Origin of the sequence: Neoroseomonas alkaliterrae, assembly GCF_014199195.1 — a bacterium.
Classification (GTDB): domain Bacteria; phylum Pseudomonadota; class Alphaproteobacteria; order Acetobacterales; family Acetobacteraceae; genus Neoroseomonas; species Neoroseomonas alkaliterrae.
In genome coordinates this window covers 55,869-111,539 of record NZ_JACIJE010000005.1, presented here as the reverse complement: position 1 = coordinate 111,539, position 55,671 = coordinate 55,869, and the positions used below count along the sequence as shown (strand labels likewise).

Genomic DNA, 55,671 nt, shown 5'->3' with positions numbered 1-55,671 from the left:
CGAGGCCCTGCCGCCCATGCCCGCCGAGCCGGACGGGGTGGCGCCCGGCGCCGCCGCCGAGGCCGATGGCGGCGGCGAGGCGCCGGGCGCTGGCGACGGCGGCGCTGCCGGGGAGGGGGCCGGCGACGCCGCCGCGACCGGGGAGGCCCCGGCCGATCCGGCGCTGCTGGCCGAGGCGGTGCGGCTCGCGGAAGCCCTGGTCTTCGCCTCGGACCGCCCGGTCTCGCCGGCCATGCTCGCCGCCGTTCTGCCCGGCGGGCTGTCGCCTGCCGCCGTGATGGCCGCACTGGCCGAGGCCTGCGAGGGGCGCGGCGTGGTGCTGGCCGAGGTCGCGGGCGGCTGGGCCTTCCGCACCGCGCCCGACCTCGCGCCACGGCTGACCAAGGTGGTGCAGGCACCGCGCCGGCTGCCCCGCGCGGCGATGGAGGCGCTGTCCATCGTCGCCTACCACCAGCCCTGCACCCGCGGCGAGATCGAGGAGATCCGCGGCGCGGCGCTCGCGCAGACGACGCTCGAGGCGCTGCTGGAACTCGGCCTGATCGCCCCGCGCGGGCGGCGCGAGGTGCCGGGCCGGCCCACGCTGTGGGGGACGACGCCCAAATTCCTCGAGCAGTTTGCGCTGAAATCCCTGGGCGACCTGCCGCGCAAGGAGGAGTTGGTGACCGCCGAGACCGGCCCCGCCCTGCCCGGCCTCGCCCCCGGGGCGCCGTCCGGCGCGGAGGACGGCGATGCGCCCGCGCCCGGCGGGAGGGCAGGGGAGGCATGAGGCTTTCGCGGCCCGCGCGCCAGGGGCGGCCATGACGCTGGTCTTTCGCGGCGTGCGCCATGCCTATGGCGCGAACCAGGTGCTCAAGGGCGTGGACCTGACGGTCGCGCCGGGGGAGATCGTCTGCCTGCTCGGCGCCTCGGGCTGCGGCAAGACGACGCTGCTGCGCCTTGCCGCCGGGCTCGAGCCCCTGCAGGAGGGGCGGATCGAACTGGGCGGGCAGGTCATCGCGGAGCCGGGGCGGGAGGTGCCGCCCGAGCGCCGCGGCGTGGGCTTCGTGTTCCAGGACTACGCGCTGTTTCCCCACCTCACGGTGGCGGAGAACGTCGCCTTCGGGCTGCGCTTCGCGGCCCGCGGCGAAAGGGCGGCGCGGGTCGCCGATGCGCTGGAGCGCGTCGGGCTGACCTCGCACCGGGATGCCTTCCCGCACATGCTCTCGGGCGGGCAGCAGCAGCGGGTGGCGCTGGCGCGCGCGCTCGCGCCGCTGCCCTCGGTGCTGTTGCTCGATGAGGCCTTCGCGAGCCTGGACACGCGGCTGCGCGAGCAGGTGCGCGACGACACGCTGCACGTGCTCCAGACTGCCGGGATCGCCACCCTGCTCGTCACCCACGATTCGGAGGAGGCGATGTTCATGGCCGACCGCATCGCGCTGATGCGGGAGGGGCGGATCCTGCAGCTCGGCACGCCCGAGGCGCTCTATTTCTCCCCGGCCGACCGCTATGTCGCGACCTTCCTCGGCGAGGTGAACCGCCTGCCCGCCCGGGTGCGCGAGGGCCGGGCGGAGACCGCCCTGGGCAGCCTGCCGGCGAAGGGCCTGGCCGAGGCCACCGCCGCCGAGGTCCTGGTCCGGCCCGAGGGGCTCTGCCTCGGCAGCCTCGAAGGGGAGGTCGCGGAGGTCGAGGCCTGCCGCCTGCTCGGGGCGAGCACCATGGTCCACCTGGCGCTGCCGGACGGGCAGGGCGGCGTGCTGCACCTGCATGCCCGGCTGCAGGCGGGCCGGCGCCTCGCCCGGGGCGATCGCGTAACGGTCGGCCTGGACCCCGAGCGGGCCTTCGTCTTTCCCCTCGAGGCTTCCTAGATAAAGTGCGCCGCATTGGCGGCGTGCCGGCTTCCTGCTAACGGGGCTGCCCCGCCGGCAGTCGCGCCGGGGGATGAAGGGACCCATGCTGGACCTCGCCTGGTCGGAGATCGCCTTGATTGCCGTGGTGGCGCTCGTCGTCATCGGCCCCAAGGACCTGCCCGACGCCATCAAGGGCGTCGCGAAGGGCATCCAGTCGCTGCGCCGCAAGGTGGCGGAGTTCCAGCAGCAGGCCGACGAGCTGGTGCGCGAGGCGAAGCTCGAGGATGTGCGCAACCAGATCGCGGACGTGCGCAACACGATCAGCGACATCCGCAACTTCGACCTCAAGGGCGAGATCGAGAAGGCGGTGGACGCCGACGGCACGGTGCGCAAGGCCTTCGAGGACCCGATGGCCGGCAGCAGCTACACGCCGCCGAGCTATGAGCCCCCGCCGGTGCCGGAGAACGCGCCGGCCTTCGTGCCGCCCGAGGTGGCGCGCTGGGCGCCGCCGCCCCCGCCGCCGCCCGCGCCCGTGGCCGAGGCGCCGCCCGCACCCGCCTTCGTCCCGCCAGCCCAGAGCGCCGCCGCGAAGCCCGCCGGCACCACCCCGAGCGTTTGAGGGGAACCGGGTCCTTGCCCCGCGACACCGACACCGACGACGATCCCATCAACGACAAGCCCATGCCGTTGATGGACCACCTGAAGGAGCTGCGGCAGCGGCTCCTGTGGTCGATCGGCGCCTTCATCCTGTGCTTCGCGGTCTGCTACTACTTCGCGCAGCAGATCTACGGCTTCCTGGCCCGCCCGCTGGCCGACATCCTGGCCGCGCAGCCCGGCGGCGGAGAGCGGCGGATGATCTACACCGCGCTCTACGAGGCCTTCTTCACCTACCTGAAGGTCGCCTTCTTCGGGGCGGTGTTCTTCTCCTTCCCGATGTGGGCGACGCAGCTCTGGCTGTTCGTCGCACCCGGCCTCTACCGCAGCGAGAAGCGGGCGATCCTGCCCTTCCTGATCGCCTCGCCATTCCTCTTCGTGCTGGGCGCGGCGATGGTCTACTACTTCATCTTCCCGCTGGCCTGGAGCTTCTTCATCTCCTTCGAGACGCCGCCGGGCTCGGGCGGCATCCCGGTGCAGCTCGAGGCGAAGGTGGGCGAGTATCTCTCGCTGGTGATGCACCTGATCCTCGCCTTCGGCATCGCCTTCCAACTTCCGGTGCTGCTGACGCTGCTCTGCCGCGTGGGCATCCTGAACGTGGACAGCCTGCGCAAGGGCCGGCGCTATGCGATCGTGGGCATGTTCGTGGTGGCCGCCGTGATCACGCCGCCGGACATCATCAGCCAGATCGGCCTCGCGCTGCCGCTGATCCTGCTCTACGAGATCTCGATCCTCGCGGCGCGCTGGATGACGCCCAAGACCGAGCAGAACTGAGGGCTTCGGCCATGCATGACATCAGGGCGGTGCGGGCGGATCCCGCGGCCTTCGACGCGGCTCTGGCGCGCCGGGGGCTGGCGCCGGCGGCGGCCGCTGTCCTGCGCCATGACGAGGCGCGGCGGGCCGCGCAGACCGCGCTGCAGGAGAAGCAGGCGCGGCGCAACGCCATCGCGAAGGAGATCGGCATCGCCAAGCGGCAGGGCGCCGACACCGCGGCGCTGGAAGCCGAGGCGGTGACGCTGCGCGAGGAGATGGCCGCGCTCGACGCCGCCGCCGCTGCGGCCGAGCGGGAGCAAGCGGCGCTGCTCGAAGTGCTGCCCAACATCCTCGACCCCGAGGTGCCCGAGGGCAGCGACGAGACGGCCAATGTCGTGCTGCACCAGAGCGGCGAGCCGCTGGTCTTTCCCTTCACGCCGAAGCAGCATTTCGAGATCGGCGAGGCGCTCGGGCTGATGGATTTCGGCACCGCCGCGAAGCTCGCCGGCGCGCGCTTCACCGTGCTGAAGGGGGCGCTGGCGCGGCTCGAGCGCGCGCTCGGGCAGTGGATGCTCGCGCTGCACACCGAGGCGCATGGCTACACCGAGGCCTCGGTCCCGCTGCTGGTCAACGATGCGACCATCCACGGCACCGGCCAGTTGCCGAAATTCGCGGAGGATCTGTTCCGCACCACCGACGGGCGCTGGCTGATCCCGACAGCCGAGGTGCCGCTGACCAACTTCGCCGCGGGCGAGATCCTGCCGGAGTCGGCGCTGCCGATCCGCCTGACGGCGCTCACGCCCTGCTTCCGCTCCGAGGCCGGCAGCGCCGGGCGCGACACCCGCGGCATGCTGCGCCAGCACCAGTTCGCGAAGGTCGAGCTGGTCTCCATCACCGCGCCCGAGCATTCGGCGGAGGAGCACGAGCGCATGACGCGCTGCGCCGAGCGCGTGCTGACCGATCTCGGGCTGACCTGGCGACGGGTGTTCCTCTGCGCCGGCGACACCGGCTTCAGCGCCGCGCGGACCTACGACCTCGAGGTCTGGCTGCCGGGGCAGGGGGCGTGGCGGGAGATCTCCTCCTGCTCCAACTGCCGGGACTTCCAGGCGCGGCGGATGAACGCGCGCATGAAGCCCAAGGACGGCAAGGGCAATGTCTTCCTGCACACGCTGAACGGCTCGGGCGTGGCGGTGGGGCGCGCGCTGATCGCGGTGCTGGAAACCTACCAGCAGGCGGATGGCAGCGTGCGCGTGCCGGACGTGCTGCTGCCGTTCATGGGCGGCGTCAGCCGGATCGGGTGACGCCGCGCCGCGGTGCGGCGGGCGTCAGGCCTCGATCCGCACCCCGAGCCGCCCGGCGAGATCCAGGATGAACTGCCAGGCGACGCGGCCCGAGCGCCCGCCGCGCGTCACCGACCATTCCACCGCCTGGGCGCGCAGCTCCTCCTGCGGCACCGGTAGGCCGAAATGGGCCGCGTAGCCCTCGACCATGGCGAAGAAGGTGTCCTGGTCGGCGTTGTGAAAGCCGATCCAGAGGCCGAAGCGGTCCGAGAGCGAGACTTTCTCCTCGATCGCCTCGCTGCCGTGGATGGCGGTGCTGCGCTCGTTCTCGATCATGTCGCGCGACATCAGGTGCCGGCGGTTCGAGGTGGCGTAGAAGAGCACATTCGGCGGGCGGCCCTCGATGCCGCCGTCGAGCACCGATTTCAGCGCCTTGTAGTCGGAATCCTCGCGCTCGAAGGAGAGGTCGTCGCAGAAGACAAGGCAGCGGCGGGGCTGGGCGCGGAGCTGGCCGAGCAGGTCGGGCAGGGTGCGGATGTCCTCGCGATGGATCTCGATCAGCGCGAGCGCGCCCGGGATCTCGGCATTGGCGGCGGCGTGCGCGGCCTTGACCAGGGAGGATTTCCCGGTGCCGCGCGCCCCCCACAGCATCGCGTTGTTGGCGGTGAAGCCGCGCGCGAAGCGCAGCGTGTTCTCGAGCAGCAGGTCCTTCTGCCGGTCCACCCCGCGCAGCAGGCCGATCGGCACCGCCGCGACCCGCGGCACCGGGGCCAGCAGGGGCCGCGGCGCGGGGTGCCAGACGAAGGCATCGGCGGCGGTGAGGTCGAGGGCGCCGGCAGGCGGCGGGGCGAGGCGTTCGAGCGCCTCGGCGATGCGGGTCAGGGCGGGGAGCAGGTCGGCGTCGTGCATGGCGGGCGGAATAGGCCGGGATGCTATTGACGGGAAGGGGCGGGCGGCTAGGTTGCCGCGCCTTCACGCCGGATGACGGAACAAAGCCCCATGTGGACCCCCTTCGGGATCTCTCCCGCCTATGCCCAGGACGCCGCCGGAGGCGCCGGGATCGTGATGCAGCTCCTGCCTTTGGTGCTGATCTTCGTCGTCTTCTACTTCCTGCTGATCCGCCCGCAGCAGAAGAAGATGAAGGAGCATCGGGAGATGCTCGGCCAGCTCAAGCGCAACGACCGCATCGTGACCGCGGGCGGGATCGTCGCCACCATCACCAAGGTGAAGGAGGGCTCGGACGAGATCGAGGCGGAGATCGCGCCGAATGTGCGCGTGACGGTGGTTCGCGGGACGATCACCAGCGTGATCAAGCCGCAGGCAGCGAACGACGAGAAATCCTCCTGAACCAGGCGGGTTTCGCCCCATGAGAAAGGGCGCCGGGATCATTCCCGGCGCCCTTCGCGCATTCGCGGTGAGGGCGGATCAGGCCGACTGGCCGGCGGTGAAGCCGCCCTTGGCCAGGAGGTCGGCCACGACCTCCCAGTTCACCAGCCTGTCCAGGAAGTTCGCGAGGTAGTTCGGCCGCACGTTGCGGAAATCGAGGTAGTAGGCGTGCTCCCACACGTCGCAGCCGAGGATCGGCTGGCCCTCGCCGGTCGAGAGCGGGTTCGCGCCGTTCGGCGTCTTGGTGACCTTGAGCTTGCCGTCGGTGCCGATCACGAGCCAGGCCCAGCCCGAGCCGAACTGCGTGGCGCCCGCGGTCTTGAAGGCCTCCTTGAAGGCGGCGAGGCCGCCGAGGTCGCTGTCGATCTTCGCGGCCAGCGCGGCCGGGACGCTCTCGCCATGGCTGCCGCCGGGCGTCATGACCTGCCAGAACAGGCAGTGGTTCCAGTGCTGGCCGGCCTGGTTCAGCACGGGCAGGCCGTCGGCGCCCTGCCTGCCGGCCTCGGCGCAGATGGCCTCGAGCGACTTGCCGGCGAGGCCCTTGCTCTCGATCAGGCCGTTCAGCGCGGTGACATAGGCGTTGTGGTGCTTGCCGTGATGGAGTTCGAGCGTCTCCTGGCACATGCCGTTGGCAGCAAGCGCGCCGGTGGAATAGGGCAGCGGGGGCAGGCTGAAGGCCATGGGTGTCTCTCCCGATCGTCGGACGAAGCGCGGGCCGCGCCACCCGGCCGAGGTAGGCGGGGCGATGAGGGCCGTCAACCGGAGGCGGGCTTTCGCGCGGCGGTGCGCGGGCGCATATCGGCGCGGTGAGCCTCTCCGCCATCGGCGCCTTCGCGCGCCGCCACGACCTGGACCGCTTCCTCTGCGCGCTCTTCGCCCCGGCGGAGCGGCGCGAGGCGGTCTTCGCCCTGATCGCCTTCAACCACGAACTCGCCCGCGCGCGGGAGGCGGCCTCGAACCCCATGGCGGCGCTGATCCGCCTGCAATGGTGGCGCGAGGTGGTGGAGGGCGCGCGCGGCGGCGCCGCGGCGCGGCGGCACGAGGTGGCGGGCCCGCTGCACGAGGCCGTCGCGGCCGGCGCGCTCGATGCCGATGCGCTGCTGGCCATGGTGGATGCGCGCGAGATCGAGGCGGAGGAGGACGGCATCGCCGGCGAGGAGGAGTTCGTCGCCTGGCTGCGCGGCACCGCCGGGGGGTGGTGCGCGGCGGCGGGCCGGGCGCTCGGCGCGGATCCCGCTGCGGCCGAGGTGCTGCGCGGGCTGGGTGCGGCCTATGGCCTCGCGGGCGTGCTGCGCAGCCTGGGCGCGCAGGCCGCGCGCGGGCGCTGCCTGCTGCCGCGGGACCGGCTGGCGCGCGCCGGATTGGACGCGGAGGCGGTTATCCGCGGGGCGGGAGGCGCCGCGCTGGCCGGGCTGCTGCGCGAGATTGCGGCGGAGGGGCTGGAGGCGCTGCGCGCGGCGCGGCGCGACGTGCCGCGTGCCGCGATCGCCGCCGCCTTGCCGGCGGTGCTGGCGCGCCGCGATCTCGCGAGGCTTGCGGCGGGGCGCGATGCCGGCGCAAGGGGCCTCGGCGACCGGCTGGCGGTGACGCTCGCGGGGCTTCGCGGCGGGGTGTGACGGATGCTGCGCCGGTCGTGGCGATGGCGTTGACGCGTGCGCGCCTGTCCTGTCAGGCCCGTCTGCGCTTGCGCGCCGGGGTCTCGGCACGTTCGAGCAGCGGGGCGAGGAAACGGCCGGTGTGGCTTTCGGCCACCGCGGCGATGTCCTCGGGCGTGCCTTCCGCCACCAGGCGGCCGCCGCCTTCGCCGCCCTCGGGGCCGAGGTCGAGCACCCAGTCGGCGGTCTTGATGACTTCGAGGTTGTGCTCGATCACCACCACGGTGTTGCCCTGGTCCACCAGCGCGTGCAGCACCTCGAGCAGCTTGCGTACGTCCTCGAAATGCAGCCCCGTGGTGGGTTCGTCGAGGATGTAGAGGGTGCGCCCGGTGGCGCGGCGGCTGAGTTCCTTCGACAGCTTGATGCGCTGCGCCTCGCCGCCGCTCAGCGTCGTGGCCTGCTGGCCGAGATGGATGTAGCCGAGGCCGACGTCGCGCAGCACGGTCAGCTTGTCGCGGATGGAGGGCACGGCGGAGAAGAACTCCACGCCCTCGTCCACTGTCATGTCGAGCACGTCGGCGATGGACTTGCCGCGGAACTTCACCTCCAGCGTCTCGCGATTGTAGCGCTTGCCCTTGCAGGTGTCGCAGGTGACGTAGACGTCGGGCAGGAAATGCATCTCGATCTTGATGAGGCCGTCGCCCTGGCAGGCCTCGCAACGCCCGCCCTTCACATTGAAGGAGAAGCGGCCGGGCTTGTAGCCGCGCGCGCGGGATTCCGGCATTTCCGCGAACCAGTCGCGGATCGGGGCAAACAGGCCGGTGTAGGTGGCGGGGTTGGAGCGCGGCGTGCGGCCGATCGGCGACTGGTCGATGTCGATGATTTTGTCGAGATGCTCCAGCCCCTCGATGCGCTCATGCGGGGCCGGGACCTCGGCCGCGCCCATCAGGCGGCGCGCGGCGGCCTTGTAGAGTGTCTCGACCACCAGCGTGGACTTGCCGCCACCCGAGACCCCGGTGATGCAGGTGAAGGTGCCGAGCGGGATCGCGGCCGTGAGGTTCTTGAGGTTGTTGCCGGTCGCGCCCACCACGCGGAGCTGCTTCCTGCGGTCCGGCTTGCGGCGGCTGGCCGGCACCTCGATGCGGCGCGCGCCCGAGAGGTACTGGCCGGTGAGGCTCGCGGGGTTCGCGGCGACTTCCGCAGGCGTGCCCTGCGCCACGACGCGGCCGCCGCCCTTGCCGGCGGCGGGGCCGATATCGATCAGGTGGTCGGCGCTGCGGATCGCATCCTCGTCATGCTCGACCACGAGCACCGTGTTGCCGAGGTCGCGCAGCCGCCGCAGCGTGGCGAGCAGGCGTTCGTTGTCCCGCTGGTGCAGGCCGATGGAGGGTTCGTCCAGCACGTAGAGCACGCCGGTCAGTCCGCTGCCGATCTGCGAGGCGAGCCGGATGCGCTGCGATTCGCCGCCCGAGAGCGTGGCGGAGGAGCGGCCGAGGGAGAGGTAGTCGAGGCCGACATCCACGAGGAACTGCAGCCTTTCCTCGATTTCGCGCAGGATGCGGCGGGCGATCTCGGCGCGCTGGGGCGTGAGCGTCTGCATCACCGTCGCGAACCATTCGCGCGCGCGGCGGATGGAGAGCTCGCTGACCTCGCCGATGTGCCGGCCCGCCACCTTCACGGACAGCGCCTGCGGCTTGAGGCGGTGCCCGCCGCAGGCGGCGCAGGGTTTCTCCGCCTGGTAGCGGGCCAGGTCCTCCCGCACCCATGGATTGTCGGTTTCCTTGAAGCGGCGCTCGAGGTTCGGGATCACGCCCTCGAAGGGCTTCTTCACCTCATAGGCGCGCAGCCCGTCCTTGTAGCGGAGCGTGACGACGTCATCGCCGGTCCCGAACAGGATCTGCCGGCGCACCTCGGCCGGGATGTCCTGCCAGGGCGTCGTCATCGCGAACTTGAAGTGCTTCGCCAGGCTTTCGAGCGTCTGCGTGTAGTAGGGCGACTGAGCGCCGGTCCAGGGCAGGATCGCGCCGTCCTTGAGCGAGACGTCGTCCTGCGGCACGACCAGTTGCGGGTCGAAGAAGGATTCCGTGCCGAGGCCGTCGCAGGCGGGGCAGGCGCCATGCGGCGAGTTGAAGGAGAAGAGGCGCGGCTCGATCTCCTCGATGGTGAAGCCGCTGACGGGGCAGGCGAATTTCGCGCTGAAGACGGTGCGTTCGCCGCTGTCGGCATTCTCGGCATAGGCGATGCCGTCGGCGAGGGCGAGCGCCGTCTCGAAGGAATCCGCGAGGCGCTGCGCCACGCCCTCGCGCACGACGATTCGGTCCACCACGATCTCGATGTCGTGCTTGAGCTTCTTGTCGAGCTTCGGGGCCTCGCTGATCTGGTGCAGGGTGCCGTTGATCTTCACCCGCTCGAATCCGCGCCGCTGCCATTCGGCGAGTTCCTTGCGGTACTCGCCCTTCTTGCCGCGCACCACGGGGGCAAGCAGCAGCAGGCGCGTGCCCTCTGGCATGGCCATCACGCGGTCCACCATCTGGGAGACGGTCTGCGCCTCGATCGGCAGGCCGGTGGCGGGCGAATAGGGCACGCCGACGCGCGCCCAGAGCAGGCGCATGTAGTCGTGGATCTCCGTGACCGTGCCGACGGTGGAGCGCGGGTTGTGGGACGTGGTCTTCTGCTCGATCGAGATGGCGGGCGAGAGGCCCTCGATGCTGTCCACATCCGGCTTCTGCATCAGTTGCAGGAACTGCCGCGCATAGGCCGAGAGCGATTCGACGTAGCGCCGCTGGCCCTCGGCGTAGATCGTGTCGAAGGCGAGGGAGGACTTCCCGGAGCCCGACAGGCCCGTCACGACCGTCAGCGTGTCGCGCGGGATGTCGAGATCCACGTCCTTCAGGTTGTGCTGGCGCGCGCCGCGGATGCGGATATGGCCGGTCATGCTGGGGCTCCGCGCGGCACGGCTGGGCCGGCCGGGTATGTTCCGGTGATGTTCTCTTTCTATATGCCCGCGCCCTGGCCGCTTGGGAAGGGGGCCGGGATGCCGGAATCGGCGTCGGGGATGGCCGCGAGGCGCCGGAAAGGCTAGAACTTCGCACCGGAAAACCTGGGACGGACGACGCATGGCTGGCGTGAACAAGGCGATCATTCTCGGGCGGCTCGGTCGCGATCCGGAGGTCCGCAACTTCCAGAACGGCGGCAAGGTGGTGAACCTGCGGATTGCAACCAGCGAGCGATACAAGGACCGCGACGGCAATCAGCAAGAGAGGACGGAGTGGCACTCCGTCGCCATCTTCAACGAGCGCCTGGGCGAGGTGGCCGAGAAGTACCTGCGCAAGGGCAGCGAGGTGTACATCGAGGGCCAGATCGAGACCCGGAAATGGCAGGGCCAGGACGGGCAGGACCGCTACACCACCGAGATCGTGCTGCGGCAGTATCGCGGCGAGCTGCAACTTGTCGGCGGGCGCGGCGGCGCGGCCGGCGCCGATGAGGGCGGCTATGCCGAACGCCCGTCCGGCGGGCCTTCGCGCGGCGGCTACGAGGGCGGCGGCGGGCAGCGTCCCGGCGGTGGCGGCCGTGGCGGTGGCTGGGATTCGAAGAAGTCCGACCTCGACGACGAGATCCCGTTCTGATCCATGACCGCGCGGCGGTTGACGCAGGCCGCCGCGCGGTGCCTATGACGCCGCATTCCCGCAGGCGTGTGCGCCGCACCGCAATCCCGACCGAATCGAGCCCGACCGCGTGAGCGATCCGACCACCCCTGGCGATACCCCCTCGGACACGACGCCCGTCGCGCTCGAGGAGGAGATGCGCCGCTCCTACCTCGACTATGCGATGAGCGTGATCGTTGCGCGCGCCCTGCCGGATGCGCGCGACGGCCTGAAGCCGGTGCATCGCCGCATCCTGTTCTCGATGTTCGAGAGCGGGTTCACGCCCGACAAGCCCTACCGCAAGTCGGCGCGCGTGACCGGCGACGTGATGGGCAAGTACCATCCGCACGGCGACGCGGCGATCTACGACGCCATGGTGCGCATGGCGCAGCCCTTCTCGATGCGCGTGCCGCTGATCGACGGGCAGGGCAATTTCGGCTCGGTGGACGGCGATCCGCCGGCGGCGATGCGCTACACCGAGGCGCGTCTCGCCCCCTCGGCCATGGCGCTGCTGGAAGGGATCGACGAGGACACGGTCGATTTCCAGCCGAACTACGACGAGAGCGCGGAGGAGCCTCGCGTCCTGCCCGCGGCCTTCCCGAACCTGCTCGTCAACGGCGCGGGCGGCATCGCGGTCGGCATGGCGACCAACATCCCGACGCACAACCCGGGCGAGGTGATCGACGCGACGCTGAAGCTGATCGAGGCGCCGGACACGTCGCTCGAGGAGTTGATGCGCATCATCCCCGGGCCGGATTTCCCGACCGGGGGGCTGATCCTCGGGCGCTCGGGGATCCGCGCGGCCTTCGAGACGGGCCGCGGCTCCATCCCGCTGCGCGCGCGCGCCGAGATCGAGGAGATGCGCGGCGGCCGCCAGGCGATCGCGATCACCGAGATCCCCTACCAGGTGAACAAGGCGAGCCTGCTCGAGAAGATCGCGGAGCTGGTGCGCGCCAAGGCGGTCGAGGGCATCTCCGACCTTCGCGACGAATCCGACCGCTCGGGCATGCGCATCGTCATCGAGCTGAAGCGCGACGCGACGGCGGAGGTGGTGCTGAACCAGCTCTACCGCATGACGCAGCTGCAGACCTCCTTCGCGGTGAACTTCCTGGCGCTGCACCAGGGCAGGCCGCAGCAGATGGGTCTGCGCGACGCGCTGATGGCCTTCATTGCCTTCCGCGAGGAGGTGATCCTGCGGCGGTCGCGCCATCGCCTCGCGAAGGCGCGCGAACGCGGGCATCTGCTGATCGGCCTCGCCATCGCGGTGGCGAACATCGACGAGGTGATCCGCGCGATCCGCGCCAGCGCCGACGGCGCGGCGGCGCGCGCGGCGCTGATGGAGCGCGACTGGCCGGCCGGCGATGTCGGTGCGCTGCTCGCGCTGGTGGACGACTACCGCAACGTCATCACCCCCGAAGGCACGGTGCGGCTGACCGAGGAGCAGGCGCGCGGCATCCTGGACCTGCGCCTGCAGCGGCTGACGGGGCTCGAGCGCGAGAAGATCACGGCGGAGCTCGGCGAGGTCGGGGAGCGTATCCGCGACCTGCTCGACATCCTCGGCTCGCGGATCCGCCGCCTCGAAGTGATGGCCGAGGAGCTGCGAGCGGTGCGCGAGAAGATCGCCTCGCCGCGCCTGACGCAGATCGTGGACGGCCTCGCGGATGTGGACGACGAGAGCCTGATCGAGCCGGGGATGATGGTGGTGACCATCACCCGCGACGGCTACGTCAAGCGCACGCCGCTCGACACCTTCCGCGCGCAGAACCGCGGCGGGCGCGGGCGCACCGGAGCCGCGACGCGGGAGGATGACGTGGTCATCCGCTCCTTCGTCGCGCACACGCACCAGCACGTGCTGTTCTTCACCAGCCGCGGCATGGCCTTCCGCGAGAAGGTCTGGCAGCTCCCCGAAGGCGGCGCGACCGGGCGCGGGCGCTCGCTGCGCCAAGTGCTGGCGCTGCAGGAAAGCGAGAGCGTGACCGCCGTCCTGGCGCTGCCGCTGGATGAGGGGCTGTGGGAGGGGCTGCACCTCGTCTTCGCCACGGCGCAGGGCAATGTCCGGCGCAACCGGCTCTCGGACTTCCGCAACATGCGCTCGACGGGCCTCATCGCCATGAAGCTCGACGAGGGCGACACGCTCGTGGGTGTGGCCACCTGCCGGGAGGGGGACGACGTGCTGCTCGCCACCCGTGCGGGCAAGGCGATCCGCTTCCAGGCGGAGCCCGAGACGCTGCGGCTCTTCGCGGGGCGCGACTCCTCCGGCGTGCGCGGCATCCGCCTGCAGGAGGGCGACAGCGTGATCGCGCTCTCTGTCCTTCGCCATGTCGAGGCGACAGCCGAGGAGCGTGCCGCCTACCTCAAGGCCGCCGCGGCGCGCCGCCGCGCGGCCGGCGAGGAGCCTGAGGCCGCGCCTGCCCAGCCGGAGGAGGGCGAGGAGGCGGTCTCGGAGATCGCGCTGAGCCCCGAGCGCTTCGACGCGCTCGCCGAGGCGGAGGAGATGATCCTCGCGGTGACCGATGCCGGGTTCGGCAAGCGCACATCCGCCTACGAGTATCGCGTGACGGGCCGTGGCGGGCAGGGGATCAACGGCATCACCCTCTCGAAGCGCACCGGCGGGGCGGTCGTCGCGACCTTCCCGGTGCGCGCGGGCGACCACCTGATGCTGGTCACCGATGGCGGGCAGCTCATCCGCATCGAGGCGGACGACGTGCGCATCACCGGCCGCCAGGGCATGGGCGTCACACTGATGCGCCTGTCGGACGGGGAGCGGGTCATCTCCTGTTTCCCGGTTTCCGACGATGGCGAGGACGAGGAAGCGACCGAGAACAATGGCTGAACGCATCGCCCTGTATCCGGGCACCTTCGACCCGGTGACGAACGGGCATCTCGACATCATCGGCCGCGCCGCGCGCCTGGCGGACAGGCTCGTGGTCGGCGTGGCGATCAACATCGGCAAGGGGCCGCTCTTCGACCTCGAGGAGCGGGTCGCGCTGGTCGAGGCCGAGGTCGCGCCGCTCGCCGCGCGCAACGGCACCGTGATCGAGGTGAGGCCCTTCGAGGGGCTGCTCGTGCAGTATGCGCGGCAGATCGGCGCCCGCATAATCATCCGCGGCCTGCGCGCCGTGGCCGATTTCGACTACGAGTTCCAGATGGTCGGCATGAACCGCCGCCTGGACCAGGAGATCGAGACCGTCTTCCTGATGGCCTCGGAGACCAACCAGTTCATCGCCTCCCGCCTCGTCAAGGAGATCGCGCGGCTGGGCGGGGACATCTCGGGCTTCGTCCCCAAGGCGACGCTCGATGCCACCATGGCGAAGATCCGCGCCACACAGGGCTGAAGGAGCCACACGCATGCTTCGAAGGACCATCCTCGGCATGGGCGCCGCCATCGCGGCCGCCCCGGCCTTCGCCCAGCAGCCGGCGCTCGACCCCGAGAACACGCTGATCCTGGAACTTCCGGCCGGGCGGGTGACGATCCAGCTGCTTCCGGACCTTGCGCCCCGCCATGTGGAGCGCGTGAAGACGCTGGCGCGCCAGGGCTTCTACGACAACACGCCGTTCCACCGCGTCATCGACGGCTTCATGGCCCAGGGCGGCGACCCCACCGGCACGGGCACGGGCGGCTCCCGCCTGCCCGACCTGCCGGCCGAGTTCAGCCCGCCCTCCCGCGCGCGCTTCGTGCGCGGCACGGTGGGCGCCGCGCGCACGCAGAATCCGAACAGTGCGAACAGCCAGTTCTTCATCATGTTCGCCCCCGCGCCGAGCCTCGATGGCCAGTACACGATCTGGGGCCGCGTGGTCGGGGGCATGGAGGCGGTGGACCGCATCAAGCGTGGCGATCCGGCGCGCAACGGGGTCGTGACCAACCCCGACCGCATCCGCTCCGCCCGCATCGCCGCCGACATCCGCTGAAGGAGCGACACCATGTCCGACACACCGGCCGCCGATCCCGAGAACACCCTGATCCTCGAGATCGAGCACGGCACCGTCACCATCGCGCTCCGCCCCGACCTTGCGCCGAAGCATGTTGAGCAGATCAAGACGCTCGCGCGCCGCGGCTTCTACGATGGCGTGCCCTTCCACCGCGTGATCGAGGGCTTCATGGCCCAGGGCGGCGACCCGACGGGCACCGGCCGCGGCGGGTCCGACCTGCCCGACATCGAGGCGGAGTTCAGCCAGCCCTCCGTCGCGCGCTTCCAGCGCGGCACCTGCGGCATGGCGCGCACCCAGGATCCCAACAGCGCGAACAGCCAGTTCTTCATCATGTTCGCCCCGGCGCCGAGCCTCGATGGCCAGTACACGATCTGGGGTCAGGTCACCTCGGGCATGGAGGCGGTGGACCGGATCAAGCGCGGCGCCGGCATGTCCGGCATGGTGCAGGAGCCGGACCGGATCCGCAGCATGAGGGTGGCGGCGGACGCGGCCTGAGGCTATGACCCCGGCGCCATCAGGACCCGGCGCCGGGTCCGGCGTGCCCGTAGCTCAGCCGGTAGAGCACGTGACTTTTAATCATGGGGTCCGGGGTTCGAGTCCCCGCGGGCACACCAACGCCGCCCAAGCGCCGGCGGGCCGGGCATGAGCGAGGCCGCGGCGCAGGCGCGGCAGCGGCTCCTGCTCGGCATCTTCTTCATGTGTGCGGCGACCACGCTGTTCCCGATCATGAACGGGATCGTGCAGGTGCTCTCGCGCAGCTATCCGTCCGAGCAGATCATCTGGGCCCGGACTGCGGGCCATCTCGCGATCGTGCTGGCGCTGGTGGTGCCGCGCTACGGCTTCGGCGTGCTCGCGACGAAGCGGCCGGGGGCGCAGATCGCGCGCTCGCTGCTGCTGCTCGCCTCCACGACGCTGTTCTTCTTCGCGGTCAAGGATGTGCCGCTGGCCAAGGCCGCGTCCATCTCCTTCATGGCGCCGTTCTTCGTCACGCTCCTTGCCCTGCCGATGCTCGGGGAGCGGATCGATCCGAAGCGCCTTGCCGCCGTGATCGTCGGCTTCCTCGGCGTGCTCGTGGTGATCCGTCCGGGCAGCGAGGTATTCCAGCCCGCGTCGTTGCTGATCGTCGGCTCGGCCTTCTGCTACGCGGTCTATCAGATCCTGACGCGCAGGGTGGCGGGGCTCGACCGGCCCGAGACCTCGGTGATGTACTCCGCACTGATCGGCACGCTGCTGATGAGCTGCGTGGTGCCCTTCGTCTGGACCGCGCCGGACAACCTGCACGACATCCTGCTGCATCTGGCGCTCGGTTGCCTCGGCGCGGGCGGGCATTGGTGCGTGGCGAAGGCCATGACCTACGGGCAGGCGTCGGTCATCTCCCCCTTCCAGTACTGGCAGATGATCGGCTCCGTCGCTGTGGGCTACGTCATCACGGGGCTGTTCCCGGATGCCTTCACCTGGCTCGGTGCGAGCATCATCATCGCTGCCGGCATCACCATCGCGGTGGCGGAAAGCCGCCGCCGCTGATCCCTTTACAGCCCGCGCGCCCCGCCGGACGATGTGCGGACGGGAAGGGAGGGGCGCATGGCGCGACGCAGCAAGATCGTGGCCGATTTCGACGCTGCCGTGCAGGGCATCGAGGACGGCTCCACCATCGCTTTCGGCGGCTTCGCGCTGCCCGGTTCGCCCTTCAACCTGATCGCCGCGCTGCTGCGCCAGGGCGCGAAGCGGCTGGTCTGCGTCGGCAACACCACCGGCGGGCCGCGCAAGCCGCGCAATCCGGACATCGGCATGCTGGTGGAGAACGGCCAGGTGGCGAAGGTCATCTGCTCCTTCACCGCGGGTTCGCGCGCCTCGGACGTGCTGCCCTTCACGCCATACTACGAACGGGGCGAGGTGGATGCCGAGACGGTGCCGCAGGGCACGCTCGCCGAACGCCTGCGCGCGGCCGGTGCGGGAATCCCGGCCTTCTACACACCGGCCGGCGTGGGCACCGAGATCGCCGAAGGGCGCGAGACGCGGGTGATCAACGGGCGCGAATACCTGCTGGAGTACGCGCTGCCGTGCGATGTCGCGCTGCTGCGCGCCTACCAGGCCGACGAGGCGGGCAACCTGCGCTTCCGCCGCGCGCAGCGGAACTTCGGCCCGATCATGGCCATGGCCGCGAAGCTCGTCATCGTCGAGGTCGAGGAACCGATCCTGCCTGTCGGCGCCATCGATCCCGATGATGTGCATACGCCGGGGATCCTGGTGCACCGCCTGGTGCACATCCCACCCGCGCCCGCGGCCATCTGGCCGACGCTGAAGGAGACCCGCTGATGCCCTGGTCCCGCCCCGAGATGGCCGAGCGGCTGGCACGCGAGTTCCAGGACGGATGGATCGTCAATCTCGGCGTCGGGATGCCGACGCTGATCGCGGATGTGGATCTGGGCGGGAAGGAGATTGTCTTCCATGCCGAGAACGGCGTGATCGGCTTCGGGCCGGTGGCGCCGGAGGGGCAGGAGGACATCCACCTCGTCGATGCGAGCCGCCGCTACATCACGCTGCCGCCGGGCGGGGCGATCGTGCATCACGCCGACAGTTTCGCGCTGATCCGCAGCGGCCGCATCGACGTGACGGTGCTCGGCAGCTACGAGGCGGCCGCGAACCGCGACTTTGCCAACTGGAAGGTGAAGGGTGCCAAGGGTGGCGTGATCGGCGGTGCGATGGACCTCGCCGCCTGCGCGAAGAACGTGTTCCTGATGATGGAGCATCGCACACGGGACGGGGCGCCGCGCCTGCTCGCGCAGTGTGCCCTGCCCGTCACGGCGCGCGGCGTGGTGAAGCTGGTGATCACCGAACTCGGCCTGTTCGAGCCGACCGGGACTGCCTTCAGGGTGCGCGATCTCGCCCCCGGCGTCACGATGGATGAACTGCGTGCGGCGACCGCCGCGCCGGTGACGGAGTGAAGGCCATGCACATCGACTACTATGCCTCGCTCAACTCGCCCTGGACGCATCTCGGCGCGGCGCGAATCGAGGCGCTGGCCGCCCAGCATGGCGCGAGCCTGCGCATCCATCCGGTGGATTTCGGCACGATCTTCGCCGCCTCGGGCGGGCTGCCGCTGCCGAAGCGCTCGCCGCAGCGCCAGGCCTACCGGCTGCAGGAACTGGCGCGCTGGCGCGAGGCGCTCGGCATTCCCATCACCATCCAGCCGAGGCATTTCCCGCACGATGAGTTGCCAGCCGCCGCCTGCGTGATCGCGGTGCGGGAGACGATGGGCGATGCGCCGGCCATCCGGCTCGCGCATCGCGTGCTGAAGGCGCTGTGGGAGGAGGAGAAGAACCCTGCCGAGCCTTCGACGCTTGCCGCGCTGATCACCGAGGCGGGGCTCGATGCGGGACAGGTGATGGCGCTCGGCGCCGATCCGCGCTGGCTCGAACGGCGCGCGGCCGATACCAGGGCGGCTCTCGAGCGTGGCGTGTTCGGCGCCCCGTCCTATGTCATCGGCGAGGACATCTTCTGGGGGCAGGACCGGCTCGACTTCGTGGCGCGGCGTCTGGCGCGGGGGTAGAGGGCATCGCATCATGACGGTGTTCGTGACCCGGGAGACGCGAATGACGGAACTGCCCGCGCTGCGCCGAAGGGCGCTCGTCCGGAATGCCGGGAAAAGGGCGAGGATGCCGGCCTTCGGCGAGGGGCTCCGTTGCCCTGCCGCGCCGCCACGGCGCGTGGGGGAACTCCCGTGACCTACACCGGCCGATCCATCCGCCGCTTCGAGGATGCGCGACTGCTGACCGGGCGCGGGCGTTTCGTCGCGGATCTCGACATCCCCGGCGCGCTGCACGCCGTGACGCTGCGCTCGCCCCATGCCCATGCGGAGATCCGCTCGATCGACACCGCGGCGGCCCGTGCGGCGCCGGGCGTGGCGCTCGTTCTGACCGCGGCGGATCTCGCGGCGGAGGGCATAGGCCCGCTTCCCTGCACGAGCGTCGTCGCCTCGGTCACGCCGATGGTGGTGCCGCGCCGTCCCGTGCTGGCGGAAGCGCGCGTGCGTCATGTCGGCCAGCCCGTCGCCTTCGTCGTCGCCGAGACGGAGGCGGCGGCGCGGGATGCGGCGGAGCTCATCGCCGTGGAATACGCGCCGTTGCCGGCGGTGGTGGACGCGGCCGAGGCGCTGGCCCCGGATGCCCCGCAGATATGGCCGGAGGCGCCGGGCAATCTGGTGTTCCGGTTCGAGAAGGGCGACCGCGCCGCGACCGACGCGGCCTTCGCGCGCGCGGCGCATGTGGTTTCACTCGACCTCTACAACAACCGCGTCCACGCCCTGCCCATCGAGCCGCGTGCCTGCGTCGCCCGCTTCGCCGATGGCCGCTTCGACCTCGTCTTCACCGGCATGGGCGTGCATGGCGTGCGGCGGCAACTCGCCACCGTTTTCGGCCTGCCGGAGTCCGCCTTCCACCTGAGCTGCCCCGATGTCGGCGGAGGCTTCGGACTGAAGAATCTGCTGTTCCCCGACTATGTGTGCGCGCTGGTCGCGGCACGGCGCAGCGGCCGCCCGGTGCGATGGGTGGCGGAGGCGAGCGAGGAGTTCGCGGCCGCCGTGCATGGGCGCGACCTTCGCGGGCATGCGCGCCTTGCCCTCGACGCGGAGGGGCGTTTCCTTGGCCTTGATGTCGAGACGGTGGCCGACATGGGCGCCTATCTCTCGGCGGTCGGGCCGCATTGCCCGACCAACGCCTTCTCCACGGCGATGGGCGGCGTCTATGCCATTCCCGCGATGCACCTGACGGTGCGCGGCGCCTTCACCAATTCCGTGCCGATCGATGCCTATCGCGGCGCGGGCAAGCCGGAGGCGAACTACCTGATCGAGCGCCTCGTTGACGCGGCGGCACGTGCCGCGGGCCGCGATCCCGTCGCGCTTCGCGAGGTGAACATGCTGCCCAATGCGCCGCATGTCACGGCGATGGGCATGAAGGTGGATGGTGGGCGTTTCGCGGAGAATCTCGCAGTGCTCGCGCGGGCATCGGATGCCGCGGGCTTCGCACGCCGGCGGGCGGAGGCGGCGGCACGCGGCGCGCTGCTTGGCCGCGGCGTCGCCTGCTTTCTCGAGACCGCCCGCGGCGCCCCGGGCGAATGGGCGAGCGCGCGGCTGGACGCCGATGGCACCGCGACCATCGCCGTCGGCACCCATTCCAACGGGCAGGGGCACGAGACCGCTTTCCCGCAGGTTGCCGCCGACCGGCTCGGCATTCCGGCCGAGCGGATCGTCTTCCGGCAAGCCGATACCGGGTTGCTCTCGAACGGGCATGGGCATGGCGGCGCGCGATCGCTGCATATGGGCGGGCATGCGTTGGTGCTTGCCGTGGATGCGCTTCTCGCGAAGGCACGGCGCATTGCGGCGCATCTGCTGCAGGCCAGTGAGGATTCGCTCGACTTCGCCGACGGAAGATTCGCGGTGCGCGGAACCGACCGCTTCGTGGATCTGGCCGCCATCGCGCGCGCAGCCGCCGATCCCGCCAGCCTGCCGGAGGGCATGGAGCCTGGCCTTAGTGTCGAGGCGCACAATGCCGGCGACCTCGTGACCTTCCCCAATGGCTGCCATGCTGCGGAAGTCGAGATCGACCGGGAGACGGGCGTCGCGACGCTGCGGCGCTATGTCGCGGTGGATGACTACGGGCGCCTGGTGAACCCGATGCTCACCGCAGGTCAGGTTCAGGGCGGACTGGCGCAGGGGATCGGCCAGGCGCTGCTGGAGGAGATCGTGCATGACCCGGAGTCCGGGCAGTTGCTCACCGGTTCGCTGATGGACTACGCGGTGCCGCGCGCGGACGACCTGCCCGATCTCGAGGTGCTTCTGGAAGGCACGCCGACCGCGGCGAATCCGCTCGGCGTGAAGGGCGTCGGCCAGGCCGGGGCGATCGCCGCGCCGCAGGTGGTGATGAACGCCGTGGCCGATGCGCTGTCGCAGATCGGCGCCACCGCGCCCGACATGCCGGCTACGCCCGAGAAGCTGTGGCGCGCGATCAGCGCGGCGCGCTGAGCGCCCAGGCCGCCGCCGCTTGACCAGCGGCGCGGCCCGTCGCGAAGCAGGCCTGCAGGAGATAGCCGCCGGTCGGAGCCTCCCAGTCCAGCATTTCGCCGCAGGCGAAGACGCCGGGGAGGCGGCGGATCATCAGGTCGGGCTCGACTTCCTGCCACGCAAGGCCGCCGGCGGAGGAGATGGCGCGATCGAGGCCGAAAGGCGCAAAGAGGCGCAGCGGCAGGGCCTTGATCAGCGCGGCGATGTCCTCGGCTGGGGCGCCGCCGCGGATGGCCTCCTGCACCAGCGCGATGGCGGGCGGGGAAAGCCCCGCTGCGCGGCGCAGGTGGTTCGAGAGCGTGGTGGCCGGCGCCCGGCGGGCGATGCGCCGCGCAAGATCCTCGGCTGAGATGTCGGGCCGCAGGTCGAGCAGCGCGGTCGCCTCGCCCGTGGCCGCGATGGCCTCGCGCAGCGGGGCCGAGAGCGCGTAGATCACTCCACCCTCGATCCCCCGCTGCGTGATCACCGCTTCGCCCCGTGCGGCGTGTTCGCCGAAGCTGAGGGCGATCCGCTTCAGCGGCGCGCCGGCGAAGCGGTTGCGGAGATGCTCGGACCACGCGACCGCGAAGCCCATGTTCGATGGGCGGAGCGGGGCGATCGCGCAGCCGGGCAGCAGCGCGGTCCAGGCGCCATCCGCGCCGAGCCCCGGCCAGGATGCGCCACCCAGCGCCAGCACGGTCGCACCCGGCGCCAGCCGCGTCTCTCCCTGTGGCGTCGCCACCCGCAGCAGCCCGTCTTCCGTGAAGCCGAGCCAGCGATGCCTCGTGCGCAGACCGACGCCATGTTCGGCGAGACGCGCAAGCCAGGCGCGCAACAGGGGAGAGGCCTTCATCGCCTTCGGAAAGACGCGGCCGGAGGAGCCGATGAAGGTCTCCTGCCCGAGCGCCTCGCACCAGGCGATCAGCGCCGATGGCGGGAAGGCGCGGATATGCGGTTCGAGCCGCTCGCGCGCCGCGCCGTAGCGGCCGAGGAAGCGGTCGAGCGCTTCGGAATGCGTCAGGTTCAGCCCGCCGCGTCCGGCGATGAGCAGCTTGCGCGCGGGCGAAGGCATGTGGTCGAGGATGGTGACCGGCGCACCAGTCCCGGCCGCTGCCTCCGCCGCCATCAGCCCCGCGGGACCGGCGCCGATGACGATGACGCATCGCGCTCCGGTCTGGCGCTGCGGCGCGTTCAGGTGGCGCTCCGTTCGAGGAGTTCGATCGAGACGTTCTCCGGCGCGCGCAGGAAGGCGATGCGCACGCCGGGACGGATGGTGGTGGGCTCCATGGTGAAGGTGACGCCCTTCGCCTTGAGCGACGCGACCACCGCATCGATCCCGGTGACGGCAAGGCCGATATGCTCGAGGCCTTGGTAGGGCGCGGTGGGGGCCTCGCCGGTTGCGGCCTCGTTGACCGGCGAGATGAACACGGTCTGGCCGCCGAGCACGAAGTCGATGCGCTGCGGGCTGCGGCGCAGCGTGACGCCGAAGGCGCGTTCGTAGAAGGCCGCGGTCGCCTCGGGGTCGGGGCTGCGGAGATGGATGTGGTCGAAGGTGAAGGTCGTCATCGGCGGGTTTCCATCGGGTTCAGGCTGCGGTTTCGATGAGCACGCCGTCCGCGACGAGCGCGGCGATCTCCGCCTCGGTGAGGCCCGCCGCCGCAAGCACCGCGCGGCCATCGGCGCCGAGGCGCGGCGCGGGCGGGCGCGGCGGGGCATCGCCGCCCGAGAAGCGGTTCGGCGCACCGATCGCCCATGTCGGGCCCTCGGTCGGGTGTTCCTCCTCACGCACCATGCCGACCGCGCGCAGATGCGGATCCTCGATCAGCGAGGCGATGGTGTTGTAGGGCGCGGCCGGCACGTCCATCCGGTCGAAGATCTCAAGCCACTCCGCCGTGGTCCGCCCGCCAAGGGAGGTGGCGCGGATGTGGAAATACTCCTTCGTGTGCTGCACGCGCTGCGCGACGGTGGCGAAGCGCGGGTCGGTCTTGAGGTCCGGGCGCCCGATGGCGTCGAAGAAGGCGTGCGCCTGCGCATCGGTGTTGGCCGAGACGCAGATGTAGCCATCCTTCGTCGGCAGCGGCTTGCCGTCCGGGCTCAGCACGCGGTGGTCGCCGGGCGGGCCGAGCGGCGGGCGGAAGGAATGCGCGCCGAGATGCTCCTGCATGATGTAGGCGGCCATGTTCTCGAACATGGGCACCTCGATCGCCTCGCCCGTGCCGGTCTTCTCGCGGCGATAGAGGGCGAAGCCGATCATCTGCGCCGCGATCAGCCCGACCGTGTGGTCGGCGACGAGGAAGGGCACGTAGCGGGGTTCGCCGGTCGAGGCCTCGAAGGTGCCGGCGACGCCCGAGACCCCCTGGATCACCGTGTCGTAGGCGGGGCGCCCGGCATAGGGCCCACGGGTGCCGAAGCCGGTGATGGAGCAGTGGATGAGCCGCGGCGCGAGGGCGCGGAGGCTCGCCGCATCCACGCCGAGGCGTTCCTGCGCGTCGGGCCGGATGTTGGTGAGGAAGACATCCACGGTCGCCGCGAGACGCTTCAGCGCGGCGATGCCCGCCGGCTTCTTGAGGTCGAGGGCGAGCGACTTCTTGCCGCGGTTGAAGTTGAGGAACTTGCCGTTCATCCCGGGGCTGCGGCCCTTGCCGGCGAGCCAGCGCAACAGGTCGCCACCCGGCGCCTCGACCTTGATGACCTCGGCGCCGTGCTCGCAGAGCACATGGCTGCAGATCGGCCCGACCACCACCGCGGAGAGGTCGAGCACGCGGATGCCGTCGAGCGGGCCGCTCATGGCGTGATCGTCGCGCCGATCCGCAGCGCCATCGCGCCGGCCTCGTCCTCGACCCAGAGCGTGCTGCGCCCCTCGGCATCCGGCGGATCGCCGCAGAGGGTGGCGCGGCGGCCGCAGAACACCGGCTGCATGGTGCGCGCGTCGTAGCGCCGGACCTGCGCGCCCGGGGTGTGGCGCAGCGCCGCCTCGAACAGGAAGAGCGTGCTGACGCTGCCGTTCACGACCAGGGCCGGGTAGCCTTCCACGTCGCGCGCATAGTCGGCGTCGTAGTGGATGCGGTGGCCGTTGAAGGCGAGGGCGGAGAAGCGGAAGAGCATCACCGGGTCGGGCGCCCAGGGCTCGCGCCAGGCGGCGTTTGGGACGACGGCGGGTGCCTCCTTCGGCGCGGGCGCGTTCCGCTTGGCTTCGAGGTAGGCGATGTCCTGTTCCTCCACGGCCACCAGCCCGTTCGGGCCGGTGATGGTGTGGCGGAGGAGGAGGAAGATCATCGCGCCGCTGCGCCCGACCTTCGGCGTGATGGCGGCGATCTCCGTCTCGCGCTCGAGCGTGTCGCCGACGCGCGGGGGCGCGTGGTAGGTCACGCGCCGCCCGCCGAGCATCCGCCGGGGCAGCGGCACGGGCGGCAGGAAATCGCCCTTCGCCGGATGGCCATCGGGGCCGAGCTGGGATTGCGGGGCGGCATCGTCGAACAGGATCGAGAGCCAGTGGTTCGGCACCGGCGCGCCGCGGTCGAGCGCGACATCGGCGCGGTCGGTCAGCGCCGCCATCCGGCGGACGAGCGGTGTCGCCATTTCGTCGGCGATGCGGCGCTTGCGGCCGATCCAGGAATGCAGGTTGCCGGTCATGGGAAGCCGTAGAGCCTCGCGGGGTTGTCCACCAGCACGCGCCGGAGCGCCGTCGCGTCGCCGAACTCGGGCAGCAGGTCCACGAGGTCGGCCTCGTCCGGTTCCCAGCGCACATTCGGGTGGGGCCAGTCGGTGCCCCAGAGCGTGCGGTCCGGTGCGGCTTCGATGAGCCGGCGCGCGAAGGGGACGGCATCGCGGAAGGGCGGGCCCTCCGCCGAGATCCGCTCTGCGCCCGAGACCTTCACCCACCAGTTCGGGCGTTCCAGCAGGTCGAGCAGAAGGCGGAAGGCGGGGTGATGCGTGCCCTGCGGCGCCGGGACACGGCCCATGTGGTCCACCACGACGGTCACCCGCAGGCCGCGCAGCAGCTCCTCGAAGGCCAGGAGGCTTTCCGCATCGAGATGCAGCACGAGATGCCAGCCCATCTCCGCGATGCGGTCGGCGGTTCGCCGCAGCAGCGCGAGGTCCGGCACGCCGCCGAGGTGCTTGAGGAAGCCGAAGCGCACGCCGCGCACGCCGCCCTCGTGCAGAGCGCGATACTCGGCATCGCCGAAGGTCTCGTCCACCAGCGCGACGCCGCGATAGCGCGCGGGGTCATCCGCGATGGCGTCGAGCATCGCGCGGTTGTCGGCCTTATAGACCGTGGTCTGCACGATGACGGCGCGCTCGATGCCGAGGCGGCGATGCAGCGCGCGAAGGTCGTGCTTCGTGCGCTCGGGCGGCGTGTAGGGCGCGCCCTCGGCCAGCGGGAAGCGGTCAAAGGGGCCCCAGATGTGCACATGCGTGTCGCAGCTTCCGGGCGGAAGCGTGAAGCCGGGGCGGCGGTCGGACGCCATGCTCAGACTCCGGGGAAGCCGTAGAGCCGCGCGGGCGTGTCGGTCAGGATCTTCCTTCGCAGCACGGGGTCGGTGGTCCAGTCGAGGAAGACGCGCAGCAGGCGCGCGGCGTCGGGGCGGCCGCCTTCGGGGCGCGGATGCGGCCAGTCGGTGCCCCAGACCAGCGCGTCGGGATTGGCCGCGACCAGCACATCGTGGAAGGGTTTGGCCTCCAGGTAGTCCGGTGCCGTCGCGCCGAGGCGGTAGGTGCCGGACAGCTTCGCCATGTAGCGGCCCTCGCCGACGCCGCGGAGCAGCGCCTGGAAGCCGGGGTCGTTGATGCCGTGGCTGTGGTGCATCCGCCCCATGTGGTCCACCACGATCCGCACCGGCAGCTTCGCGAGGCGCGGTTCGATCTCCGGCAGGTGGCGCGCGTCGATCCAGAGCTGGAGATGCCAGCCGAGTTCGGCCATCAGCGGGACGAAGGGCTCGATCTCCGCCAGCCGGACGCCGCCGTGGTAGGCGGCCTGGCCGTCGCGGCGGTATTCGTTGGCGCGCAGGCCGCGGATGCCGTCGCGGTGCATGGCGCGCAGCGTGTCGGCGGTGGCCTCGGCGCCCACCACCGCGATGCCGCGCAGACGCTCCGGCGCCCGGCGCAGCGCATCGAGCGTGCAGGCATTGTCGCGGTCATAGGCGGAAGGCTGGACGATCACGCCGCGGTCGAGGCCCAGACGGTCGAGCAGGGCGAGGTAATCCTCGAGCGTCTCGTCCTCCGGCGTGTAGGAACGCGGCTCGGCGTAGGGGAACTTCGCGGCGGGGCCGAAGATGTGGCAGTGGCAGTCGGTCGCGCCCGGCGGCGTCTCGCGTCCGCTCATTGCATCGTGATCCCGGCCGTGCGGACCACGCTGCGCGAGCGCGCGAGATCCTCGCGGATGAAGGCGGCGAAGCCCTCGGGCGTGGCGAGCGGGCCGGCCGCGGCCTCGCCGCCCATTGCTTCCATGCGCGCGCGAAAATCGGGATCGGCTACGATCGCGGCCATGGCCGCGCCGAGCTTCTGCAGCACCTCGGCCGGCGTGCCGGCCGGCGCGACCAGGCCCACATAGGAGGCGGCGGTGAAGCCCGCGATGCCCTGTTCGATCATGGTCGGCACTTCGCGCAGGGCGGCGAGGCGCGCGGCCGAGGCCACGGCGACGATGCGCCCCTTGCCGTCGCGATGCAGCGGCAGGGCGGTGGAGAACTCGGTGAACAGCAGCGGCACGTTGCCGGCGACGAAATCCGGCACCGCGGCGCCGCCGCCGCGATAGGGGACGTGCAGGATCTGCGCGCCGCTCGCGGCCTTGAAGGCTTCGAGCGAGAGATGGGTCGCGCTCGCCACGCCGGCCGTGCCCGCGCCCAGCGCGTCGGGCCGCGCGCGCGAGGCGGCGACGACATCCGCGACGCTGCGCCAGGGCGCGGCGGACTGCACCATCAGGCAATGCGGCACCTGCATCGCCATGGCGACGGGCGCGAAGTCCCGCTCCGCATCGTAGGGGAGGCGCGCCTGGACGGCGGGGTTGACGCTGAGCGGGCCGTTCGAGCCGATCAGCAGCGTGTAGCCATCGGGGCGCGATCGCGCGACCGTCTCCGCGCCGAGGCTGCCGCCCGCGCCGGGGCGGTTCTCCACCACCACGGGCTGGCCGAGCCGGTCCTGCAGGCGCGGCTGGAGGATGCGCGCGATGGTGTCGGCATTGCCGCCCGCGGCGAAGGGCACGATGACGCGGAGCGGGCGGTCGGGCCAGGCGGTCTGCGCGCGCGCCGGGCCGGCGAGCGATGCACCGGCGGCAGCGGCGATGGCCATGCGGCGGCTGATCATCGGTGGCGTCCTTCCCCCTTATGGTCCTTGCCGCTGGTATCGCATGGGCAGGGCCGCGCTCAAAGCAGGCGCATCGGCACCGCGACCGCGCCCTGCATCAGCCTGCGAGCGGTGCGGAACACCACCGCGCTCTCGGCGAACCAGCCGGTTTCGCGGCGCGAAACCTCGGCGCCGACCGAGAGCAGGCCGGAGGGGTTGGCGAGGCGGACCTCGTCCGGCAGCGCCTGCGTCGCCAGGGCATGCGGCAGCGTGCCCGCGATGCGGCACGCGACGCCGAGCGCCATGCCGCCGGTCAGCGGCACCGCGCGATGGGCGCGCTCCATCGAGATCATGCGCACCGCGATGTCGTGCGTGTCGGCGGCGTGCTCGGCGCCATCGAGGGCACGATAGGCGGCGGGCGCGGCGACCACCGCGACCTTGGGGATGGCGAGCGGCGCCTCTTCGGGCGTGCGGGCGAGGCCCATGCGCACTGCGGCGATGCGCCGCAGCGCATCGAGCAGCGCCATGCGCTCCGGGTCGGCCTCGATCGCATCGGGGCTTTCGGTGCCGGCGAGGCCGATTTCCCGCGCGTCGAGGAAGACGCAGGCATTGGCGGCGTCAATGAGCGTGGCGCGATAGCGGCGGCCGTCGTGTTCCAGCGCCTCCATCGCGTGGCCCGTGGGCAGCAGCGCGCCGGTCGCGCCGCCGCCGGGGGCGAGGAAGTCGAGGCGGATGCGCGCGCCCGTGCCGGCCACGCCGGCCATCGCGAAGTCGCCCGCCACCGCGGCCCGGCCGCCGCGCACGGCGAAGCGCGCGTGGATGATGCGCTTCGTGTTGACCTGGTGGATGCGGATCAGCGCCTCGCCATCCGAGGCGCGCACCAGCCCCTCGTCTACCGCGAAGGGGCCGACGGCGGCGGAGAGGTTGCCGCAGTTGGACGACCAGTCCACCAGCGGCCGGTCCACCGCGACCTGGGCGAAGAGGTAGTCCAAATCCGCCTCGGGGTGCGTGGGCGGGCCGATGATGACGGCCTTGGAGAGCGAGGAGATGCCGCCGCCCATCCCATCCAGTTGCCGACCATAGGGATCGGGGCTGCCGAGCACGGCGAGCAGGATCGCATCACGCTGAGCGGGGTCGGCCGGCAGGTCCCTGGCGTGGAAGAACACGCCCTTGGAGGAGCCGCCGCGCATGAAGACGGCGGGAATGAAGGCCTGGTCCATCTGGTCGTTCCTGCTGCGCGCGGTATGGTGGAGCGGAAATCAGCATCAAGGGATGCCCATGCTCGACCGTTCCGCCAAGGGCGTTTTCGTCATCGCGCCGACGCCGTTCCTGCCCGATGGCGCGCTCGACCTCGACAGCGCGGACCGCATGACGGACGCCTTCCTCGCGGCCGGAGCTTCGGGGCTGACGCTGCTCGGCGTGATGGGGGAGGCGCCGAAGCTGACGCAGGAGGAAAGCGTGGCCTTCGTGGCCCGCGTGCTGAAGCGCGTGGCCGGGCGGGTGCCGGTGGTGGTGGGCGCCTCGGCGCCGGGCTTCGCGCCGATGAAGGCGCTCGCGCGCGCGGTGATGGACCTCGGCGCGGCGGGGGTGATGGTATCCCCCCCGCCGGGGCTGAAGGGCGACGAGGCGGTGGTCTCCTACATCGCGCAGGCGGTGGAGACGGTGGATGCTCCCTTCGTGCTGCAGGACTACCCGCAGCTCTCGGGCATCACCATGACCGCGCCGATGATCGCGCGCATGGCCGCCGACCCGCGCGTGGTGATGCTGAAGGCCGAGGACTGGCCGGGCCTCGACAAGCTGACGGCGGTGCGGCGCCTGGAGGCGGAGGGGAAGATGCCGCGCATCGCGATCCTCGGCGGCGTCGGCGGGCAGTTCCTGCCGGAGGAACTCGCGCGCGGCGCGGACGGCATCATGACCGGCTACGCCTTCCCCGAGATGCTGGTGAAGGTCTGCGAACTGATCTGGGCGGGCAAGCGTGACGAGGCGCAGGACCTTTTCGATGCGCACTTGCCGCTGATCCGCACCGAGGTGCAGCCCGGCCTCGGGCTTGCCATTCGCAAATACGTGCTGAAGCGGCGCGGCATCATCGCGCATGACACGCTGCGCGCGCCGGGGCCGAAGCTGACGGCGGAGACGGCGGGCGAGGTGGACTACCTGCTCGGCCGGCTCTCGCGGGTGCAGCCGTTGAAGGCGGCGGCCTAGCCGCGGCTGCCGATGACGCGGCGGATCGCGAAGGAGGACTGGATCCGCGCCACGCCGGGCAGGCGGGACAGCTGCTCCTTGTGGATGCGCTCGTAGTCGGCGGCGTCGCGCGCCTCCACGCGCAGCAGGTAGTCCGACATGCCGGTCATGAGGAAGCATTCGCGGACTTCCGGCAGCCGCCGCACCGCGGCCTCGAAGCGCGAGAGGTGTTCCTCGGTCTGGCGGTCGAGGGTGATCTGCACGATCACCGTCACCGTGTCCTGCTGCGGCGCTTCCTCGATGATCGCGGTGTAGCCGCGGATCACCCCGCTGCGTTCGAGCAGCCGCAGCCGGCGCAGGCAGGCCGAGGGCGAAAGGCCGACGGCCGCGGCCAGCGCGGCATTGGTGATGCGCCCATCCTGGCGGAGGGCGCGGAGGATGCGGAGGTCGGCGTCGTCGAGGCTTGGCACGATCTGCGACATTTTCGCAGAATCTGCGAAGCATGGCGAGCCCATTGGAACTTCCTGCGCCATTCCGGCAGCACCTGCGAGGCACGCAGGCGCAGCATTCCCGGCGCGGATCGTCTCCATTCCCAGCAGGTGCCCCATGCGCGTCATCGTCCTTGGCAGCGGCGTCGTCGGCGTGACCTCGGCCTGGTATCTCGCCAGGGCGGGTCACGAGGTCACCGTGCTCGACCGGCAGAAAGCGGCGGGGATGGAGACCTCCTTCGCCAATGCCGGGCAGCTCTCCTACGCCTATTCGGCGCCATGGGCGGGGCCGGGGATCCCGGTCAAGGCGCTCAAATGGCTGATGATGCGCCACCGCCCCCTGGTGCTGTGGCCGCGCGCGGACCGGCGCCTCTACTCCTGGCTGGCGATGATGCTCGCCAACTGCACCGAGGCCGCCTACCGCCTCAACAAGACGCGCATGGTGCGGCTGGCCGAGTACTCGCGCGACTGCCTCGGCGACCTGCGGCGCGAAACGGGCATCGCCTATGACGGGCGCAGCCAGGGCACGCTTCAGCTCTTCCGCACGCAGAAGCAGCTCGACCATGTGGCCGAGGACACCGCGGTGCTCGACACCTTCAAGGTGCCCTACGAGGTGTTGGACCCGGCCGGCTGCATCGCCGCCGAGCCCGCTTTGCGCCACGTGCAGGGCCGGTTCGTCGGCGGCCTGCGCATGCCGGGCGACGAGACCGGGGATGCGCACATCTTCACCCAGCGCCTCGCCGCCATGGCCGAGGCCATCGGCGTGCGCTTCCGCTACGGCGTCAGCATCCGCGGCCTGCGGACCGATGGCGACCGAATCAGCGGCGTCGTCACCGATGCGGGTATCGAGACGGCGGATGCCTATGTCGCCGCGCTCGGCTCCTTCACGCCGCAACTGCTCGCGCCGCTCGGCGTGCGCGTGCCGGTCTATCCGGTGAAGGGCTATTCGCTGACCATCCCGATCCGCGACGAGGACGGCGCGCCGGTCTCCACCGTCATGGACGAGACCTACAAGGTCGCGATCACCCGGCTCGGCGACCGCATCCGCGTCGGCGGCACCGCGGAACTCGCGGGCTTCTCCCTGCAACTGCGCAAGCCGCGGCGCGAGACGCTCGAGCATTCCGTGACCGACCTCTTCCCGCGCGGCGGCGACGTCGCGGAGGCCGCCTTCTGGACCGGCCTCAGGCCGATGACGCCCGACGGCACGCCGGTGGTCGGCCCGACGCGGCTGCGCAACCTCTACCTGAACACCGGACATGGCACGCTCGGCTGGACCATGGCCTGCGGCTCGGGGCGCGTGCTCGCGGACCTCGTGACCGGCCGGAAGCCGGAGATCGAGACGGCCGATCTGGCGCTGGCGCGCTACGCGGCGGCCTGATCTTTCCCGCAGGGCGGTTCCGGGCCACCCTGGCGGCATACGCCAGGGAAGGAGCCGCCATGCCCAAGGTCGCCATCCACGTCGAATTCCGCTTGAAGCCGGGCCAGCACGCTGCCTTCGACGCGCTGATCCGCGAGCATGCGCGCCTGACTCTGCAGGAGGAGCCGGGCTGCGAGCGCTTCGAGGTGCTGCAGCCGCTGAAGTCCGACGGCACGAAGGATGAGGGCCGGATCATGCTGGTGGAGGTCTATCGCGACCAGGAGGCGGTGAAGGCGCATGTCGCGAATCCGCGCATGCCCAGGGTGCGCGAGGCCTATGCGCCGCTGATCGAGGCCCGCACCCTGACCATGTGCGAGCTCTGAGCGCGAGGGCGCCTCGGGCCAGCCCTGCGGCGGGCGCGCCCCTCCGCCCCTGGCCCGATGCGCCGCGAGGCGGCAGAATCCAGACCATCTTGTTCCGGGTGAGACGTCCATGACCGCCGAAGGCCCCGCGCAGTCCCGCGCGCCCGTCAATCCAGGCACCCTCTCGCAGAAGCGCGCGGCCCCGCCGGTGCCGCCGAACCTGCGCGGCTTCCTCTCGCTGCAGGATTTCGAGAAGGCGGCCGCGCGGCACCTGCCGAGGATGCTGCACGGCTACCTTGCCGGCGGCGTGGAGACCGACTGGTCGCTCGCCGACAACCGCCGCGCCTTCGCCGAATGGGGCTTCATCCCGCGCGTGCTGGTCGATGCCCGGGCGCGGACCACCGCGGCAAGCCTGTTCGGCAGGGACTATGCGGCGCCCTTCGGCATCCCGCCCATGGGCTCCTCGGCGCTGCTCGCCTATCGCGGCGACATCGTTCTGGCGCAGGCGGCGCGGGCGAAGAACATCCCCTTCATCATGTCGGCCTCCTCGCTGATCAGGCTGGAGGAGATCGCCAAAGCCAACCCGGATGCCTGGTATCAGGCCTACCTGCCGGGCGAGCCCGCGCGCATCGAACCGCTGGTGGACCGCGTGATCGCCGCCGGCTTCAAGACCTTCGTGCTCACGGTGGACGTGCAGGTCTCCTCCAACCGCGAGAACAACATCCGCAACGGCTACACCATCCCGCTGAAGCCGACCTTCCGGCTGTTCTGGCAGGGGGCGACGCATCCGCGCTGGGCCTTCGGCACCTGGTTCAGGACGCTGCGCAACCACGGCATGCCGCATTTCGAGAACATGGACGCCGGGCGCGGCCCGCCGATCCTCTCGCGCGACCTGGAGCGCGCCTTCGGCGCCCGCGATGGGCTCTCCTGGCCGCACCTGGAACTGATCCGCCGCCGCTTCCCCGGCAAGCTGCTGATCAAGGGCGTTCTGCACCCCGACGACGTGGTGCGGGCGAAGGAGATCGGGGTGGACGGCTTCATGGTGTCGAACCACGGCGGTCGGCAGCTCGACGGCGCGGTGTCGGGCCTGCGCATGTTGCCGGAGATCGTGAAGGTGGCGGGCGGCCTGCCGGTGATCTACGACGGCGGCGTGAGGCGCGGCACGGACGTGATGAAGGCCTATTGCCTCGGCGCGTCCTTCGTCTTCGTGGGGCGGCCGATGCTCTGCGCGGCGGCGGTGCGCGGCCAGCCGGGCGTGGAGCGCGCGATCGACCTCCTGCAGGAGGAGATCCACCGCGACCTCGCGCTGATCGGTGCGAACAGCATGCAGGAACTGGGTCCCGAGTTCCTGATGAGGGTGGGCTGAGGCCACGGCCACCGGGCGCCGCGCGCCCGGCGGGGGATCGGCCTATTTCAGCGTGTTGAGGTAGGCGATCAGGTTGTTGAGCTGCTCGGGATTGCGAATGCCGGCGAAGGCCATGGTGCCGCGCGGCACCAGATCCTTCGGATTGGTGAGGTAGGCGCGCAGCCGGTCCTCGGTCCAGGTCAGGCCGCCCTCGGCCAGTTCCCGCATGTTGGCGGAATAGCGGAAGCCCTCGATCGAGGCGGCGCGCCGGCCGACGATGCCCCAGAGGTTGGGGCCGACACCGTTGCGCCCGCCCTGCTCCGAGGTGTGGCAGGCGCGGCACTGGTTGAAGACGCGCTGGCCGGCCGCGGGATCGCCGCCTTGCGCCAGCACCGTTCCGGGCAGCATCGCAGCGGCCGCAACCGCCATGGAAACCACGAGACGTCGCATCAGGTACTCCTCCCGCTTGGCCAGGCACGGGCAGCCGTGGGCAAAGGCCGCCGGACGAAATCGCTGACCATGTTGACCGGCAACCCCGGAGTTAGGCCCATTTGCCGATCTGGCAAGTCAGGACGACGCATGGCGCGCGGAGGCCGATGATGGAAGCCCTCATCCAGAGCGGCAGGGTGGCCGACCTGGTGCTGTTCTGCCTCGCGGCCGAGGCGGTCCTGCTGCTCACGCGCCGGCGCCTGACGGGGCGTGGGCCGGGCGTGGCGGATGTCGCGGCAATCATCCTGCCGGGCGTGTTCCTCGCGCTGGCGCTGCGATTCGCCCTCGCGGGCCCGGCTTGGCCCTGGGTGCCGGTCGCGCTCGCGGGCGCGCTGGCGGCGCATCTCTATGACCTTGGCCGCCGGCTGCGTCGCGACCATAGCCGCTGACCCGAGGGCGTTCACGCCAGGATGTCGGCCGGGGCGTCGCGGCGCAGGGCGGCGCCGAGTTCGCGCCCGATCCGCTCGGCATCGGCCACCGGGCCGCTGACGCGCCGGCGCAGCAGGAAGGACCCGTCCGGGCGCGCGATCAGGCCGGTGAGATAGAGCGCGCCATCCATCAGGATCCGCGCATGGCCGCCGATCGGCGTGCGGCAGGATCCGTCGAGGGCCGCGAGCAGCGCGCGCTCGGCCGTCGCGACCGCGCGCGCGGCAGGATCCTCGACGGCCGCGAGCAGGTCCAGGAGCGCCGTGTCGTCGGCGCGGACCGTCACCCCGACGATGCCCTGGCCTGCGGCGGGCACAATCTCCTCAGGGTCCAGGACGGCGCTCGCCACCTCGTCCATGCCGAGCCGCTTCAGGCCCGCGAAGGCGAGCATCGTCGCATCGAAACCCTCCTCCGCGAGCCTCCGCAGCCGCGTCTGCACATTGCCGCGGATCGTCTCCACCCGCAGATCCGGGCGCGCGTGGAGGAGCTGCGACTGCCGCCGCACGGAGGAGGTGCCGACCACCGCGCCCGCAGGCAGGGCGGCGAAGGGCGCGCCGGGCAGGCCGGCGCGGCCGCCGGGGGCGAGCACGATCGCGTCGCGCGGATCCTCGCGCCGCAGCGTGCAGGCGAGCACGATCCCGGCGGGGAGTTCCGTCTCGAGGTCCTTGAGCGAGTGCACGGCGAAGTCGATCCGCCGGTCGAGCAACGCCTCGTGGATCTCCTTGGCGAACAGGCCCTTGCCGCCGATCTCGGCCAGCCGCCGGTCGAGGATGCGATCCCCGGCGGTGGACAGCGCGCATTCCTCGAAGAAGGTGTCGCCGCGCAGCATCGGGCAGAAGCCGCCGACCACGCCGAGGAAGTGCCGCGCCTGCCACAGCGCGAGCGGCGAGGCGCGGGTGCCGATGCGCAGCGGCGCCGGATGCGCGCGGACGGCAATACCGCTCATGCCCGCGCGAAGCCGAAGAGATGCGCGAGGTCCTTGAAGAAGATCCGCACATGAGCCATCGGGTCGCGCCGCACCAGTTCCTTGTTCATGTAGGATTCCCAGGTCAGGCGCTGCACGTCCTTGTCGGCGCAGATCTTCACGAACTTCTCGCGCCGATTCTCCGAGGAGTACCAGAAGTACTGCATGATCCCGAGGATCATGAAGACCGTGCCGTGGCCCTTCATGAAGCGCTTGCGCGCGAGCTTCAGCGCGCGGGCGTCGCCGGTCGCTAGGCAGGCTTCGCAGGCTTCGGCGGCAAGGCGACCGCCGAGCATGGCGTAGTAGATGCCCTCGCCCGAGGCTGGGGCCACCACGCCCGCGGCATCGCCGGCGAGCAGCACGTCGCGCCCATTGTCCCAGCGCCTCGCCGGCTTCATCGGGATGGGCGCGCCTTCGTGGCGGATCGTGCGCGCGGCGTCGAGGCCCGTGGTCCGGCGCAGTTCGGCGATCGAGGCGCGCAGCGCGAAGCCCTTCTGCGCCGAGCCCGTGCCGATGCTCGCCGTGGCGCCGTGGGGAAAGATCCAGGAATAGAAATCCGGCGAATGCTTGCCCTGGTAGAAGACGTCGCAGCGCCGAGGGTCGTAGGCATCGGAAGGGGCGGGTGCCTCGATGATCTCGTGATAGGCGAAGACGAAGGGGATCTTCGCCGCCGCCGGCACCTCCTGCTTCGCCACCTTCGAGCGCGCGCCATCGGCGCCGATCACGAGGCGCGTGCGCAGGCGATGGAAGGCGCCGTCCTTGTCCTCGAAGACGACGACGGGGCTGCCGTCCGCCTCGCGTTCGATGGCCTCGAAGGTGCCGGTGAACCGGACGGCGCCCTCATGCGCGGCGCGGGCGCGCAGGAATTCGTCGAAATGCTCGCGGTCCACCATGGCGACATAGCCATTGCCCTCGATCGGCATGTCCACGGTCCTGGCGGAGGGCGCGATCATGCGCGCGCTGTTCACCCGCGCGCAGATGATGTGGTCGGGGATGGCGAAGTCGCGCACGAGGCGGGGCGGGATGGCGCCGCCGCAGGGCTTGATGCGCCCGGCACGGTCGAGCAGCGCGACCCGCCGCCCGCCGCGGGCGAGATCCTCGGCCGCGGTGGCGCCGGCAGGGCCGCCGCCGACCACCACGACATCGAAGGGGTCATGGGCCTGCATCCTGTCCTCCCCGGCCTATCGCGCCGCGACCATCGGGCCGAAGGCCGCCCGGCGCGCGCGCCCGATGCGCGCGCCGAGGATGCCGGCGGCCACGAACAGCCCGGCATCCACCGCGAAGACGAGGGCATAGGCGGCGTCCGGCGCACCGAGGGCGAGGCGCGCGACATCCACCGCTGCCGCGCCGGCGAGGCCGCCGATGCCGAAGGCGACCGCCTGCGCCGCGCCCCAGAGGCCCATGCGCGTGCCCTCGCGCCGGCCGCGGCCTTCGCCGACCATCTTCATCATCGAGGCCACCGCGGCCGCCGCGAAGACACCGTTGCCGAGGCCGAGCGCGAAGAAGGCGGCGGCGAGCGGGAAGGCCTCGCCGAGCATCGGGCTCGCGGCGAGCAGCGCCAGCACTGCCGCGGCGAACAGGCAGCCGCCCACCACCCAGCCGCGCAGCGTGTGCGCGAAGCGCCCGCCAAAGGCCGAGCCGACCACCGCGACGAGGATCATGCCGATCAGCGTCCCGGCGTTCTGCAGCGAGGAGAGTTGCGTGCTCTGCCCGAGCGTGCGGCCGAAGACGGTGCCGGCGAAGGGTTCGAGGATGAGGTCCTGCGCGCTGTAGGCGAGCATGGAGAGGAAGATGAACACGGTGAAGCGGCGCGCCTCCGGTTCCGCCCAGACCTCGGCGAGCGCCTGGCGGAAGGGCGGCTTGCTGGCCGGTTCGGGCGCCGCGCGCGCCGCGGCCGGGCCCTCGATGCCGATGACGCCGAGCGTGGCGACGAGCATGGCGATGACCGAGACGCAGGCAGAGACGGCGATCAGCCGCTCCGGCGTGTAGGGATCGAGGAAGCGCCCGGCGATCGCGGTGGTCAGCACGAAGCCCGCGATCATCATGATCCAGACGATGGAGGCCGCCGCGGCGCGCCGCGCCTCGTCCACGCGCGCGGCGAGCAGCACGAGCAGCGATGTCCCGCCCGCGCCGGCGCCGAGGCCGATCAGCGCGAAGGCGACCGCCGCCAGCGCCACCCCCGGCCACAGCGCAACCCCCATCAGCGCGGTCGCGCAGGCCGCGAGAAGCCCGCCCAGGGCCAGAACCGCGATCCCGCCCAGGATCCAGGGCGTGCGCCGGCCGCCCATGTCGGAGCCGTAGCCCCAGCGCGGCCGCAGCATCTGCAGCGCGTAGTGGATGCCGACGAGCAGCCCCGGCAGAGTGGCGGGCAGGGCGAGTTCGACCACCATCACGCGGTTCAGCGCCGAGGTGGTCAGCACCACCACCGCGCCGAGTGCGGTCTGCACGAGGCCGACGCGCAGGATGCCACCCCAGGAGAGGCCGCGCGCCGTCACAGCCCGGCCCCCGCGCGCAGGGCGAAGGCGCTCGCCAGCATCCCGAGCACGAATTGCACGACGCCCGTGCCGTTGTACCAGGGGGCGAGCCGCCTCGGGTCGGTCAGCATGCGCCGCATGGCCCAGGCCTGCCCGGCGAGCAGCGCGGCGACAATCGCGGCTTCCAGCGGCGCGGCCATCGCGAGCAGCAGTGCCACCACCACCGCCTGCGGGACCGCCATGAACCAGCAGGCGACGCGCGCCGCGCGCTCCGGCCCCAGCATCACGGGCAGCGAGCGGATGCCGCTGCGGCGGTCGCCCTCGATCGCCTTGAAGTCGTTCAGCGTCATGATCCCGTGCGCGGCGAGGCCGTAGAGCAGCGCGATCGCGAGCACCGCGGGCCTCGGCGCCGCCTGCGTCAGCACCGCTGCGGCGGTGATCCAGGGCAGGCTTTCATAGGCGAGGCCGCAGGCGAGGTTGCCCCACCAGCCATTCGCCTTCAGCCGCAGCGGCGGCGCCGAATAGGCCCAGGCCAGCGCGACGCCGCAGGCCGTGGCGATCAGGCCCCAGGCGCCGAGCATCGCGCCCCAGGCGAGCGAGACGCCGGTCCAGGCCACGGCCACCCACAACCCCCAGCGGCCGGGCATGCGGCCCGAAGGGATCGGCCTCTGCGGCTCGTTGATCGCATCCACATGGCGGTCGAACCAGTCGTTCACGGCCTGGCTCATGCCGCAGACCAGCGGCCCGGCGAGGAGGATGCCCGCGGCGATCAGCAGCCACGCCTCGCCGAAGGCGGCGCCCGAAGCCACCGCGCCGCACAGGAAGGCCCACATGGGCGGGAACCAGGTGATGGGCTTGAGCAGTTCCAGCACCGCCCCGGGCGCAGGGTAGGCGCGGGTTTGCGTGGCGGGCGCGGCGTCGAGTTCTGCGCGGCCCGACACCCGGCCCCTATCCCGCCTCGCCCGGCTCGGCCCCGAGGTCGCCGAGGCCATAGCGGCGAAGCTTCACGTAAAGGCTCTGTCGCGACAGGCCGAGCATCTCGGCCGCGGCAGCGCGGTTGTCGCCGGAGAGCTCCAGCGCGGCCTCGATGCACAGGCGCTCGATCGCATCCGTCGCCTCGCGCACCAGGTCCTTGAGCGGCACGCGGCCGATCAGCTCGGTGAGCTGCTCGACCGATCGGGTGGGGCGGATGCCGGTGCTCGGCGGCGGGCGGAGGCGCGCGCCGACGTCGCGGATCGAGAAGCCGAAGCACGGCTTGCCGCCGCTCATGACCGTGACGGCCGATATCTCGACCTCCGTGCGCAGCCCGTGCTCGCCGCGCAGCGTCGAACTGTAGAGGCGCACCGAGCCGCGGTTGCGCAGATGGCCGAGCAGCACCTCGGTCTCGACATCCTGCGCGCCGAGCCAGCGGTCGAGCGGTTCGCCGCGCACCTGGTCCTCGGAGGCCAGCTCGATCATGTCGAGGAAGGCGGCGTTGGCGGTGACGATGCGCCCGTCCGGCCCGGCCACCACGAAGGCGTCGGGCACCGCGTCGATCAGCTTGAGAAGCTGCGTCTTGGCCGGGGGCAGGGCGACCGCGCCGGGGTCCGACATCGCGATGCGGACCAGGTAGAACAGCGCGCCTTCCTGCCGGAAGGTGGAGGCCGAGATGCTCACCTCCGCCTCGCCCTCGGCGAGGCGTGCGGGCACGTCGTCGCCCCGGCCGGCGGTGCGCACGGCGGCGAGCAGAGCCTGCACGGCCGGGCGCGTGTCGGGTGTGAGGATCTCGGTGATCGGCCGTCCGACGGCGCGCCGCGGTTCCTTGCCGAAGAGGCGCAGGGCGGCCGGGTTGGCCTCGGTGACGCGCTGTGTGGTCCCGTCCAGGATCAGGACGGGGTCGGGCGACATCTGGAACAGCAGGCGGTAGCGCGTCTCGGCCTGGCGCAGGCGCGAATAGTCGCGCTCCATGGATTGCTGCACCTCGACGAGGCGCTGCTGCAGCCGCGAGACGGGGCGCAGGTCGCGCCCGAACACGACGATGCGGCCGGCCTTGCCGATCGGCGCCGTGGAATAGAGGATCGGCACCGAGTTGCCGTCACCCGACAACTGATTGACGTGGCGCCAGCGCGACCCCTGGGGCGCCGCGCCCTGGGTGAGTTCCTCGACCTTGGGCCGGCTGTCCCGCGCGACGGTCTCGATCCAGGGCTGGCCGAGCCAGGAGCCATGCGCCACGAATTCCGCGGCGAGCTCGGCGCTGCTGAAGGCGACATCCCGGATGATGCCCTCGGCATCGAGGATCAGCGCGATGTCGGCGGCGGCGCTGATCAGCGCGGCGGCGGCATCCGCATCCAGATCCCCGACGGTCTTCCGTGGCGTGCTGAAGGACTTCACCGCGCGGTCCGCCTTTTCCTTCCTCGTCTCCCCATTTCTATTCATTGGCCCGGCCCCCGCAACCGGCCGAATCCAAGCAAAGGCGCAGGATTCGCCGCGGCTTGCGGAACGATCGGCGGGGTGTGGCCCCGGCGCCGCATCAGACTTGCCGCCCGAGCAGGGCCAGCAGGGTCTCGGCCTGGAGCGTGGCGTCGCGCCCGTCGGTGGCGGTGGCGTCGGCGCCGACCAGCCCCACCAGTTCGGGCTTCTCGAGGAAGAGTGGCCCGCCGACCAGGATGCCGAGACCGGCATTGCGCGAGGCGCGGCGGACATCGCGGATCAGCATCGCGAGGCCGTTCAGGTGCATCTCGCTCGCGATCGAGAAGCCGGCGACACCGAACCAGACGCGGCTCACGGCCTCGATGATCTCGGCCCGGTCGGCGCCGGAGCCGGACCACACATCCCAGCCGGCGCCGCGGAAGAACTGCTCGACGACGAGCAGGCCGAAACTGTGCTGCTCGCCCGGCATGGTCGCGAGCAGCGCGCGCCGGTCGGGCTCGGCGCGGGGCGTGCGCGTGACGAAGGTCGGGCTGTATTCGCGCACGATCTGGTGCAGGCAGGACAGGCCGATTGTGACCGCGGTGAAGTCGCAGAGATCCTCCTCCCACATCACGCCGAGCCTGCGCGCGACCGGGGCGAGGAGTTCGATGTAGAGGCGCTCGAGCCCGAGGCCGCGCGCGCGCAGCGCCTCGAGATAGGCGAGCGCGCCCTGCAGGTCGGCACGCATCGCGAGGCCGAGCACCGCCTCGATGTCCGCCTCGGTGGGCGCGTCGGTGACGCGGCTGTCGAGATAGGCGGCGGGCGAGGCCGCGCGGTGCGCGAGCATCAGGCGCGGGATGATGTCGGTCTCGAGCGTGCGCGCGATCACCGAGACGCGGTGCCTGCGCCGCTTGACGGCCGCGGCGGCGGTTTCGGAGGCCGAGGTCGCGGCCGGAGGGACGGTGACGCGAATCTCGGAAGCCGGTGGGAATAGGGGTGCAGCCTCGCTGCCCGCCGCCTCGGCCTCGCTACTGCGTTCGTGACCGGTCATCGGCTTAGCGGCCATGAAGTCTCTCCCTTGCCGACTTCATTCCCTGGGCGCGCGGATGTCAAGGAATCAATACGTCAATCTTCCTTGACACTCGATCGCCGCGACACTTAGCCTCCCTGAGCCAGCACGCCGCCGAGGGAGGGCCGGATGACTCGCAGTCCTTCAAGAGATGCATGGTTCTGGCCCGTTTCCCCGGTGCGATCCGCCGCCTGGACGCGGCTTCTCGGTGCCCGGCTAGCCCACGCCCCGCGGGAGGAGAAGTCAAGCAATGCCTACAACTGATCGTATTGCCGGGCTGATCGACGCGCTCGACTGCTCGCCCTGGGGGGCTTCCTGTGGACGGACGCGCCGGGCGCATGGATCGAGCCGCCCGCTCTACACGAATGAGGAGCGCCGGCGCCGCGACGCCTCCCCATGGACCGTTGTCCAGGGCGTGCTCGCGCCGCTCCAGTTCGCGGTGTTCCTCGTCAGCCTCGCGCTTGTCACGCGCTACCTGCTGACCGGCGCGGGCTATGAGATCGCGACCTGGTCGGTCGTGATCAAGACGCTCGTGCTCTACGCGATCATGGTCACGGGCTGCATTTGGGAGAAGGAGGTGTTCGGGCGCTGGCTCTTCGCCCCTGCCTTCTTCTGGGAGGACGTGTTCTCGATGCTCGTCCTCGCGCTGCACACCGCCTATCTCGGCGTCGTCATCGCCGGGATCGGCGACGGGCGCGCGCAGATGCTGCTCGCGCTCGCGGCCTATGCCGCCTACGTGTTCAACGCCGCACAGTTCCTGCTGAAGCTGCGCGCCGCGCGGCGCGAGGACGGGCGCTGGCAGGGCGGCAGCCACGCCGCACCGGGAGCCGCCGGATGAGCGGCCTCGCCGCAAGCCCCGCTCCGGCTGGCGCCGCGGCGGGCTGCGGCGTTCCCCCCGTGCTGCGCGAGCGCGGCCAGCGCGAGGTGTTCTGCGGCCTGACCGGGATCGTCTGGCTGCACCGCAAGATCCAGGACGCCTTCTTCCTCGTCGTGGGCAGCCGCACCTGCGCGCATCTCCTGCAATCCGCGGCCGGCGTGATGATCTTCGCCGAGCCGCGCTTCGCCACCGCCATCATCGACGAGCGCGACCTCGCCGGCATGGCGGATGCGAATGACGAGCTCGACCGCGTGGTGACGCGGCTGATCGAGCGGCGCCCGGACATCCGGATGCTGTTCCTCGTCGGCTCCTGCCCGTCGGAGGTCATCAAGCTCGACCTCTCGCGCGCCGCCCAGCGCCTCTCGCGGCGCTTCGCGCCGAGGCTGCGGGTGCTGAATTACTCGGGCAGCGGCATCGAGACGACCTTCACCCAGGGCGAGGATGCCTGCCTCGCCGCGCTGGTGCCCGAGATGCCGGCCGAACCCGGCGCCGCCCGCTCCCTGCTGGTGGTCGGCGCCCTTGCGGAAGTGGTTGAGGACCAGTTCCTGCGCCTGTTCGCCGCGCTGGGCGTCGGGCCGGTGCGCTTCCTGCCTTCGCGGCGCGCGGGCGAGCTGCCGGCGGTCGGCGAAGGAACGCAGTTCCTTCTCGCCCAGCCCTTCCTCGGGGAGACGGCGCGGCGGCTCGAAGCGCGCGGCGCCCGACGGCTCTGCGCGCCATTCCCGCTTGGCGCCGAGGGGACGACCGCTTGGCTGCGCGCTGCGGCCGAGGCCTGGGGGGTGGCGCCTGCGCGCTTTGACGCCGCCGTCGGCCCGGGTGCCGCGCGTGCCGCGACCGCGGTGGCGCAGCGCCGCGAGCGACTTGCGGGCCGGACGGTGTTCTTCTTCCCCGACTCGCAGCTCGAGATCCCGCTGGCGCGCTTCCTCACGAGGGAATGCGGCATGGTGCCGGTCGAGATCGGCACGCCCTACCTGCACCGTGAGCATCTGGCGGAGGAGCTCGCGCTGCTTCCGGCGGGCGTCACCTTGTCCGAAGGCCAGCATGTCGAACGGCAGCTCGACCGTTGCCGCGCGGCGCGGCCGGACCTGACGGTCTGCGGACTGGGGCTTGCGAATCCGCTCGAGGCGGAGGGCTTCACGACGAAGTGGTCCATCGAGCTCGTCTTCACGCCGATCCAGGGCTATGAGCAGGCGGGCGATCTCGCAGAGTTGTTCGCGCGGCCGCTGGTGCGGCGCGCAAGGCTCGCGGTGTAGGCCATGGAACTCGCCCTCTGGACCTACGAGGGGCCGCCGCATGTGGGGGCGATGCGCGTCGCGGCCTCGATGCGCGGTGTCCATTACGTGCTGCACGCGCCGCAGGGCGACACCTACGCGGACCTGCTCTTCACCATGATCGAGCGGCGTGCCTCGCGCCCGCCCGTCACCTACACGACCTTCCAGGCGCGCGACCTCGGGAGGGACACCGCCGCACTGTTCATGGATGCCGCCCGCGATGCGTGCGAACGCTTCCGGCCCGAGGCGATGCTGGTCGGCGCCTCCTGCACGGCCGAGCTCATCCAGGACGATCCCGGCGGCCTCGCCCGCACGCTCGGGCTTCCGGTGCCGGTCGTGCCACTGGAGTTGCCTGCTTATCAGAAGAAGGAGAACTGGGGCGCGGCGGAGACCTTCTATCGCCTGGTGCGGGCGTTCGCCGCGCCGCGCGGCACGCGGGAAGTCGGGCCGCCGCGCGCCAACATCCTGGGGCCGACGAGCCTCGGCTTCCGGCATCGCGACGACGTGACGGAGGTGGAGGGTCTGCTCCGCGCGCTCGGCGTCGCGGTGAATGTGGTGGCCCCGCTGGGCGCTGCGCCGGCGGACCTCGCGCGGCTCTGCGAGGCCGACTTCAACGTGGTGCTCTACCCCGAGGTCGCGGGCATGGCCGCTGCCTACCTGCAGCGGCAGTTCGGGATGCCGCAGACGCGGACGGTTCCGATCGGCGTCGGCGCGACGCGGGATTTCCTGGCGGAAGTCGCATCATTGGCGGGGCTCGACGCTGGAAGGGTGGCGGTCAGTTCCCGGCTGCCCTGGTACTCGCGCTCGGTGGACTCGACTTACCTGACGGGCAAGCGCGTCTTCGTGTTCGGCGATGCGACCCATGCGATCGCGGCGGCCCGGGTTTGCGCGGAGGAGCTGGGCTTCGAGGTGGTGGGCCTCGGCAGCTACAGCCGGGAATTCGCCCGCGAACTGCGCGAGGCCGCGCGCGCGCACGGGATCGAGGCCCTGCTGACCGACGACTATCTGAAGGTCGAGGAGGCGATCGCGGCGCTGAGGCCCGAGCTCGTGCTCGGCACGCAGATGGAAAGGCATGTCGCGAAGCGCCTCGGCATTCCCTGCGCGGTGATCTCGGCCCCCGTGCATGTGCAGGACTTCCCGGCGCGCCATTCGCCGCAGATGGGCTTCGAGGGCGCGAACGTGCTGTTCGACACCTGGGTCCATCCGCTGATGATGGGCCTCGAGGAACACCTGCTCGGCATGTTCCGCGAGGATTTCGAGTTCGCGGACGGCGCGGGCCCCTCGCATCTTGGCCATGGCACGGCGGCCGTCCCGCCGCCGGAGCCCATTCCCGCCGGGCCGGCTGCCTGGGCCGCCGAGGCGGAGAACGAACTCCGCAAGATCCCCTTCTTCGTGCGCGGAAAGGCGCGCCGCAACACCGAAAGGTTCGCGCAGGAGCGCGGGCTTCGCACCATCACCCTCGAGACGCTCTACGATGCCAAGGCGCATTTCTCCCGCTGACGCGGCCGAGATCCGCGTCGTCCTCGTCACGATGGACAGCCATCTGGCGCGTGCGGCCGAGCGGGCGGCGGCTGCCCTCCGGCGCGAGCTCCCCGGCCTGCGTTTCGTCGTCCATGCCGCCGAGGACTGGTCGGGCGAGAACGAGGCGCTCAGCCGCTGCCGGGCTGACATCGCGAGCGGCGACATCATCATCGCCACCATGCTGTTCCTCGACGAGCATGTCCGGGCCGTTCTGCCTGCGCTCGAGGCCCGGCGCGGTTCCTGCGACGCGATGTTCTGCTGTCTCTCCGCCGGCGAGGTGGTGCGGCTGACGCGGCTCGGCCGCTTCGACATGTCGGCGGAGGCAAGGGGCATTATCGGCCTGCTGCGCAAGCTGCGCGGCTCGCGCGGCAGGGAGGGCGGATCATCGGGGCAGGGGCAGATGCGGATGCTGCGCGAGCTGCCGCGCCTGCTCCGCTTCATTCCCGGCACGGCGCAGGATGTGCGCGCCTATTTCCTGGGGCTCCAGTACTGGCTCGCGGGCACCGAGCAGAACCTCGGCAACATGGTCCGGCTGCTGGTCAGCCGCTATGCGACCGGGGCGCGCGCGGAGCAGGCGCGGGGCCTGCGCGTCGCGCCGCCCGTCCAGTATCCCGAGGTGGGGCTTTACCATCCGCGTGCCCGCGGCCGCATCATCGAGGATACTGGGCAACTGCCTGGTGGTGGCGATGGCGGCAGGGTGGGGGTGCTGGTGATGCGCTCCTACCTCCTCGCCGGCAATACCGCGCACTACGATGCGGTGATCGAGGCGCTCGAGGCGCGGGGGCTTGCCGTCGTGCCGGCCTTCGCATCGGGTCTGGATCAGCGTCCGGCGATCGAGCGCTACTTCCTGCGCGATGGGCGCAGGACGGTTGATGCTGTCCTGTCCCTGACCGGATTCTCGCTGGTGGGCGGGCCTGCCTACAACGATGCGCGCGCGGCTGAGGAGATGCTGGCGCGCCTGGATGTGCCCTATGTCGCGGCCCATCCGCTGGAGTTCCAGACGCTTGCACAGTGGCAGGACGACCCGCGTGGGTTGACCCCGGTCGAGGCCACGATGATGGTCGCGATCCCGGAACTCGACGGCGCCATTGCGCCGATGACCTTCGGCGGGCGCGCCGGGGCTACGGGCGAGGGTCGTGGCGACATGATCGCCCATGGCGAGCGCACGGCGATGCTGGCGGCGCGCGTGGCGAAGCTCGTCGCGCTGCGCCGCGGCCGGCGCGAGAAGCGCCGCGTCGCGATCGTCCTGTTCAATTTCCCGCCCAATGCCGGCGCCACGGGCACCGCCGCCTATCTCTCCGTCTTCGAATCCCTGCACCGGACGCTGACGGCGATGCGAGAGGCGGGCTATGCCATCGACCTGCCGCCGAGCGTGGAGGCTCTGCGGGCGATGGTCCTGGAGGGCAATGCCGCGCGCCACGGAGCGCCCTGCAACGTCGCCGCTCGCATCCCCGCTGACGAGCATGTCCGCCGGGAGCCGTATCTCAAGGAGATCGAGGCGGTCTGGGGGCCGGCGCCAGGGCGTGTGCAATCCGATGGCGCGACGATCCATGTGCATGGCGTCAGCCTCGGCAACGTGTTCATCGGCGTGCAGCCCGGCTTCGGCTGGGAAGGCGATCCGATGCGGCTGCTATTCGAGCGTGACTTCGCGCCGACCCATGCCTTCTCCGCCTTCTATCGCTGGATCCGCGAGGATTTCGGGGCCGACGCGGTGCTGCATTTTGGCATGCATGGGGCGCTCGAGTTCATGCCGGGCAAGCAGGTGGGGATGTCGGGTGCCTGCTGGCCCGACCGGCTGATCGCGGATCTGCCGAACCTCTATCTCTACGCGTCGAACAATCCGTCGGAGGGATCGCTCGCCAAGCGGCGGGCGGCGGCGACGCTGATTTCCTATCTCACGCCGCCGGTCGGGCATGCGGGGCTCTATCGAGGCTTGCTGGACCTCAAGGCATCACTGGATCGTTGGCGGGGCCTGCCGCCCGAGACGGCGGAGATGCAGCGCGCGGCCTTGGCGGGCCTGATCCAGGCGCAGGCCGCGCAGGTGGACCTCGCCACGGCCGAGCCGGTCTGGGGTGCCGATGCGCCTGAGCGCATTAGGTCGCTCGGGGAGGCCCTCCTAGAGCTCGAGTACACCCTGATTCCGCAGGGTCTGCACGTGATCGGGCGTCCCCCCGGGCCGGAGGTGCGGGCGCAGATGCTCGATGCCGCGGGCGTCACGGATCCGGCTCGCCGGGCGGCGCTCGACGCGCTGCTCGCGGAGGATCACGAGACACCGGCCATTCTCCATGCGCTTGATGGCGGCTTCGTCCGTCCCGCTCCGGGTGGAGACCTCCTGCGCAACACGGATGTCCTGCCCACCGGGCGCAACCTGCACGGGTTCGACCCGTTCCGGATCCCGTCGGCCTTCGCTGTGGAGGATGGCGCGCGGCAGGCGGAACGCCTCCTGGCGCGACATCGCGAGGAAACCGGCGCCCTGCCCGAGACCGTGGCGATCGTTCTCTGGGGGACGGACAATCTGAAGACCGAAGGCGGCCCGATCGCGCAGGCGCTTTGGCTGATGGGCGCGGCGCCGCGGCACGATTCCTATGGCCGCCTAGCCGGTGCCCGCCTTCTGCCGCTCGAGGCGCTGGGGCGGCCGCGGATCGATGTCGTCGCGACCCTGTCGGGGATCTTCCGCGATCTCCTCCCGATGCAGACGAAGCTTCTGGCCGAAGCCGCCCTGCTCGCGGCGCAGGCCGAAGAGCCCGAGGCTATGAACTACGTGCGCAAGCACGCGCTGGCCTATCTCGCGCGTCACGGCGGCACGATGGAGCAGGCTGCGCTGCGTGTCTTCGGCAATGCCGATGGTGCCTACGGGGCGAATGTGAATCTGATGCTCGAGCAGGGCGCCTGGCAGGACGAGGACGAGCTCGGCGACACCTATCTGCGTCGCAAGGGCTTCGCCTATGGCGTGGCCGGCCGGCCGATGCGCCAGGACACGGTCCTGCAGCACGTCCTCGGCACCGTCGAGGTGACCTACCAGAACCTCGATTCCGTCGAGCTCGGGATCACCAGCGTCGATCACTACTTCGACACGCTGGGCGGCATCAGCCGTGCGGTGCGCACGGCACGCGGGAGCGATGCGGCGGTCTATGTCGGCGACCAGACGCGCGGGGAGGGCAAGGTGCGCACGGTCGCCGAACAGGTCGCGCTTGAGACGCGGACCCGCGCGCTCAATCCCCGCTGGTTCGAGCCGCTGCTGCAGCATGGCCACGAGGGCGTCCGCACGATCGAGGCGCAGGTGACCAACACCCTCGGCTGGTCGGCGACGACCGGCCAGGTCGCCCCCTGGGTCTATCAGCACCTCGCGCAGACCTACATGCTGGATGAGGAGATGCGCAGGCGGCTTGCCGCGCTCAACCCCATGGCATCCGCGCGGATCGCGAGCCGGCTGCTCGAGGCGCATGAGCGGCGCTACTGGCAACCCAGCGACGATGTCCTCGACGCCCTGCGCCGCGCCGGCGAGGAACTCGAGGACCGGATCGAAGGCATATCGGAGGGGCTTCCTGCATGACGGTCGTGGTGAGACCCCCGCCCGCCCTCGCCATGGCGCGACGGCTCGGCGATGGCGATGGAAGCGTCCAGGTGCACATGGATGCGATGGCCGCGACCGGGACGGCGAAGGTCTTCGCGGTGTATGGCAAGGGCGGCATCGGCAAGAGCACGACCTCCTCCAACCTCGCCGTCGCCTTCTCGAAGATCGGCCGGCGCGTGCTGCAGATCGGCTGCGATCCGAAGCATGATTCGACCTTCACGCTGACGAAGCGTCTGATCCCGACCGTCATCGATGTCCTGGAGACCGTCGAGTTCCACACGGAGGAGCTGCGCGCCGAGGATTTCGTGTTCGAGGGCTACAACGGTGTCCTCTGTGTCGAGGCGGGCGGTCCGCCGGCTGGAACCGGCTGCGGCGGCTATGTGGTCGGCCAGACCGTGAAGCTGCTGAAGGAGCATCACCTGCTCGACGAGACGGATGTGGTGATCTTCGACGTCCTCGGCGATGTCGTCTGTGGCGGCTTCGCCTCGCCGCTGCTTCATGCCGATCGCGGACTCGTTGTCGCAGCGAACGACTTCGACAGCATCTTCGCGATGAACCGCATCGTCGCGGCCATCAAGGCGAAGGCGAAGAACTATCCGGTCCGGCTTGGCGGCGTGATCGCCAACCGATCGGCTGCGACGGATCAGATCGAGAAGTTCAACCAGGCCTCGGGCATGCGGACGCTCGCCCATTTCCCGGACCTCGACGCCATCCGGCGGTCGCGGCTGAAGAAGGCGACGCTGTTCGAGATGGAGCCGACGCCGGAGCTCCTCGCGGTGCAGGACGAGTACATTCGTCTCGCCGAGCATCTGTGGCGCGGCACCGACGCGCTCGAGGCCGAGCCGCTCAAGGACCGTGAGATCTTCGACCTCCTGGGGTTCGACTGAGATGAACTCGGGCAGTTGGGCCGCGCGCCGCGGCGAGATCGAGACCTATTTCGACCGCACGGCGGCGGAGGCCTGGGCGCGGCTGACCTCGGATGCACCCGTTTCCGCCATCCGGGCGACGGTGCGCGCGGGGCGCGAGGCGATGCGCACCACGCTTCTCGGCTGGTTGCCGCAGGACATGCGCGGCCTCCGGCTGCTCGATGCCGGATGCGGCACCGGGGCGCTGGCGCTGGAGGCCGCGCGGCGCGGCGCCGAGGTGCTGGCGATCGATGTCTCGCGCTCGCTGGTGGAGGTGGCGCGCGAGCGCGTTGGAGACGGCGTGCGCGGCTTGCGCTTCGAGGTCGGTGACATGCTCGACCCGGGCCTTGGGAGCTTCGACCACGTCGTGGCGATGGACAGCCTGATCCACTACCGCGCCACGGACGCCGTGAAGGCTCTGGCCGGCCTTGCCCCGCGTGTGCGGCGTTCGATCCTCTTCACCTTTGCACCCCGCACGCCCCTGCTTGCCGGGATGCATTTTCTCGGGCGTGCGTTTCCTCGGGGGGATCGGGCGCCGGCGATAGAGCCGGTCGGCGAGGCCGCGCTGCGCCGGCTGATTGCGTGCGAGCCGGGTCTGGCGGCCTTCGAACCGGGGCGCAGCCGCAGGGTTGCGAAGGGCTTCTACACCTCGCAGGGACTGGAGTTGCTGCGGCCATGACCGGCATCAACGCCCGCATCGCCCGTGTATGGACGAAGGTCGGCAACGACCTCCTGCCCTTCGCCGATGCCGTGACGGGCGAGCTGCCTATGTCGCGACTGATGCGGCTGTCGCTGTTCCAGATTTCCTGCGGCATGTCGGCGGTGCTTCTGATCGGCACGCTGAACCGCGTGATGATCGTGGAACTTGGGGTCTCGGCCACGCTGGTGGCCGTGATGGTCGCGTTGCCGCTGGTCTTCGCGCCTTTGCGCGCCCTGATCGGCTTCCGCTCGGACACCTACCGCTCGGTTCTGGGTTGGCGGCGCGTGCCGTATTTCTGGCTCGGGACCGTTATCCAGTTCGGCGGCCTCGCCATGATGCCCTTCGCGCTCATCATCCTGTCCGGGGACACCTGGGCGCCGGACTGGGTGGCGCAGCTCTGCGCGGCGATCGCTTTCCTGATGGTCGGTGCCGGGCTTCACACGACGCAGACGGTCGGCCTCGCGCTCGCCACGGATCTCGTGCCGGAGCGGGCGCAGCCCAATGTGGTCGCGCTTCTCTCGACCATGCTGCTGGTCGGCATGGTGGCCTCGGCCATGGTTTTCGGGCTGCTGCTGGCCGATTTCAGCCAGCTCCGCCTGATCCAGCTCATCCAGGGCGTGGCAGCGGCGACGCTGGTGCTGAACTTCATCGCCGTCTGGAAGCAGGAGGCGCTCGACCCGAGCCGCACCACGGGGTTGAAGGAGGGCGACCCGCGCTTCCTCGAGAGCTTCCGCATCATGCGCAGGCAGGGGCCATGGACGCGGCGGCTGGTGGCGACGGGCCTCGGCACGGCGGGTTTCGCGATGCAGGACGTGCTGCTCGAGCCCTATGGCGGCCAAGTGCTCGGCCTCGGCGTCGGTGCCACGACCGGGCTGACGGCGCTCATGGCCGGGGGCGGCATCGCGGGCTTCGTCGTGGCGGCGCGCGCGCTGTCGCGCGGCGCGGACACCTATCGCATCATGGGATACGGCCCGCTCACCGGCATCCTGGGCTTCGCGCTGATCATCTTCGCTGCGCCGGTTTCGTCGGCGCCGCTGTTCGCGCTGGGGACCGCGATCATCGGGCTGGGGGCGGGGCTGTTCGGGCATGCGACGCTGACTGCCTGCATGCGCGCCGCGCCGCCGGACAAGATCGGGCTGGCGCTCGGCCTTTGGGGCGCCGTGCAGGCGACCTGCGGCGGAGCGGCGATGGCTCTTGGCGGTGCGTTCCGCGATGGCGTCACCCTGGCCACCTCGGCCGGCCTCCTCGGCGCTGGCCTCGACGGGCCGGCCACGGGCTACGTCGTCGTCTATGCCTTCGAGATCGCGCTTCTCTTCGCCGCCATTGCCGCCGTGGGTCCCTTGATCGCCCGAGTGCGGCCGACTGCGACTACCCGGACCGGCGTCGCCGGCCCGGCATCGGTCTGACCCCTGGACGCGGAGGCCATCATGCCCACGCCACCACCCACCCCGGTCTTCCTGGATCTCGCGGCGCTGTCGCTCTACCTGTTCTTCGCCTTCTTCGCGGGGCTGATCTTCTACCTGCACCGCGAGAACAAGCGGGAAGGCTATCCGCTCGTCTCCGACCGTTCCGACCGGCCGAACTTCGGAACCATCCACGGCTTCCCGGAGACGCCGCCCCCCAAGACCTTCCTGCTGCATCATCCGCACGGCAAGACGATCGTGCAGGGCCAGCAGCCGGAGCGCGACCTGACGGGGCTTGCGGTGGAGGATCCCTACAACGGCACGCCCATCACGCCCACGGGCGATCCGATGCAGGACGGGATCGGCGCCGCCTCCTATTCGCTTCGGGCGGAGGAGCCGGACCTCGCCTTCGACGACAACCTGCCGAAGATCGTGCCGCTCCGCGCGTCGGGCGGCTGGACGATCGCGGCCGAGGACCCGGATCCGCGCGGGCGGGCAGTCGTCACGCTCGATGGCGAGACGGCGGGCCGCGTCGTGGACCTCTGGGTGGATCGTTCCGAAGCGATCCTGCGCTACATCGAGGTCGAGACCCCGTCCGGGCGGCGCGTGCTGGTGCCCATGTTCCTCGCCACCGTGAACGACGATGGCGACGTGCGCGTGGTCTCGGTCACGGCCGCGCAACTCGCCGCCGCGCCCGGCATCGCGAAGCCCGACGAGGTGACGCTGCGGGAGGAGGACCGAATTTCGGGCTACTTCGGCGGCGGCCACCTGCATGCCACGCCCGAGCGCAGCGAGCCCTTGCTGTGACGGACGCCGCGCCCCGCCCCATCGTGACCGAGCACGGGCTCGAGCCCGTTCCGGGCCTGCCCGGCCGCCTGCCCGAAGGCGAGACGCTGCTGTGGCAGGGTCGCCCGGCGTGGCGGCTGCTCGCGCGCCGCGCGCTGCATCTGCGCGGGATCGCGGCCTATTTCCTCCTGCTGGCGGTGTGGCGCGGCGCGACGATCGCGGCAGACGGCGGCAGCGCCGCCGACATTGCGGCCGGCGCCGCGCTGCTCATCGCGCTCGGCGCCGTGCCGATCGGCTTCCTGGCCTTCTATGCCTGGATCGCCGCGCGCGTCACGGTCTATTCCATCACCACGCGCCGCGTGGTGATGCGTGTCGGCGTGGCGTTGCCGGTGACGATCAACCTGCCCTTCGCGCTGATCGAGGCGGCGTCGCTCGCGCGGCAGCCGGACGGCAGCGGAGACATCGCGCTTCGCATGGCGCCTGGGCAGCGGGTATCCTGGATCATGCTCTGGCCGCATCTGCGCCCGTGGCGCTTCGCGAGGCCTGAGCCGATGCTGCGCGGCCTCGCCGATGCCGAGGCGGTGGCGCAGATCCTGGGCCGCGCGCTGGCCGCGGCGAGCGCCTTGCCCGTGCCTGCGCTGCCCGAGGCGGCCCGCCGCCCCGCCAAGGCGGGTGCCGAGGCCATGGCCTGAGGAGACGCTGTCATGTCGCGCGCCATCCGCAACGACGTCTTTCCCCGTGGTCCGGTCCTCTGGGTGGGCGTCGCCATGCTGGGTCTGGTCGCGCTTACCGTCGCCCCGGTCGGAGGGTTGCGCTCGCCCGAGCAGTCCGGCGCTCAGGCGCAGGCGGTTCGCAGCTTCACCGCCCAGGATGCCGGGGATGGCTCGGTGCTGATCCGCGATGGGCGCGATGGCCGCGCCGTCTTCGTGATGCCGCCGGGCGAGGATGGCTTCATGCGCGGCACGCTGCGCGGCCTTGCGCGCGATCGTCGCCTCCGCGGCATCGGTCCCGAGGCGCCCTTCCTTCTGACCGCCTGGAGCGACGGACGGCTCACGCTCGACGACCCGGCGACCGGCCGGCGGCTCGACCTTCTGGCCTTCGGCCAGACAAACGCGGAGGCGTTCCTGCGCCTCCTGCAACGCGGGGAGAATGACAAATGACCAAGGAAAGGACCTGGCCGGCCTGGCTGGGCGGAACGGCGACGCTCGAGGTTCCCTGCACGGTGGAGATCGAGCGCAGCTTCGACAGTTTCCACGCCTATGCGGTGCCCGAAGGGGTCGAGCTGCGTCCGGGTGACCGCGTCGTGGTGCATGGTGCCCCCGATCACGTCGCCTTCGGGGACAAGCTGAGCTTCCAGACCTCGGCCACCGTCTATCGCGCCGGACCGCTGACGCGGCTCTGGACGCAATGGGTCGCGATCTTCGAGCTCACGGAACTCTATCACTGCGGCTTCGAGCCGAAGGAGGCCGCGTGATGGAGACCAGCATCCTCGGCGGCCCCCGCGAGGGCCTCGTCGCCTCGGTCCATCAGGGCCCGAAATCTCATGCGAGCGCCGAGGCGACCCGCATGGCCATGACCGAGACGGTGCTCAGCCCGCGCTTCTACACGACCGATTTCGCGGCGATGGACCGCGTGCAGGTCGAGCCGCTGCGCGCCCAGTGGGACCGGCTGATGGACGAGTTCCGTGCCGATCCCAACAAGGGGCACTTCGTCCGCAACGAGGAGTTCGACCGCTTCGACCTCTCTTCCCTGCCCGAGGGGTTGAGGAAGGAACTGGTCGAGTTCCTCGTCAGCAGCGTCACGGCCGAGTTCTCGGGATGCGTGCTCTACGCCGAGATCAAGAAGCGCGTGAAGAATCCCGACATGAAGGAGCTCTTCTCCGTCATGGCGCGTGACGAGAGCCGCCATGCGGGCTTCATCAACGACAGCCTGAAGGACATCGGCGTCGGCGTGGATCTGGGATTCCTGACCAGGGCGAAGAAATACCACTACTTCCAGCCGAAGTTCATCTTCTACGCCACCTACCTGAGCGAGAAGATCGGCTATGCGCGCTACATCACGATCTACCGCCAGTTCGAGCGGCATCCGGAGCTGCGTTTCCACCCGATCTTCCAGTGGTTCGAGAAGTGGTGCAACGACGAGTTCCGCCACGGCGAGGCCTTCGCCCTGCTGATGCGCGCCAATCCGCAGCTCCTGCGGGGGATCAATCTGTGGTGGTGCCGCTTCTTCCAGCTCGCGGTCTTCGCCACGATGTTCGTGCGCGACCACGCGCGCCCGGAGTTCCACAAGGCGCTCGGCATGACGGCCACGGAGTACGACATGCGCGTGTTCCGCATCACCGAGGAGATCTGCCGCCAGGTCTTCCCGGCCACGCTCGATGTGGATCATCCGGGCTTCCTGAGGGACATGGAGCGGCTGAACCGCATCGCCGAGGCGATCGGCGCGGCCAAGGCCAAGGGGGGTGTTCTCGGCGGCCTGCGGCGCGTCGGGCTCTCGGCCGCGGCGGCTGCGACCTTCCTGCGCGCGCTGGTGCGCCGGCCGCGGCGGCACGACCTGCCGGCCGACGCCCGTCTCTCGCCGGCCTGGTAGGGGGGAAGGGCCGGGGGCCGCGCCGATGATCGACATCGCCCTGCCCGTGCTGGTGACGGTCTTCGCGTGGTGGTTCAGCACGGGCGTCATCCTGCTGCTTGACCGGCTCCGCCCCGAAACCTTTCGCCGCAGCATGGCCTGGGCGACCGTGGTGCTGGCGGCGGCCCTGTCCGGGCTCTGGCTCGTGGCCGGCGAGACGACGCCGGCCGCGGCCTATGCCGGCTTCTTCTGCGGTCTCGCGGTGTGGGGATGGATCGAGCTGTCCTTCCTGACCGGCATCATCACCGGGCCGCGGCGGGAGGGCTGTCCCGCTGGCGCGAGGGGCGTCCGCCGGGTCGGCGCTGCGCTCGCGGCCATCCTGTGGCACGAGGTCGCCATCCTGCTCGGCGCGGCGCTGGTGCTGGCGCTGAGCTGGGGCCAGCCGAACCAGGTCGGCGCCTGGACCTTCATGATCCTGTGGGTCATGCGGCAGAGCGCCAAGCTCAACATCTTCCTCGGCGCGCGCAATACGGGCCGGGCCTTCCTGCCGGAGCACCTGCGCTACATCGGCACCTATTTCCGGTCGCGGCCGATGAACATGCTGTTCCCGTTTTCCGTGACCGCCGGCACCCTGTTCTGCGCCTGGCTGTTCCATCGCGCCCTCGCGCCCGGGGCGACGTCCTTCGATGTGGTTGCCGCCGGCCTTCTCGGCACGCTTGCCGCGCTGGCTGTACTCGAGCACTGGTTCCTGATGCTGCCTCTGCGGATCGAGGCCTTGTGGCGCTGGGCGATGGAGCGCCGCGCCGCGCATCGCATCCCGGCTGGGCGCAGCGCCGCGTGGGAGCCGGGCCGGGCCGCGCCCTGCGATGCCGAGCGCCTCGGCCGGCTACTGGACGAGGTGGCCGACGGGGCCTATGGGCGGGTCGAGAGACTGCATGGCACGCTGCCGGCCACGACGGGGTGGTTGCGTTTCCAGATCGCCGAGGGGCGGTCGTCGGTCGAGCGTCTCGCGCCCGAGCGCGGGCTCGCGCCGCATGTCGTCGCCGTCGGCCCAAGGCTGGATGTGGTCCGGCTCCGGGCCGCCCTCGATGCCTGTCTCGCGCCGGTGCCGGCATGACCTGCGTCAATGACTCAGGGCGCCG

General features: G+C 71.1%; 54 protein-coding genes and 1 tRNA gene (1 of these 55 cut by a window edge). 36 read left to right on the top strand and 19 right to left on the bottom strand.

What is annotated here, in order from left to right:
• The 5 genes from scpB to serS form a co-directional block, all read left to right on the top strand.
• Positions 1-766, top strand: partial view of an SMC-Scp complex subunit ScpB gene (scpB, locus tag FHS88_RS10185; RefSeq protein ID WP_408902380.1) — the 3' portion only. The gene continues 56 nt to the left of window position 1, outside the view; only the last 766 of its 822 coding nucleotides appear in the window; its start codon lies off the left edge, out of view; it ends in the stop codon at positions 764-766.
• 31 nt (positions 767-797) lie between these two features.
• On the top strand, positions 798-1,844 hold the full coding sequence (locus FHS88_RS10180; RefSeq protein ID WP_184484209.1) for an ABC transporter ATP-binding protein: 1,047 nt from the start codon (positions 798-800) through the stop codon (positions 1,842-1,844).
• A gap of 85 nt (positions 1,845-1,929) precedes the next feature.
• Positions 1,930-2,445, top strand: a complete 516-nt coding sequence (gene tatB, locus FHS88_RS10175) for a Sec-independent protein translocase protein TatB (RefSeq protein WP_184484207.1) — start codon at positions 1,930-1,932, stop codon at positions 2,443-2,445.
• A 14-nt stretch (positions 2,446-2,459) separates the two neighbouring features.
• Entirely contained in the window at positions 2,460-3,254 is a 795-nt protein-coding gene (gene tatC / locus FHS88_RS10170) for a twin-arginine translocase subunit TatC (RefSeq protein ID WP_408902379.1), read from the top strand.
• Between the two features lie 11 nt (positions 3,255-3,265).
• Positions 3,266-4,534 carry a serine--tRNA ligase gene (gene serS / locus FHS88_RS10165; RefSeq protein ID WP_184484205.1) on the top strand — a complete coding sequence of 423 codons (1,269 nt, stop codon included), beginning with the start codon at positions 3,266-3,268 and terminating at the stop codon, positions 4,532-4,534.
• Between the two features lie 24 nt (positions 4,535-4,558).
• Here serS and FHS88_RS10160 read toward each other — a convergent pair whose 3' ends face one another.
• Complete coding sequence (locus FHS88_RS10160; RefSeq protein ID WP_184484203.1) at positions 4,559-5,422, bottom strand: ATP-binding protein; 864 nt, start codon at positions 5,420-5,422, stop codon at positions 4,559-4,561.
• 90 nt (positions 5,423-5,512) lie between these two features.
• On the opposite strand from FHS88_RS10160, the gene yajC reads away from it, so the two are divergent.
• The gene (yajC, locus tag FHS88_RS10155) at positions 5,513-5,860 is read left to right on the top strand and encodes a preprotein translocase subunit YajC (RefSeq protein WP_184484201.1); all 348 of its coding nucleotides are present in this window, start codon (positions 5,513-5,515) and stop codon (positions 5,858-5,860) included.
• Between the two features lie 78 nt (positions 5,861-5,938).
• On the opposite strand, the gene FHS88_RS10150 is transcribed toward yajC, so the two are convergent.
• Complete coding sequence (locus tag FHS88_RS10150; protein WP_184484199.1) at positions 5,939-6,580, bottom strand: superoxide dismutase; 642 nt, start codon at positions 6,578-6,580, stop codon at positions 5,939-5,941.
• Between the two features lie 125 nt (positions 6,581-6,705).
• Here FHS88_RS10150 and FHS88_RS10145 point away from each other — a divergent pair, with 125 nt between their 5' ends.
• The gene (locus FHS88_RS10145) at positions 6,706-7,515 is read left to right on the top strand and encodes a squalene/phytoene synthase family protein (protein ID WP_338146511.1); all 810 of its coding nucleotides are present in this window, start codon (positions 6,706-6,708) and stop codon (positions 7,513-7,515) included.
• Positions 7,516-7,567: 52 nt separating this feature from the next.
• Here the strand turns inward: FHS88_RS10145 and uvrA are convergent, their stop codons facing one another.
• Complete coding sequence (uvrA, locus tag FHS88_RS10140) at positions 7,568-10,429, bottom strand: excinuclease ABC subunit UvrA (protein ID WP_184484197.1); 2,862 nt, start codon at positions 10,427-10,429, stop codon at positions 7,568-7,570.
• A 181-nt stretch (positions 10,430-10,610) separates the two neighbouring features.
• On the opposite strand from uvrA, the gene ssb reads away from it, so the two are divergent.
• The 11 genes from ssb to FHS88_RS10085 all read left to right on the top strand — a co-directional run bounded on the left by ssb (position 10,611) and on the right by FHS88_RS10085 (position 21,087).
• Positions 10,611-11,120, top strand: a complete 510-nt coding sequence (gene ssb, locus FHS88_RS10135) for a single-stranded DNA-binding protein (protein ID WP_184484195.1) — start codon at positions 10,611-10,613, stop codon at positions 11,118-11,120.
• Positions 11,121-11,229: 109 nt separating this feature from the next.
• A complete protein-coding gene (gene gyrA, locus FHS88_RS10130) occupies positions 11,230-13,971 on the top strand; it encodes a DNA gyrase subunit A (protein WP_338146509.1) in 2,742 nt (913 codons plus the stop codon).
• A complete protein-coding gene (coaD, locus tag FHS88_RS10125; protein WP_184484193.1) occupies positions 13,964-14,473 on the top strand; it encodes a pantetheine-phosphate adenylyltransferase in 510 nt (169 codons plus the stop codon). The genes gyrA and coaD overlap by 8 nt, the downstream gene beginning before the upstream one ends.
• A gap of 13 nt (positions 14,474-14,486) precedes the next feature.
• A complete protein-coding gene (locus tag FHS88_RS10120; RefSeq protein WP_184484191.1) occupies positions 14,487-15,047 on the top strand; it encodes a peptidylprolyl isomerase in 561 nt (186 codons plus the stop codon).
• Positions 15,048-15,059: 12 nt separating this feature from the next.
• A complete protein-coding gene (locus FHS88_RS10115; protein ID WP_184484189.1) occupies positions 15,060-15,563 on the top strand; it encodes a peptidylprolyl isomerase in 504 nt (167 codons plus the stop codon).
• A 43-nt stretch (positions 15,564-15,606) separates the two neighbouring features.
• Positions 15,607-15,682: transfer RNA gene (locus FHS88_RS10110), tRNA-Lys, on the top strand.
• Positions 15,683-15,710: 28 nt separating this feature from the next.
• Positions 15,711-16,592 (top strand): DMT family transporter, encoded by an 882-nt coding sequence (locus tag FHS88_RS10105; RefSeq protein ID WP_184484187.1) that lies wholly within the window; start codon positions 15,711-15,713, stop codon positions 16,590-16,592.
• Positions 16,593-16,649: 57 nt separating this feature from the next.
• The gene (locus FHS88_RS10100; RefSeq protein WP_184484185.1) at positions 16,650-17,384 is read left to right on the top strand and encodes a CoA transferase subunit A; all 735 of its coding nucleotides are present in this window, start codon (positions 16,650-16,652) and stop codon (positions 17,382-17,384) included.
• On the top strand, positions 17,384-18,013 hold the full coding sequence (locus tag FHS88_RS10095; protein ID WP_184484183.1) for a CoA-transferase: 630 nt from the start codon (positions 17,384-17,386) through the stop codon (positions 18,011-18,013). Before FHS88_RS10100 ends, FHS88_RS10095 begins: the two co-directional genes overlap by 1 nt.
• Positions 18,014-18,018: 5 nt before the next feature.
• Positions 18,019-18,618 carry a 2-hydroxychromene-2-carboxylate isomerase gene (locus tag FHS88_RS10090; protein ID WP_184484181.1) on the top strand — a complete coding sequence of 200 codons (600 nt, stop codon included), beginning with the start codon at positions 18,019-18,021 and terminating at the stop codon, positions 18,616-18,618.
• Between the two features lie 171 nt (positions 18,619-18,789).
• Positions 18,790-21,087, top strand: a complete 2,298-nt coding sequence (locus FHS88_RS10085; protein WP_184484179.1) for a molybdopterin cofactor-binding domain-containing protein — start codon at positions 18,790-18,792, stop codon at positions 21,085-21,087.
• Here the strand turns inward: FHS88_RS10085 and FHS88_RS10080 are convergent.
• From FHS88_RS10080 to FHS88_RS10045, 8 genes are read right to left on the bottom strand one after another with little or no spacing between them, the layout of a single operon-like run.
• Entirely contained in the window at positions 21,071-22,300 is a 1,230-nt protein-coding gene (locus FHS88_RS10080) for a TIGR03862 family flavoprotein (protein ID WP_184484577.1), read from the bottom strand. The genes FHS88_RS10085 and FHS88_RS10080 overlap by 17 nt on opposite strands.
• Positions 22,297-22,671 (bottom strand): VOC family protein, encoded by a 375-nt coding sequence (locus FHS88_RS10075; protein WP_184484177.1) that lies wholly within the window; start codon positions 22,669-22,671, stop codon positions 22,297-22,299. The genes FHS88_RS10080 and FHS88_RS10075 overlap by 4 nt, the downstream gene beginning before the upstream one ends.
• Positions 22,672-22,690: 19 nt before the next feature.
• A complete protein-coding gene (locus FHS88_RS10070) occupies positions 22,691-23,893 on the bottom strand; it encodes a CaiB/BaiF CoA transferase family protein (RefSeq protein WP_184484175.1) in 1,203 nt (400 codons plus the stop codon).
• Positions 23,890-24,738, bottom strand: coding sequence for an FAS1-like dehydratase domain-containing protein (locus FHS88_RS10065; protein WP_184484173.1), 849 nt, complete (start codon positions 24,736-24,738; stop codon positions 23,890-23,892). The genes FHS88_RS10070 and FHS88_RS10065 overlap by 4 nt, the downstream gene beginning before the upstream one ends.
• The gene (locus FHS88_RS10060; protein WP_184484171.1) at positions 24,735-25,574 is read right to left on the bottom strand and encodes an amidohydrolase family protein; all 840 of its coding nucleotides are present in this window, start codon (positions 25,572-25,574) and stop codon (positions 24,735-24,737) included. The genes FHS88_RS10065 and FHS88_RS10060 overlap by 4 nt, the downstream gene beginning before the upstream one ends.
• A 2-nt stretch (positions 25,575-25,576) precedes the next feature.
• Positions 25,577-26,428, bottom strand: coding sequence for an amidohydrolase family protein (locus FHS88_RS10055; protein ID WP_184484169.1), 852 nt, complete (start codon positions 26,426-26,428; stop codon positions 25,577-25,579).
• Positions 26,425-27,405, bottom strand: coding sequence for a Bug family tripartite tricarboxylate transporter substrate binding protein (locus tag FHS88_RS10050; RefSeq protein ID WP_184484167.1), 981 nt, complete (start codon positions 27,403-27,405; stop codon positions 26,425-26,427). The genes FHS88_RS10055 and FHS88_RS10050 overlap by 4 nt, the downstream gene beginning before the upstream one ends.
• A gap of 59 nt (positions 27,406-27,464) precedes the next feature.
• Positions 27,465-28,604, bottom strand: coding sequence for a 2-methylaconitate cis-trans isomerase PrpF family protein (locus FHS88_RS10045; RefSeq protein WP_184484165.1), 1,140 nt, complete (start codon positions 28,602-28,604; stop codon positions 27,465-27,467).
• Positions 28,605-28,662: 58 nt separating this feature from the next.
• On the opposite strand from FHS88_RS10045, the gene FHS88_RS10040 reads away from it, so the two are divergent.
• Positions 28,663-29,586 (top strand): dihydrodipicolinate synthase family protein, encoded by a 924-nt coding sequence (locus FHS88_RS10040; protein ID WP_184484163.1) that lies wholly within the window; start codon positions 28,663-28,665, stop codon positions 29,584-29,586.
• Here FHS88_RS10040 and FHS88_RS10035 read toward each other — a convergent pair.
• Positions 29,583-30,047: an Lrp/AsnC family transcriptional regulator gene (locus FHS88_RS10035; RefSeq protein WP_184484161.1), complete on the bottom strand. Its 465-nt coding sequence runs from the start codon at positions 30,045-30,047 to the stop codon at positions 29,583-29,585. The two genes, FHS88_RS10040 and FHS88_RS10035, sit on opposite strands and share 4 nt — an antisense overlap.
• A gap of 124 nt (positions 30,048-30,171) precedes the next feature.
• On the opposite strand from FHS88_RS10035, the gene FHS88_RS10030 reads away from it, so the two are divergent.
• From FHS88_RS10030 to FHS88_RS10020, 3 genes are all read left to right on the top strand, one after another.
• Entirely contained in the window at positions 30,172-31,431 is a 1,260-nt protein-coding gene (locus tag FHS88_RS10030; protein WP_184484159.1) for a D-amino acid dehydrogenase, read from the top strand.
• A 59-nt stretch (positions 31,432-31,490) separates the two neighbouring features.
• Complete coding sequence (locus FHS88_RS10025) at positions 31,491-31,793, top strand: putative quinol monooxygenase (protein WP_184484157.1); 303 nt, start codon at positions 31,491-31,493, stop codon at positions 31,791-31,793.
• Positions 31,794-31,902: 109 nt separating this feature from the next.
• Complete coding sequence (locus FHS88_RS10020) at positions 31,903-33,138, top strand: alpha-hydroxy acid oxidase (RefSeq protein ID WP_184484155.1); 1,236 nt, start codon at positions 31,903-31,905, stop codon at positions 33,136-33,138.
• A 42-nt stretch (positions 33,139-33,180) separates the two neighbouring features.
• Here the strand turns inward: FHS88_RS10020 and FHS88_RS10015 are convergent, their stop codons facing one another.
• A complete protein-coding gene (locus FHS88_RS10015) occupies positions 33,181-33,567 on the bottom strand; it encodes a c-type cytochrome (RefSeq protein ID WP_184484153.1) in 387 nt (128 codons plus the stop codon).
• A gap of 149 nt (positions 33,568-33,716) precedes the next feature.
• Between FHS88_RS10015 and FHS88_RS10010 the strand changes: the two genes are divergently transcribed.
• Complete coding sequence (locus FHS88_RS10010) at positions 33,717-33,995, top strand: hypothetical protein (protein ID WP_184484151.1); 279 nt, start codon at positions 33,717-33,719, stop codon at positions 33,993-33,995.
• A gap of 11 nt (positions 33,996-34,006) precedes the next feature.
• On the opposite strand, the gene hemC is transcribed toward FHS88_RS10010, so the two are convergent.
• The 6 genes from hemC to FHS88_RS09980 all read right to left on the bottom strand — a co-directional run bounded on the left by hemC (position 34,007) and on the right by FHS88_RS09980 (position 40,924).
• Positions 34,007-34,978: a hydroxymethylbilane synthase gene (gene hemC, locus FHS88_RS10005; protein WP_184484149.1), complete on the bottom strand. Its 972-nt coding sequence runs from the start codon at positions 34,976-34,978 to the stop codon at positions 34,007-34,009.
• Positions 34,975-36,162: a geranylgeranyl diphosphate reductase gene (locus tag FHS88_RS10000; RefSeq protein WP_184484147.1), complete on the bottom strand. Its 1,188-nt coding sequence runs from the start codon at positions 36,160-36,162 to the stop codon at positions 34,975-34,977. Before FHS88_RS10000 ends, hemC begins: the two co-directional genes overlap by 4 nt.
• Before the next feature lie 15 nt (positions 36,163-36,177).
• Positions 36,178-37,491 (bottom strand): MFS transporter, encoded by a 1,314-nt coding sequence (locus FHS88_RS09995; protein ID WP_184484145.1) that lies wholly within the window; start codon positions 37,489-37,491, stop codon positions 36,178-36,180.
• Positions 37,488-38,411 carry a chlorophyll synthase ChlG gene (chlG, locus tag FHS88_RS09990; protein ID WP_338146502.1) on the bottom strand — a complete coding sequence of 308 codons (924 nt, stop codon included), beginning with the start codon at positions 38,409-38,411 and terminating at the stop codon, positions 37,488-37,490. Before chlG ends, FHS88_RS09995 begins: the two co-directional genes overlap by 4 nt.
• A 7-nt stretch (positions 38,412-38,418) precedes the next feature.
• Positions 38,419-39,840, bottom strand: coding sequence for a transcriptional regulator PpsR (gene ppsR, locus FHS88_RS09985; RefSeq protein WP_184484141.1), 1,422 nt, complete (start codon positions 39,838-39,840; stop codon positions 38,419-38,421).
• Positions 39,841-39,979: 139 nt separating this feature from the next.
• Complete coding sequence (locus tag FHS88_RS09980; protein WP_184484139.1) at positions 39,980-40,924, bottom strand: cobalamin B12-binding domain-containing protein; 945 nt, start codon at positions 40,922-40,924, stop codon at positions 39,980-39,982.
• 253 nt (positions 40,925-41,177) lie between these two features.
• Here FHS88_RS09980 and bchF point away from each other — a divergent pair, with 253 nt between their 5' ends.
• The 13 genes from bchF to puhE are packed head-to-tail and all read left to right on the top strand — an operon-like array spanning position 41,178 to position 55,646.
• Positions 41,178-41,765 carry a 2-vinyl bacteriochlorophyllide hydratase gene (gene bchF, locus FHS88_RS09975; protein WP_184484137.1) on the top strand — a complete coding sequence of 196 codons (588 nt, stop codon included), beginning with the start codon at positions 41,178-41,180 and terminating at the stop codon, positions 41,763-41,765.
• A complete protein-coding gene (locus FHS88_RS09970) occupies positions 41,762-43,054 on the top strand; it encodes a ferredoxin:protochlorophyllide reductase (ATP-dependent) subunit N (RefSeq protein WP_184484135.1) in 1,293 nt (430 codons plus the stop codon). Before bchF ends, FHS88_RS09970 begins: the two co-directional genes overlap by 4 nt.
• 3 nt (positions 43,055-43,057) lie before the next feature.
• The gene (gene bchB, locus FHS88_RS09965) at positions 43,058-44,572 is read left to right on the top strand and encodes a ferredoxin:protochlorophyllide reductase (ATP-dependent) subunit B (RefSeq protein WP_184484133.1); all 1,515 of its coding nucleotides are present in this window, start codon (positions 43,058-43,060) and stop codon (positions 44,570-44,572) included.
• The gene (locus FHS88_RS09960) at positions 44,547-48,146 is read left to right on the top strand and encodes a magnesium chelatase subunit H (RefSeq protein WP_184484131.1); all 3,600 of its coding nucleotides are present in this window, start codon (positions 44,547-44,549) and stop codon (positions 48,144-48,146) included. The genes bchB and FHS88_RS09960 overlap by 26 nt, the downstream gene beginning before the upstream one ends.
• An 8-nt stretch (positions 48,147-48,154) precedes the next feature.
• The gene (gene bchL / locus FHS88_RS09955) at positions 48,155-49,054 is read left to right on the top strand and encodes a ferredoxin:protochlorophyllide reductase (ATP-dependent) iron-sulfur ATP-binding protein (protein ID WP_456306784.1); all 900 of its coding nucleotides are present in this window, start codon (positions 48,155-48,157) and stop codon (positions 49,052-49,054) included.
• Position 49,055: 1 nt separating this feature from the next.
• The gene (gene bchM / locus FHS88_RS09950) at positions 49,056-49,751 is read left to right on the top strand and encodes a magnesium protoporphyrin IX methyltransferase (protein WP_184484127.1); all 696 of its coding nucleotides are present in this window, start codon (positions 49,056-49,058) and stop codon (positions 49,749-49,751) included.
• Positions 49,748-51,178, top strand: coding sequence for a BCD family MFS transporter (locus FHS88_RS09945; RefSeq protein WP_184484125.1), 1,431 nt, complete (start codon positions 49,748-49,750; stop codon positions 51,176-51,178). Before bchM ends, FHS88_RS09945 begins: the two co-directional genes overlap by 4 nt.
• A gap of 21 nt (positions 51,179-51,199) precedes the next feature.
• Positions 51,200-51,982 carry a photosynthetic reaction center subunit H gene (puhA, locus tag FHS88_RS09940; protein ID WP_184484123.1) on the top strand — a complete coding sequence of 261 codons (783 nt, stop codon included), beginning with the start codon at positions 51,200-51,202 and terminating at the stop codon, positions 51,980-51,982.
• Positions 51,979-52,653, top strand: a complete 675-nt coding sequence (gene puhB, locus FHS88_RS21070; RefSeq protein ID WP_184484121.1) for a photosynthetic complex putative assembly protein PuhB — start codon at positions 51,979-51,981, stop codon at positions 52,651-52,653. Before puhA ends, puhB begins: the two co-directional genes overlap by 4 nt.
• 12 nt (positions 52,654-52,665) lie before the next feature.
• On the top strand, positions 52,666-53,121 hold the full coding sequence (gene puhC / locus FHS88_RS09930) for a photosynthetic complex assembly protein PuhC (protein WP_184484119.1): 456 nt from the start codon (positions 52,666-52,668) through the stop codon (positions 53,119-53,121).
• A complete protein-coding gene (locus FHS88_RS09925; RefSeq protein WP_184484117.1) occupies positions 53,118-53,435 on the top strand; it encodes a hypothetical protein in 318 nt (105 codons plus the stop codon). Before puhC ends, FHS88_RS09925 begins: the two co-directional genes overlap by 4 nt.
• On the top strand, positions 53,435-54,550 hold the full coding sequence (gene acsF / locus FHS88_RS09920; RefSeq protein WP_184484115.1) for a magnesium-protoporphyrin IX monomethyl ester (oxidative) cyclase: 1,116 nt from the start codon (positions 53,435-53,437) through the stop codon (positions 54,548-54,550). The genes FHS88_RS09925 and acsF overlap by 1 nt, the downstream gene beginning before the upstream one ends.
• Before the next feature lie 25 nt (positions 54,551-54,575).
• Positions 54,576-55,646, top strand: coding sequence for a putative photosynthetic complex assembly protein PuhE (puhE, locus tag FHS88_RS09915; protein ID WP_184484113.1), 1,071 nt, complete (start codon positions 54,576-54,578; stop codon positions 55,644-55,646).
• The last annotated feature ends 25 nt before the right edge of the window (positions 55,647-55,671 follow it).

Coding starts and splice junctions, on each gene's coding strand:
- FHS88_RS10115 (WP_184484189.1), top strand. CDS start 15,060: ATGTCCGACACACCGGCCGCCGATCCCGAGAACACCCTGATCCTCGAG.
- bchF (WP_184484137.1), top strand. CDS start 41,178: ATGCCTACAACTGATCGTATTGCCGGGCTGATCGACGCGCTCGACTGC.
- uvrA (WP_184484197.1), bottom strand. CDS start 10,429: ATGACCGGCCATATCCGCATCCGCGGCGCGCGCCAGCACAACCTGAAG.
- FHS88_RS10055 (WP_184484169.1), bottom strand. CDS start 26,428: ATGAGCGGACGCGAGACGCCGCCGGGCGCGACCGACTGCCACTGCCAC.
- FHS88_RS09970 (WP_184484135.1), top strand. CDS start 41,762: ATGAGCGGCCTCGCCGCAAGCCCCGCTCCGGCTGGCGCCGCGGCGGGC.
- FHS88_RS10050 (WP_184484167.1), bottom strand. CDS start 27,405: ATGATCAGCCGCCGCATGGCCATCGCCGCTGCCGCCGGTGCATCGCTC.
- FHS88_RS10075 (WP_184484177.1), bottom strand. CDS start 22,671: ATGACGACCTTCACCTTCGACCACATCCATCTCCGCAGCCCCGACCCC.
- FHS88_RS10000 (WP_184484147.1), bottom strand. CDS start 36,162: ATGCAGGCCCATGACCCCTTCGATGTCGTGGTGGTCGGCGGCGGCCCT.
- FHS88_RS09960 (WP_184484131.1), top strand. CDS start 44,547: ATGCCAAGGCGCATTTCTCCCGCTGACGCGGCCGAGATCCGCGTCGTC.
- FHS88_RS10160 (WP_184484203.1), bottom strand. CDS start 5,422: ATGCACGACGCCGACCTGCTCCCCGCCCTGACCCGCATCGCCGAGGCG.
- yajC (WP_184484201.1), top strand. CDS start 5,513: ATGTGGACCCCCTTCGGGATCTCTCCCGCCTATGCCCAGGACGCCGCC.
- FHS88_RS10010 (WP_184484151.1), top strand. CDS start 33,717: ATGGAAGCCCTCATCCAGAGCGGCAGGGTGGCCGACCTGGTGCTGTTC.
- FHS88_RS10015 (WP_184484153.1), bottom strand. CDS start 33,567: ATGCGACGTCTCGTGGTTTCCATGGCGGTTGCGGCCGCTGCGATGCTG.
- FHS88_RS10070 (WP_184484175.1), bottom strand. CDS start 23,893: ATGAGCGGCCCGCTCGACGGCATCCGCGTGCTCGACCTCTCCGCGGTG.
- acsF (WP_184484115.1), top strand. CDS start 53,435: ATGGAGACCAGCATCCTCGGCGGCCCCCGCGAGGGCCTCGTCGCCTCG.
- FHS88_RS09925 (WP_184484117.1), top strand. CDS start 53,118: ATGACCAAGGAAAGGACCTGGCCGGCCTGGCTGGGCGGAACGGCGACG.
- puhA (WP_184484123.1), top strand. CDS start 51,200: ATGCCCACGCCACCACCCACCCCGGTCTTCCTGGATCTCGCGGCGCTG.
- FHS88_RS09980 (WP_184484139.1), bottom strand. CDS start 40,924: ATGGCCGCTAAGCCGATGACCGGTCACGAACGCAGTAGCGAGGCCGAG.
- puhC (WP_184484119.1), top strand. CDS start 52,666: ATGTCGCGCGCCATCCGCAACGACGTCTTTCCCCGTGGTCCGGTCCTC.
- bchB (WP_184484133.1), top strand. CDS start 43,058: ATGGAACTCGCCCTCTGGACCTACGAGGGGCCGCCGCATGTGGGGGCG.
- FHS88_RS10060 (WP_184484171.1), bottom strand. CDS start 25,574: ATGGCGTCCGACCGCCGCCCCGGCTTCACGCTTCCGCCCGGAAGCTGC.
- tatB (WP_184484207.1), top strand. CDS start 1,930: ATGCTGGACCTCGCCTGGTCGGAGATCGCCTTGATTGCCGTGGTGGCG.
- FHS88_RS10180 (WP_184484209.1), top strand. CDS start 798: ATGACGCTGGTCTTTCGCGGCGTGCGCCATGCCTATGGCGCGAACCAG.
- FHS88_RS10120 (WP_184484191.1), top strand. CDS start 14,487: ATGCTTCGAAGGACCATCCTCGGCATGGGCGCCGCCATCGCGGCCGCC.
- FHS88_RS10020 (WP_184484155.1), top strand. CDS start 31,903: ATGACCGCCGAAGGCCCCGCGCAGTCCCGCGCGCCCGTCAATCCAGGC.
- FHS88_RS10045 (WP_184484165.1), bottom strand. CDS start 28,604: ATGGACCAGGCCTTCATTCCCGCCGTCTTCATGCGCGGCGGCTCCTCC.
- FHS88_RS09945 (WP_184484125.1), top strand. CDS start 49,748: ATGACCGGCATCAACGCCCGCATCGCCCGTGTATGGACGAAGGTCGGC.
- bchM (WP_184484127.1), top strand. CDS start 49,056: ATGAACTCGGGCAGTTGGGCCGCGCGCCGCGGCGAGATCGAGACCTAT.
- FHS88_RS10105 (WP_184484187.1), top strand. CDS start 15,711: ATGAGCGAGGCCGCGGCGCAGGCGCGGCAGCGGCTCCTGCTCGGCATC.
- ssb (WP_184484195.1), top strand. CDS start 10,611: ATGGCTGGCGTGAACAAGGCGATCATTCTCGGGCGGCTCGGTCGCGAT.
- FHS88_RS10035 (WP_184484161.1), bottom strand. CDS start 30,047: ATGTCGCAGATCGTGCCAAGCCTCGACGACGCCGACCTCCGCATCCTC.
- FHS88_RS10100 (WP_184484185.1), top strand. CDS start 16,650: ATGGCGCGACGCAGCAAGATCGTGGCCGATTTCGACGCTGCCGTGCAG.
- puhE (WP_184484113.1), top strand. CDS start 54,576: ATGATCGACATCGCCCTGCCCGTGCTGGTGACGGTCTTCGCGTGGTGG.
- FHS88_RS10090 (WP_184484181.1), top strand. CDS start 18,019: ATGCACATCGACTACTATGCCTCGCTCAACTCGCCCTGGACGCATCTC.
- coaD (WP_184484193.1), top strand. CDS start 13,964: ATGGCTGAACGCATCGCCCTGTATCCGGGCACCTTCGACCCGGTGACG.
- FHS88_RS10025 (WP_184484157.1), top strand. CDS start 31,491: ATGCCCAAGGTCGCCATCCACGTCGAATTCCGCTTGAAGCCGGGCCAG.
- hemC (WP_184484149.1), bottom strand. CDS start 34,978: ATGAGCGGTATTGCCGTCCGCGCGCATCCGGCGCCGCTGCGCATCGGC.
- FHS88_RS10030 (WP_184484159.1), top strand. CDS start 30,172: ATGCGCGTCATCGTCCTTGGCAGCGGCGTCGTCGGCGTGACCTCGGCC.
- serS (WP_184484205.1), top strand. CDS start 3,266: ATGCATGACATCAGGGCGGTGCGGGCGGATCCCGCGGCCTTCGACGCG.
- FHS88_RS10095 (WP_184484183.1), top strand. CDS start 17,384: ATGCCCTGGTCCCGCCCCGAGATGGCCGAGCGGCTGGCACGCGAGTTC.
- FHS88_RS10065 (WP_184484173.1), bottom strand. CDS start 24,738: ATGACCGGCAACCTGCATTCCTGGATCGGCCGCAAGCGCCGCATCGCC.
- FHS88_RS10040 (WP_184484163.1), top strand. CDS start 28,663: ATGCTCGACCGTTCCGCCAAGGGCGTTTTCGTCATCGCGCCGACGCCG.
- FHS88_RS10150 (WP_184484199.1), bottom strand. CDS start 6,580: ATGGCCTTCAGCCTGCCCCCGCTGCCCTATTCCACCGGCGCGCTTGCT.